52 protein-coding genes (1 of these 52 running past the window's edge) are annotated in these 55,838 nt (G+C 68.3%); 28 read left to right on the top strand and 24 right to left on the bottom strand.

Annotation, left to right across the window (positions count from 1 at the left end):
- Positions 1 to 698, top strand: partial view of a catalase/peroxidase HPI gene (katG, locus tag J2753_RS04900; protein ID WP_209490815.1) — the 3' portion only. It extends 1,459 nt beyond the left edge of the window; the window shows 698 of its 2,157 coding nt (coding positions 1,460-2,157); its start codon lies beyond the left edge, outside the window; it ends in the stop codon at positions 696 to 698.
- Between the two features lie 311 nt (positions 699 to 1,009).
- Here katG and J2753_RS04895 read toward each other — a convergent pair whose 3' ends face one another.
- The 4 genes from J2753_RS04895 to J2753_RS04880 form a co-directional block, all read right to left on the bottom strand.
- On the bottom strand, positions 1,010 to 2,227 hold the full coding sequence (locus tag J2753_RS04895; protein WP_209490814.1) for an MFS transporter: 1,218 nt from the start codon (positions 2,225 to 2,227) through the stop codon (positions 1,010 to 1,012).
- A 30-nt stretch (positions 2,228 to 2,257) separates the two neighbouring features.
- Positions 2,258 to 3,694, bottom strand: coding sequence for a short-chain fatty acid transporter (locus J2753_RS04890; protein WP_209490813.1), 1,437 nt, complete (start codon positions 3,692 to 3,694; stop codon positions 2,258 to 2,260).
- A 117-nt stretch (positions 3,695 to 3,811) separates the two neighbouring features.
- The gene (locus J2753_RS04885; protein ID WP_209490812.1) at positions 3,812 to 5,689 is read right to left on the bottom strand and encodes a S9 family peptidase; all 1,878 of its coding nucleotides are present in this window, start codon (positions 5,687 to 5,689) and stop codon (positions 3,812 to 3,814) included.
- A gap of 58 nt (positions 5,690 to 5,747) precedes the next feature.
- On the bottom strand, positions 5,748 to 8,237 hold the full coding sequence (locus tag J2753_RS04880; protein ID WP_209490811.1) for an ATP-dependent DNA helicase: 2,490 nt from the start codon (positions 8,235 to 8,237) through the stop codon (positions 5,748 to 5,750).
- A gap of 55 nt (positions 8,238 to 8,292) precedes the next feature.
- Here J2753_RS04880 and J2753_RS04875 point away from each other — a divergent pair, with 55 nt between their 5' ends.
- From J2753_RS04875 to J2753_RS04865, 3 genes are all read left to right on the top strand, one after another.
- On the top strand, positions 8,293 to 8,799 hold the full coding sequence (locus tag J2753_RS04875; protein ID WP_209490810.1) for a DUF2391 domain-containing protein: 507 nt from the start codon (positions 8,293 to 8,295) through the stop codon (positions 8,797 to 8,799).
- A gap of 84 nt (positions 8,800 to 8,883) precedes the next feature.
- Positions 8,884 to 9,498, top strand: coding sequence for a DUF6517 family protein (locus J2753_RS04870; protein WP_209490809.1), 615 nt, complete (start codon positions 8,884 to 8,886; stop codon positions 9,496 to 9,498).
- A gap of 49 nt (positions 9,499 to 9,547) precedes the next feature.
- Positions 9,548 to 9,727, top strand: a complete 180-nt coding sequence (locus J2753_RS04865; RefSeq protein ID WP_209490808.1) for a DUF7836 family putative zinc-binding protein — start codon at positions 9,548 to 9,550, stop codon at positions 9,725 to 9,727.
- 25 nt (positions 9,728 to 9,752) lie between these two features.
- On the opposite strand, the gene purD is transcribed toward J2753_RS04865, so the two are convergent.
- The gene (purD, locus tag J2753_RS04860) at positions 9,753 to 11,057 is read right to left on the bottom strand and encodes a phosphoribosylamine--glycine ligase (RefSeq protein WP_209490807.1); all 1,305 of its coding nucleotides are present in this window, start codon (positions 11,055 to 11,057) and stop codon (positions 9,753 to 9,755) included.
- Between the two features lie 69 nt (positions 11,058 to 11,126).
- Positions 11,127 to 12,062, bottom strand: a complete 936-nt coding sequence (rocF, locus tag J2753_RS04855) for an arginase (protein WP_209490806.1) — start codon at positions 12,060 to 12,062, stop codon at positions 11,127 to 11,129.
- A gap of 105 nt (positions 12,063 to 12,167) precedes the next feature.
- On the opposite strand from rocF, the gene J2753_RS04850 reads away from it, so the two are divergent.
- The 10 genes from J2753_RS04850 to J2753_RS04805 all read left to right on the top strand — a co-directional run bounded on the left by J2753_RS04850 (position 12,168) and on the right by J2753_RS04805 (position 23,884).
- Complete coding sequence (locus J2753_RS04850) at positions 12,168 to 12,599, top strand: universal stress protein (RefSeq protein WP_209490805.1); 432 nt, start codon at positions 12,168 to 12,170, stop codon at positions 12,597 to 12,599.
- Positions 12,596 to 13,978 (top strand): MmgE/PrpD family protein, encoded by a 1,383-nt coding sequence (locus tag J2753_RS04845; protein ID WP_209490804.1) that lies wholly within the window; start codon positions 12,596 to 12,598, stop codon positions 13,976 to 13,978. The genes J2753_RS04850 and J2753_RS04845 overlap by 4 nt, the downstream gene beginning before the upstream one ends.
- Positions 13,979 to 14,063: 85 nt before the next feature.
- The gene (locus J2753_RS04840; protein WP_209490803.1) at positions 14,064 to 15,269 is read left to right on the top strand and encodes an acyl-CoA dehydrogenase family protein; all 1,206 of its coding nucleotides are present in this window, start codon (positions 14,064 to 14,066) and stop codon (positions 15,267 to 15,269) included.
- 2 nt (positions 15,270 to 15,271) lie between these two features.
- Positions 15,272 to 15,859, top strand: coding sequence for a MaoC family dehydratase (locus J2753_RS04835; RefSeq protein ID WP_209490802.1), 588 nt, complete (start codon positions 15,272 to 15,274; stop codon positions 15,857 to 15,859).
- Positions 15,856 to 17,310: an acetyl-CoA hydrolase/transferase C-terminal domain-containing protein gene (locus tag J2753_RS04830; protein WP_209490801.1), complete on the top strand. Its 1,455-nt coding sequence runs from the start codon at positions 15,856 to 15,858 to the stop codon at positions 17,308 to 17,310. The genes J2753_RS04835 and J2753_RS04830 overlap by 4 nt, the downstream gene beginning before the upstream one ends.
- 105 nt (positions 17,311 to 17,415) lie before the next feature.
- Positions 17,416 to 18,438 carry a TAXI family TRAP transporter solute-binding subunit gene (locus J2753_RS04825; protein ID WP_209491193.1) on the top strand — a complete coding sequence of 341 codons (1,023 nt, stop codon included), beginning with the start codon at positions 17,416 to 17,418 and terminating at the stop codon, positions 18,436 to 18,438.
- A gap of 178 nt (positions 18,439 to 18,616) precedes the next feature.
- Entirely contained in the window at positions 18,617 to 20,629 is a 2,013-nt protein-coding gene (locus tag J2753_RS04820; protein WP_209491192.1) for a TRAP transporter permease, read from the top strand.
- Between the two features lie 246 nt (positions 20,630 to 20,875).
- On the top strand, positions 20,876 to 22,285 hold the full coding sequence (locus J2753_RS04815) for an amidohydrolase (RefSeq protein WP_245334496.1): 1,410 nt from the start codon (positions 20,876 to 20,878) through the stop codon (positions 22,283 to 22,285).
- A gap of 176 nt (positions 22,286 to 22,461) precedes the next feature.
- Positions 22,462 to 22,863, top strand: a complete 402-nt coding sequence (locus J2753_RS04810) for a DUF5805 domain-containing protein (RefSeq protein ID WP_209490799.1) — start codon at positions 22,462 to 22,464, stop codon at positions 22,861 to 22,863.
- Complete coding sequence (locus J2753_RS04805) at positions 22,853 to 23,884, top strand: tyrosine-type recombinase/integrase (protein ID WP_209490798.1); 1,032 nt, start codon at positions 22,853 to 22,855, stop codon at positions 23,882 to 23,884. Before J2753_RS04810 ends, J2753_RS04805 begins: the two co-directional genes overlap by 11 nt.
- A gap of 88 nt (positions 23,885 to 23,972) precedes the next feature.
- Here the strand turns inward: J2753_RS04805 and J2753_RS04800 are convergent, their stop codons facing one another.
- The 5 genes from J2753_RS04800 to J2753_RS04780 all read right to left on the bottom strand — a co-directional run bounded on the left by J2753_RS04800 (position 23,973) and on the right by J2753_RS04780 (position 29,781).
- Positions 23,973 to 25,298, bottom strand: coding sequence for a DUF7282 domain-containing protein (locus J2753_RS04800; RefSeq protein ID WP_209490797.1), 1,326 nt, complete (start codon positions 25,296 to 25,298; stop codon positions 23,973 to 23,975).
- 4 nt (positions 25,299 to 25,302) lie between these two features.
- Positions 25,303 to 27,087 carry an outer membrane protein assembly factor BamB family protein gene (locus tag J2753_RS04795; RefSeq protein WP_209490796.1) on the bottom strand — a complete coding sequence of 595 codons (1,785 nt, stop codon included), beginning with the start codon at positions 27,085 to 27,087 and terminating at the stop codon, positions 25,303 to 25,305.
- A 3-nt stretch (positions 27,088 to 27,090) separates the two neighbouring features.
- Positions 27,091 to 28,032, bottom strand: a complete 942-nt coding sequence (locus tag J2753_RS04790) for a hypothetical protein (protein WP_209490795.1) — start codon at positions 28,030 to 28,032, stop codon at positions 27,091 to 27,093.
- A gap of 129 nt (positions 28,033 to 28,161) precedes the next feature.
- Positions 28,162 to 29,217: a sodium:calcium antiporter gene (locus tag J2753_RS04785; RefSeq protein WP_345777183.1), complete on the bottom strand. Its 1,056-nt coding sequence runs from the start codon at positions 29,215 to 29,217 to the stop codon at positions 28,162 to 28,164.
- Positions 29,218 to 29,439: 222 nt separating this feature from the next.
- On the bottom strand, positions 29,440 to 29,781 hold the full coding sequence (locus J2753_RS04780; protein ID WP_209490793.1) for an ArsR/SmtB family transcription factor: 342 nt from the start codon (positions 29,779 to 29,781) through the stop codon (positions 29,440 to 29,442).
- 55 nt (positions 29,782 to 29,836) lie between these two features.
- Between J2753_RS04780 and J2753_RS04775 the strand changes: the two genes are divergently transcribed.
- Positions 29,837 to 30,127, top strand: coding sequence for an amphi-Trp domain-containing protein (locus tag J2753_RS04775; protein ID WP_209490792.1), 291 nt, complete (start codon positions 29,837 to 29,839; stop codon positions 30,125 to 30,127).
- Positions 30,128 to 30,303: 176 nt separating this feature from the next.
- Here the strand turns inward: J2753_RS04775 and J2753_RS04770 are convergent, their stop codons facing one another.
- Positions 30,304 to 31,344, bottom strand: coding sequence for a plastocyanin/azurin family copper-binding protein (locus J2753_RS04770; protein WP_209490791.1), 1,041 nt, complete (start codon positions 31,342 to 31,344; stop codon positions 30,304 to 30,306).
- Between the two features lie 182 nt (positions 31,345 to 31,526).
- Here J2753_RS04770 and J2753_RS04765 point away from each other — a divergent pair, with 182 nt between their 5' ends.
- Together J2753_RS04765 and J2753_RS04760 are read left to right on the top strand one after the other, a co-directional pair.
- Positions 31,527 to 32,567 (top strand): ABC transporter substrate-binding protein, encoded by a 1,041-nt coding sequence (locus tag J2753_RS04765; RefSeq protein ID WP_209490790.1) that lies wholly within the window; start codon positions 31,527 to 31,529, stop codon positions 32,565 to 32,567.
- Positions 32,564 to 33,337, top strand: a complete 774-nt coding sequence (locus J2753_RS04760) for an ABC transporter permease (RefSeq protein ID WP_321168775.1) — start codon at positions 32,564 to 32,566, stop codon at positions 33,335 to 33,337. Before J2753_RS04765 ends, J2753_RS04760 begins: the two co-directional genes overlap by 4 nt.
- 20 nt (positions 33,338 to 33,357) lie before the next feature.
- Here the strand turns inward: J2753_RS04760 and J2753_RS04755 are convergent, their stop codons facing one another.
- Both J2753_RS04755 and J2753_RS04750 read right to left on the bottom strand, forming a co-directional pair.
- Positions 33,358 to 34,110 (bottom strand): ABC transporter permease, encoded by a 753-nt coding sequence (locus J2753_RS04755; protein ID WP_209490789.1) that lies wholly within the window; start codon positions 34,108 to 34,110, stop codon positions 33,358 to 33,360.
- Positions 34,107 to 34,880: an ABC transporter ATP-binding protein gene (locus J2753_RS04750; RefSeq protein ID WP_209490788.1), complete on the bottom strand. Its 774-nt coding sequence runs from the start codon at positions 34,878 to 34,880 to the stop codon at positions 34,107 to 34,109. The genes J2753_RS04755 and J2753_RS04750 overlap by 4 nt, the downstream gene beginning before the upstream one ends.
- A 205-nt stretch (positions 34,881 to 35,085) precedes the next feature.
- Here J2753_RS04750 and J2753_RS04745 point away from each other — a divergent pair, with 205 nt between their 5' ends.
- Complete coding sequence (locus J2753_RS04745) at positions 35,086 to 36,255, top strand: outer membrane protein assembly factor BamB family protein (protein WP_245334478.1); 1,170 nt, start codon at positions 35,086 to 35,088, stop codon at positions 36,253 to 36,255.
- A gap of 1 nt (position 36,256) precedes the next feature.
- On the opposite strand, the gene J2753_RS04740 is transcribed toward J2753_RS04745, so the two are convergent.
- From J2753_RS04740 to J2753_RS04730, 3 genes are all read right to left on the bottom strand, one after another.
- Positions 36,257 to 36,883 carry an RAD55 family ATPase gene (locus J2753_RS04740; RefSeq protein WP_209490787.1) on the bottom strand — a complete coding sequence of 209 codons (627 nt, stop codon included), beginning with the start codon at positions 36,881 to 36,883 and terminating at the stop codon, positions 36,257 to 36,259.
- A 52-nt stretch (positions 36,884 to 36,935) separates the two neighbouring features.
- Positions 36,936 to 37,592 (bottom strand): MinD/ParA family ATP-binding protein, encoded by a 657-nt coding sequence (locus J2753_RS04735; protein ID WP_209490786.1) that lies wholly within the window; start codon positions 37,590 to 37,592, stop codon positions 36,936 to 36,938.
- 73 nt (positions 37,593 to 37,665) lie between these two features.
- Positions 37,666 to 38,037, bottom strand: coding sequence for a YlbF family regulator (locus J2753_RS04730; RefSeq protein WP_209490785.1), 372 nt, complete (start codon positions 38,035 to 38,037; stop codon positions 37,666 to 37,668).
- Positions 38,038 to 38,167: 130 nt separating this feature from the next.
- On the opposite strand from J2753_RS04730, the gene J2753_RS04725 reads away from it, so the two are divergent.
- Together J2753_RS04725 and J2753_RS04720 are read left to right on the top strand one after the other, a co-directional pair.
- The gene (locus J2753_RS04725; protein ID WP_209490784.1) at positions 38,168 to 39,187 is read left to right on the top strand and encodes a sodium:calcium antiporter; all 1,020 of its coding nucleotides are present in this window, start codon (positions 38,168 to 38,170) and stop codon (positions 39,185 to 39,187) included.
- A 41-nt stretch (positions 39,188 to 39,228) separates the two neighbouring features.
- Positions 39,229 to 40,629, top strand: coding sequence for a hypothetical protein (locus tag J2753_RS04720; RefSeq protein ID WP_209490783.1), 1,401 nt, complete (start codon positions 39,229 to 39,231; stop codon positions 40,627 to 40,629).
- A gap of 3 nt (positions 40,630 to 40,632) precedes the next feature.
- On the opposite strand, the gene J2753_RS04715 is transcribed toward J2753_RS04720, so the two are convergent.
- Positions 40,633 to 41,277, bottom strand: coding sequence for an alpha/beta hydrolase (locus J2753_RS04715; RefSeq protein ID WP_209490782.1), 645 nt, complete (start codon positions 41,275 to 41,277; stop codon positions 40,633 to 40,635).
- A 465-nt stretch (positions 41,278 to 41,742) separates the two neighbouring features.
- Here J2753_RS04715 and ileS point away from each other — a divergent pair, with 465 nt between their 5' ends.
- Entirely contained in the window at positions 41,743 to 44,952 is a 3,210-nt protein-coding gene (gene ileS / locus J2753_RS04710) for an isoleucine--tRNA ligase (RefSeq protein ID WP_209490781.1), read from the top strand.
- Positions 44,953 to 45,084: 132 nt separating this feature from the next.
- Here the strand turns inward: ileS and J2753_RS04705 are convergent, their stop codons facing one another.
- The gene (locus J2753_RS04705; RefSeq protein WP_209490780.1) at positions 45,085 to 46,299 is read right to left on the bottom strand and encodes an FAD-dependent oxidoreductase; all 1,215 of its coding nucleotides are present in this window, start codon (positions 46,297 to 46,299) and stop codon (positions 45,085 to 45,087) included.
- 81 nt (positions 46,300 to 46,380) lie between these two features.
- On the opposite strand from J2753_RS04705, the gene J2753_RS04700 reads away from it, so the two are divergent.
- Positions 46,381 to 47,046 carry a 2,5-diamino-6-(ribosylamino)-4(3H)-pyrimidinone 5'-phosphate reductase gene (locus J2753_RS04700; protein ID WP_209490779.1) on the top strand — a complete coding sequence of 222 codons (666 nt, stop codon included), beginning with the start codon at positions 46,381 to 46,383 and terminating at the stop codon, positions 47,044 to 47,046.
- Here the strand turns inward: J2753_RS04700 and J2753_RS04695 are convergent.
- A complete protein-coding gene (locus J2753_RS04695) occupies positions 47,043 to 47,834 on the bottom strand; it encodes an inositol monophosphatase family protein (RefSeq protein ID WP_209490778.1) in 792 nt (263 codons plus the stop codon). The two genes, J2753_RS04700 and J2753_RS04695, sit on opposite strands and share 4 nt — an antisense overlap.
- Positions 47,835 to 47,945: 111 nt before the next feature.
- Here J2753_RS04695 and J2753_RS04690 point away from each other — a divergent pair, with 111 nt between their 5' ends.
- The 3 genes from J2753_RS04690 to J2753_RS04680 are packed head-to-tail and all read left to right on the top strand — an operon-like array spanning position 47,946 to position 51,615.
- Positions 47,946 to 49,226 carry a Single-stranded DNA binding protein gene (locus tag J2753_RS04690; protein ID WP_209490777.1) on the top strand — a complete coding sequence of 427 codons (1,281 nt, stop codon included), beginning with the start codon at positions 47,946 to 47,948 and terminating at the stop codon, positions 49,224 to 49,226.
- Entirely contained in the window at positions 49,223 to 50,842 is a 1,620-nt protein-coding gene (locus tag J2753_RS04685) for an RPA family protein (RefSeq protein WP_209490776.1), read from the top strand. Before J2753_RS04690 ends, J2753_RS04685 begins: the two co-directional genes overlap by 4 nt.
- Positions 50,842 to 51,615, top strand: a complete 774-nt coding sequence (locus tag J2753_RS04680; protein ID WP_209490775.1) for a metallophosphoesterase — start codon at positions 50,842 to 50,844, stop codon at positions 51,613 to 51,615. Before J2753_RS04685 ends, J2753_RS04680 begins: the two co-directional genes overlap by 1 nt.
- Here J2753_RS04680 and J2753_RS04675 read toward each other — a convergent pair.
- On the bottom strand, positions 51,612 to 51,875 hold the full coding sequence (locus J2753_RS04675; protein WP_209490774.1) for a hypothetical protein: 264 nt from the start codon (positions 51,873 to 51,875) through the stop codon (positions 51,612 to 51,614). The two genes, J2753_RS04680 and J2753_RS04675, sit on opposite strands and share 4 nt — an antisense overlap.
- A 74-nt stretch (positions 51,876 to 51,949) precedes the next feature.
- On the opposite strand from J2753_RS04675, the gene J2753_RS04670 reads away from it, so the two are divergent.
- Complete coding sequence (locus tag J2753_RS04670; RefSeq protein WP_209490773.1) at positions 51,950 to 52,510, top strand: GNAT family N-acetyltransferase; 561 nt, start codon at positions 51,950 to 51,952, stop codon at positions 52,508 to 52,510.
- A 50-nt stretch (positions 52,511 to 52,560) separates the two neighbouring features.
- Positions 52,561 to 52,764, top strand: coding sequence for an HEWD family protein (locus tag J2753_RS04665; protein WP_209490772.1), 204 nt, complete (start codon positions 52,561 to 52,563; stop codon positions 52,762 to 52,764).
- Positions 52,765 to 52,767: 3 nt separating this feature from the next.
- On the opposite strand, the gene J2753_RS04660 is transcribed toward J2753_RS04665, so the two are convergent.
- A complete protein-coding gene (locus tag J2753_RS04660; RefSeq protein WP_209490771.1) occupies positions 52,768 to 53,451 on the bottom strand; it encodes an HAD-IIB family hydrolase in 684 nt (227 codons plus the stop codon).
- Between the two features lie 43 nt (positions 53,452 to 53,494).
- Complete coding sequence (locus tag J2753_RS04655) at positions 53,495 to 53,728, bottom strand: hypothetical protein (RefSeq protein ID WP_209490770.1); 234 nt, start codon at positions 53,726 to 53,728, stop codon at positions 53,495 to 53,497.
- 86 nt (positions 53,729 to 53,814) lie between these two features.
- On the opposite strand from J2753_RS04655, the gene J2753_RS04650 reads away from it, so the two are divergent.
- On the top strand, positions 53,815 to 54,267 hold the full coding sequence (locus tag J2753_RS04650) for a hypothetical protein (protein ID WP_209490769.1): 453 nt from the start codon (positions 53,815 to 53,817) through the stop codon (positions 54,265 to 54,267).
- Positions 54,268 to 54,391: 124 nt separating this feature from the next.
- Here the strand turns inward: J2753_RS04650 and J2753_RS04645 are convergent, their stop codons facing one another.
- Entirely contained in the window at positions 54,392 to 55,465 is a 1,074-nt protein-coding gene (locus J2753_RS04645) for a phytoene/squalene synthase family protein (RefSeq protein WP_209490768.1), read from the bottom strand.
- Between the last annotated feature and the right edge of the window lie 373 nt (positions 55,466 to 55,838).

Genomic DNA, 55,838 nt, shown 5'->3' with positions numbered 1-55,838 from the left:
TCGAGACCGTTCTCGAGACCCTCGAGGGCGTGCAGGCGGAGTTCAACAGTTCGCGCGACGACGACGTGCGCGTCTCGCTCGCGGACCTGATCGTGCTGGGCGGCAACGCCGCCGTCGAGCAGGCCGCCGCCGAGGCCGGCTACGACGTCGACGTGCCGTTTGAGCCGGGTCGCACCGACGCGACTGCAGAGCAGACCGACGAGGAGTCCTTCGAGCATCTCGAGCCGAAGGCCGACGCGTTCCGCAACTACCTCGGCGAGGGCGACTGGGACGACCTGTACGAATCGCTCGAGGAGCGGATGGTCGACAAGGCCGAACTGCTGAACCTCTCGGTGCCCGAGCTGACGGTGCTAGTCGGCGGCATGCGCGCGCTGGGCGCGACCTACCAGGACACCGACCGGGGCGTCCTGACGGAGCAGCCCGGGGCGCTCACCAACGACTTCTTCCAGAACGTGCTCACGATGGACTACGAGTGGGAGGCCGTCGACGAGGACGAGCGGCTGTTCGAGGGCTACGACCGCGACACCGGCGAACTCGAGTGGGAGGCGACCCGCTTCGACCTCGTCTTCGGTTCCAACGCCCGACTCCGCGCCACCGCGGACGTCTACGGGGCCGACGACGGCGAGGAGAAGTTCGTCGAGGACTTCGTCGACGCCTGGACGAAGGTCATGCAGAACGACCGCTTCGACCTGGAGTAAGCGCCGGTCGCCGCGGTACGATTTTTTCGCGGATCGAGCGTCCAACGCCCCTAGCCACGCTTAGCCACCCCAGAAGGACTACACGAACCGCGGTTCTCGTCCGCCATGTGTCCCCCACGCCACCGCCATTTCCGAACAGTATCGAGGTGGCTACTGCGATTTTCCTGTGCCTCCTCGCTGTCTACAGCGCGGCCACGTTGACGAACCACGAGGTTCCGTCGTGGATTCGATACGGGGCTCGGCTACTGGCGCTCGTGACAGGGCTGTTTCTCACGTTTGCCGTCTGGGTCCGTTTCGGACAGTAGCGCCGTCTAGGCCCGCCTTCCCGCAAGCCAGACCGCGCCCGCGCCGACGAGTGCCGCCAGCCCGGCGACCAGAAACGCCGGCTCGTAGCTCCCCCACTGGTCGTAGGTCGCGCCCGCCGCCAGCGGTGCGATGAGCCCCGAGACCGCGAACGCCATCGAGAGCAGGCCGAACACCGCGTTGATCTGTTCACGACCGAACAGTTCGGCCGTCAGCGGCGAGAGCAGCGCGCCGTTGCCGCCGTAAGCCAGCCCGAACCCCACCGCGAAGGCGACGACGCCGAGCGTCGATCCGGCGGCGACCAGCCCCAGCGTCGCCAGCCCCATCGCGGCCGAGCAGGTGACGAACACCCGGAGCCGACCGGCCGTGTCGGCGACGTGGCCGATAGCGACACGCCCGAGCGCGCTCGTGAGGCCAACGACCGCCAGCGCCGCCGGTCCGACCGCTGCCGGGAGCCCCAGCCCCTCGGCGTAGAGCACGAGATGTGCGAGGACGGCGTACAGCGTTCCGTACACCAACACCCAGCCGACGAACAGCAGCCCGAACGACCGGGTGAGCGCGATCCCCCTGACGGCCGCATACTGCTCACGGAGGGGCTCACGGTTCGGCGTCGGCGGCGCGCCGACGAACTCCTCGGGCGGCGGGTCGACGCCAGCCGAGACCGGATCGTCGCGAACCAGAACGGTGGCGAGCAAGAGCAGCGCGCCAGAAACCGCCGCCAGCGCGAGCAGCACGTCCCGCCAGCCGAGTCGGGCGATCAGCCAGGCCGCGGACGGGACGACGATGAACATCCCGACGCCCAATCCAGCCGAGGAGAGGCCGCCAGCGAGGCCGAGCCGCCGGTCGAACCACCGCGTCACGGTGGCGTAGGCGACGACGTAGACGATGCTCAGCCCGACGCCAGTCACGACGCCGTACGTCAGTATCAGCACCGGGAGGCTGCCGGCACGGCTCGCAGCCGCCAGCCCACCCGCGGTGAGCAGCGTCCCGACCAGCAGCATCCGGTGGGTGCCGTAGCGGTCGATCAGCACGCCGAGCACGCTGGCACCGACGTAGATGGCGAGCGTCTGGACGCCGAAAGCGAGCGAACTCAGCCCCCGGGAGCCGCCGAACGTCTCGACGATCCGCTCCAGAAAGACGGCGAAGGAGTAGCTCAGGCCGAAGACGACGAACGTGCCGAGAAACGAGGCCGCCGCGACGACCCAACCGTAGTAGGGGCGACGCATAGTGGCGGGGTTAGCAGTGTGATCGACGGTTCAGTACGGGATCGCGTACAGCGCAATCGTGAGGAACGGGATCAGCGCCAGCAGCATCGCGATGGCGTAGCCGAACATCTCCCGGGCCCGCACGCCGGTGATCGCCAGCAGCGGCAGCGCCCAGAACGGGTTCAGCAGGTTCGTGTGCGCGTCGCCGACGGCGTAGGCGATGGTCGCCTGGCCGTAGGGGACGCCGAGGTCCTGTGCGGCCTGTAGCACCGACGGGCCGACGACCAGCCACTCGCCCCCGCCGGAGGGGACAAACAGGTTCGCGATGGCGCCAGTAACCCACGCAATGACCGGGTACGTCGCCGGCGTCGACACGCCGAGCAGTGCCTCAGCGAGCAGCGTCGCCAGTCCCGCACCGGTCATGATGCCCTGAATCCCGGCGAAGAAGGGGAACAGGAGCACGATACCGGCAGCGGCGCCGGCGGCCTCGTTGAACCGGTCGCGGTAGTACGCCGGGCGCTGGTAGACCAGAATGCCGGCGAACAGGAAGCCGAAGTTGACCGCGTTCAACGTGAACGCGCCCATGCCGCTCTGGACGAACTGGTAGATCAGGATCAGCACGCCCGAGAGCGCGATCAGGCCGCCCAGGACCCGGCTGTTGTTCATCCGCTCGGAGGGGGTGTCGCCCTCATCGGCGGGCGGTTCGTCGACGGCATCGGCGGCGCCCTCGGTGTCGGTGCCGCCGTCGGCCGCGGAGTCGAACAGGTCGGACTCGTCGACGTACTCGGTGATCCCCTTCGCGCGGTCGCCCGTGGGTGCGAGTACGTAGAGCACGATTGACGCGAAGATGATCGAGGTTACTGTCAGTGTCAGCGCGTACGGGTGGAAGATGGTCTCTGCGGCAGGAATCGTCGAACCGAGGAAGTCGAACCCGGTCCCCTCACCGATGTTATTCGCGTCCGTTAGCTGCAGCGGCGCCGACGCCGAGAGCCCCCAGTGCCACGTCAGGCCGAGGCCCATGTAGCCGCCGACCGCCAGCAGCGGGTAGTGGACATCGATCCCCTCCTCGTGGGCGACCTTCCCCATCTCGCGGGCGAAGATGGCGCCCATGATGAGGCTGAACCCCCAGTGGACCCACGCCAGCGACATCGAGATAGCGCCGACGAACGCCGCGGCCTGCGCCCCGGTGTTCGGGACCCGCGCGAGTCGCTGGAGCAGGTTGTTGACTCGCGGGTGGTAGGCGATGGCAAACCCCGTCATCAGGATCAGCACCATCTGCATCGAGAAACCGAGGAACGCCCAGAACCCGTCGTACCAGTATCCGAGGAGGTCGACGGGGCCCGATCCGGTCAGGAGCCCCGCGACGAACACCAGATACGTCAACAGGATGGCGAAGACGAACGGGCTCGGCATCCAGCGTTCGACGACGCCGGACATCCGGAATCCGATACGTTCGATCGTTCCGCCTCTATCGTCGGCTGTTGGCATGGCACAAGAGGTGGCGTTCTCCACTATAAATGGTTCGGATAGACGCGCGTCGTTCTCGGGAGCGTCGACTGTCGAAACCGTTGGCCCTGTCCGTAAAAAGCGCCGCGGTTCGCCCGACTACGCCTCGGGCGTCGTCGTCGCCTCGGGGAGGCGTCGCTGCAGGAAGTCGTCCAGCGTGCGCAACATTCGGATCTTCTGGTCGATGTCCGAGGAGGCGTGGCCCTCCTCGCCGAGTTCGACGTACTCGTAGTCGCCGGCGGCTTCGCCGCCTTCCGGAGACGCCGCGGGCGTCTCCCCCTCCTCGTAGCCGGCTTCCTCCAGCGCGTCCCGGAAGATGCGGGCCTGTGAGACGGGAACCCGGCGGTCGTTGACGCCGTGGACCATCAGCAGCGGTCCGGCGAGGTTCTCGACGTGCGTGACCGGCGAGCGCTCCCGGTAGAGCTGAGGGTTCTCCTCGGGCGTGCCGAGATACTTCTCCAGCAGTTCGGTGCGGAAGTGGGGCATCGTGTTCTCGAACATGTCTTCCAGATCCGTCACGCCGATCCAGGCGATGCCCGCGGCGTACAGTTCGGGGGACTGGACCATCTGCCAGTAGGCGGAGTAGCCACCGTAGGAGCCGCCGAACACGACGGCGCGGTCCTCGTCGACCCAGTCCTCGGCGGTGACCTGCCGGACCGCCTCGGCGATGTCCTCCTGTTCGGCGCCGCCCCAATCGTCGTAGAGGCGTTCGACGAACTCCCGGCCCCGGCCGGTGGAGCCGCGGTAGTTCACCTGCAGCACCGAGTAGCCCCGGGAGAGCAGGAACTGCGTGTACATGCCGAACGCGCGGTAGTCCGCGGCGCGCGGGCCGCCGTGGGGGTTGACCACCAGCGGCGACGGGCGCTCGCCGGAGTCGTACAGCAGCGCGCCGATTTCGAGGCCGTCGTGGCTCTCGAACGTGAAGTAGTCGGCGTCGACGAATCGGTCCGGGTCGAGGTCGCCGTAGTCGGCCGCCAGCAGCGTCTCCGTCTCGCCGCTCTCGAGATCGTGAGCCAGCAGGTCCGGGCGGCTGTCCGGCGTGGTGTGGCTCACGAGCACGCGGTCGCCCTCGAGCATCGGCGACCCCGCGCCGGAGAAGGCGGCGACGCCCTCAGGCACGTCGAGTTCGCGGCCCTCGCCGGTCTCGATATCGTAGAGCAGGGGTACGACGGCGGCGTCGCGCGTGCGCAGCGCGAGGAATCGGTCGCCGGCGGGCGTAAAGGCGACGGGACTCTCCTCGGCAGTCAGGTCGCCGAACCACTCGACCTCGTCCGTTTCGAGGTCGTAGACCCCGCAGCGCGAGAAGTTCTCGGTGTTGTCCGAGACGAGCAGGCGATTGCCCTCCGGGCCCCAGTCAGCGAAGCCGGCCTCGGCGCCATCCTCGCCGATGTGGAGGTTCCGCGGGTCCGAGCCGTCGGCGTCGGCGACGTAGACGTCCTGATTGTTGTAGTCGTCGGACTCGTTGGTCGTGTAGGCGATCTGGTCCACGTCCGGCGAGAAGCCGCCGCCGCCCGCCGCGCGGTCGTAGTCGGTCAGCTTCGTCGCCTCGCCGCTGGGCAGGTCGAAGCTGAAGAGGTTCATCTGGCCGTCGCGGTTCGACCCGAGTAGCAGCGTCTCGCCGTCGTCGGCCACGTCCTGCAGCGCAGTCTGGCCGTCGAGGGCGGTGAGCTGTTCGACTTCGCCCTCCGCCTCGCCGCGGACGCCGATCCGATAGATGTCGTTCTGCTCGTTGCCGCCCTCGTCGTCGTGGAAGTAGACCGCGTCGCCGTCCACGCTCCACTTGATGTGCCAGCGCGCGTTCCGGGGGACTTCGCCGTCGCTGACCTGCCGGATCTGGCCGGTCCCTATCTCGAGGACGTGGAGTTCGTTGCGCCCGGTCACGTCGTAGTAGAGGGCGACGCGGTCGCCGTCGGGGGAGGCGACGGCGTGCTGGACGCTTGGAAGGCTCGCGAGGCGTTCGAGGAAGTCGTCTGCCATACTCTCCCATTCATCCCCCGGGCTAAAGTGTTGACTGAACAGTCAGTATGGACCGCTTTCAGCGATGCTGGTCCCAGAAGCGCTCGACGCCGAGTTGGAGCATGTCCGGAGAGACCGGCTGAAACTCCTCGCGCTCCCGTTCGGGGAGATACTCCCGAACCGAGTTCCAGGACTCCCGGGCGTAGCGGGCGTCGACGAGCGCGCGGATCCCCACCTCCTCCGGTCCGCGGATCACGCGACCGATGGCCTGCCGGGCTTTCCGGACCGCTGGCACCGTCAGTGCGGTTTCGAACCCACTGCGGGACGTTCCGCCCCGCTGGCTCCCGCTCGCTCCGCCCGTGGGAACATCCCCAAATTCGCGGTCGTAGGCGGTCCGAACCGCGCGCGTCCGCGGGGAGGCGGTGTTGATGATCGGGACGCCACAGACCACGGCGGCCGAAAGCCGGTCGCCCTGGTAGTCGACGCCCTCCGTGAGCGTCCCGCGGATGCTCGTCACGAGGACTTTCGGCTCGCCGCGGAAGAACTCGGCTTTGAGTTCCTCGGTCACCTCGTCGGTCGAGGAGCTATCGAGCAGCACGGGCTTCTCGAGGCGCTCTTCGAGTGCCCCGGCCATCCACTCCGCCTCGCCGTAACTCGGCATCCCCACGAGCACGTTCCCGGGCGAGCGCGCCACCGTCGCGGCAGCGTCGACGTGCATCCGCCGGCAGTCGGTCTCCTCCCCGGGATCACCCCGATTGCCGTACGTGAACTTCGGCACGTCGACGGCAAACGACTCGTGGTTCTCCTCGGGGAACCCCAGCCCGTAGCTCCGGGTGGTGACGGGGCGCCCCTCGCTTTCGAGGTGGTTCAGCCCGGTCACCTCCCGGAACACGTCGAGGGGTTCGAGCGTCGCGCTCATCAGCACGCCGCCGCCGAACTCCGCGAGGCGGTCGCCGATGGCCTGACTCGGGACGCAGTTGTGCAGCGCCAGCCGCGCGTTGTACGCTCGGCGCCACGAGTCCGGACGCTCGGTCTCGTCCCACGTGCGCTCCAACTCGATCTCCCGGAAGAACGACTCGTGGTCCTCCCGGTACCACGCGTTCAGCACGCGCCCGACGGGCGTGACGGCGCGGGAGGCGTCCTCGTCCTCCACCTCGTTCAGGATCCGGGCGACGACCGCGCCGACGACCTCCGCCCGCGCCCAGACTCCCGCGCCGAACCCCTCCTTCTCGGCCCACTCCGTGATCTCGTCTTTCTCGGGCGTCTCGGGATCTCGCAGCGGGAGTTCGTCGTCGTCGAGGTCGTTCAGTCCGGCGCGCCAGCCCGGCCGCTCGCCGTCGAGGTGGGCCTTCACCCGGCGGTCCAACTCCTCCCGCAGGGATTCGCAGAAATCCCGCAAATTCCGGAGTTCGTCCAGTTTCACGTCGCTCTCCTTGAGTTCGCCGCGGACGAGGTCGGCGTCGCCCTCGCCGGCTGTCCGTGCCGGCGGGTCTTCGTCCCCACCGGTGGAGGGCGTGGGCTTGTCGTCGCCCTCGCCGGCTGTCCGTGCCGGCGAGTCTGCGAACTCGACGGCCTGCAGAATCCGGGTAAGCTCCGAGACCGCGTCCCGGAGGGTGCGGTCGCCCACGCCGTCGCTGACGAGGTCACGCACGCGCGGTTCGAGCATGTGGGCCTCGTCACAGACCACGAACGTCGAGTCGTCGACGAGCGCCCCGGTGAACTGCCCCGCCGTGGTCGGGTCGAACGCGTGGTAGTAGTTGCCGATCACGACCTCGACATGGCCGAGAATCGCGCCCATGATCGAGTGCGGACAGGTGCCGTGGCCCGCCGCAAGCCCCACGAGCTCCTCGGTATCGATCAGGCCCATGTCGGTGAAGTCAAAGGGCACGGCCTCAGCGGGGTCGCCGTCCTCCGGGAGATCCGCGAGGTACTGCGCGTAGAACGGGCAGTACTCCGTTCCCCCCGTCCCGCTCCCGTACTCCTCGGTTTCCGGGCGGTACGGTGTCGGTTCGCCCGCGGTTTCGAGGTAGTCGGCGCCGCTGCTTCCCGAATCGGCGATGCCGACCTGCTGGCTGCGGGCCTGACTCGCCAGCGCGTCGGCCGTCGTCGGGCCGCCGTCGCCGACGAGGTTCCGAGTGCGCTCGCGCAAGCCCTCACAGCGGTCGTAGACGTTCCCGTCGTCGACGCCGCCGCGGTTCTCGCGCGCGTACGGACACACGTCTGCTTTCCCGACGAGGGTGAGCCCCGAGACCGGGTCGTACTCGTCGGGGAGGTCCTCGTTGATCGTTCGGAGGTCGTCCTCGAACTGGCGTAGTTGCTGCTTGACGCTGGTCAGGACCAGCACGCGCTCGAAGTCGGAATCGGGGTCGCGCACGCGGTCCAGCCCTGCCGAGAGCGCGAGCATCGTCTTCCCAGTGCCGCAGGCGCCCTCAAGCGCGAGGAAGCCGTCGTCTTCCGCGGCGTCGACGGCCGCCTCGATACCGTCGCGCTGCTCGGGGTAGGGTTCGGGGTGGCCGAACAGGTCGCGCCAACTCACTACCGACTGGTGGGGGGCGCCCAGTTTAGGCATGTCGGACGTGGCCGCGCTCCCCTACTTGAGCGTTCGCCCGGACCAAACGCTTACTGTGCCTGCCGACGCTCTGACGAGCATACACCACGGCGTCGACGCCGGGGCTCCCGGGCGAACACCCAGACGCATCGACCAGGAGGGGGCCGTCTTCGGTCGCGTGATCAAGGGGTTCGACCGCCACGACGCTGCCGAGGCGCTGGTCGGCAGCGTCGTGTTCGGCATCCCGATGGTCATCGAGGGCGGCACCCTCGAGGCCGGCGTCTTCCTCTCGAGTCACCCGCTCTACTTCTTCGGGACGCTCGCGTTCGGCATGGCCATGGTCGTCGGCCTGCTCTACGTGGCCGAGATCCAGGACGTGCGGGTCGTCGACCCCGTTCTCGGCGTGATCCCGCGGCGCCCGGTGGGGTTGATCACCATCGCCGGCCTCACCGCGTTCGGGACGATGACCGCGTGGGGGCGCGTCGACTGGACCGAGCCGTGGGTCGCACTCTGCCAGACGGCGGTCTGTTTCGTCGGGATGGCCATCGGCGGCGCGCTCGGGGACATCCTTCCGGGGAGCTAAGCGGCCGAGCGCCGCTATCGGCGTGTCACCGCCCGCGAACTGTCGGCCACGAGGTTTATGCCCACCTCGCGGCAACAGGAGTGTATGGAGCTTACACGACGAGCAGTCGGTGCGCTGACAGTCGCCGGCGTCGCGGGGCTGGCCGGCTGTAGCGGGTCGACGAGTTTCAGCGCCGAGTACGCCGAGACCGATCCTGGCGACACGGGCTACGAGCAGACCGGCCAGCGCCAGCCCACGATGACCCGAACGTTCGCCGGGCAGGACGTCGAAGTCACCAACACGGTGACCGAGTACCGCAAGGAGATCGAACTCTCCTTCCTCGGCGGCAGCTCCGACGTGGGCGTGTTCGCGGCGTTCACCTCGCCACAGGTCGAGGTGGCGGGCCAGACGTTCAACCCCATCTCGAACCTGAGCAACGAGGAGCTGGCAAAGCGGTTCCAGGAGCGGTTCGACAACATGAGCGACGTGAGCCAGGAGTCCGAGGAGCAGGTCGATAGTCTCGGCTCGGCCCGAACCGTGACGAAGCTCTCGGCGACGGTGACCGTCGACGGTAACGAGGTACCGGTGTTCCTGCTGATCGCGAACTTCAACCACGAGGGCGACGTGGTCGTGCCGATGGGCATCTTCCCGCAGGAGCGCGAGGACGAGGAGGGGCCGAACGTCCGTCAGCTAATGGCGAACCTCACCCACCCAGCCTGAGACCGAATCCGCGATAAGCTTTATCGGCCGTCGGGTCCCACCGTGTGTCATGGTCGAAGCGTTCGTCCGCCTACAGTGTCCGGAATGTAGCAAGGAGTGGGAGTCGAACCCGAGCGACCTCCCCGCGAGCGACCAAAACCACAGTTGCGCGGACTGTCACGCGACTCGTCGGCTTGCCCAGTTCATGCGGACCGACCGCGACCTCGAAGTGGTCCAGCAGTTCGAGTAGCCCCGCCCCGTTTCCTGTCGTCCGTTCAGTCCCGTAGCGACGCCATGTGGTCGATACGGGACTGCACCAGTTCTTCAGTCCCGACGTCCTCACGAACCCGTAACCCCTCGCCCGCCGCGTCCAGCGCGTCGGCGGCGATGGCCTCCGCAGTCGGGATGTCGTCGGCAACACCGACGACCGCAAAGGACCGCGAGGTTGTCGTGAACAGCCCCTCATCGCGGGCGTCGACGGAGGCGTAGAACAGCAGCGCGTCGCCGCCGTGTGCCTCGGCGGCCGCCTCGACGGTCGACTCGTCGACGGTGATCTCCGCGCCCGAGTCGGGGCCCGTCGGGTAACCCGCCGGCACCGCGTACTTACAGACCGTCGCGCGGTTGTCGAACGCCGGCTCGGGTAGTCGATCTCCCTCGCGCGCGGCCGTGACGATGTCGAGCAGCGGCGTCCGCATCACGGGGAGCACGTTCATCGCCTCGGGGTCGCCGAAGCGCGCGTTGAACTCCACCACCTTCGGCCCCTCACTGGTCAGCATGAACTGGCCGTAGAGCACGCCCGTGTACTCTGGGAGGGCGTCGACGGTCGCCGAAAGGATTTCGACGGCGTCGTGGTAGTCCCCACGGGTCATGAACGGCAGCATCGGCCCGGCGTCGCTGTAGCTCCCCATCCCGCCGGTGTTGGGCCCTTCGTCGCCCTCGTAGGCACGCTTGTGGTCCTGCACTGCGGGGGTCGGGCGGACGACGCCGTCCGCCACGAACGCCTGGACCGTGAACTCCTCGCCGACGAGTCGCTCCTCGATCACCCACTCGTCGTGGCCGCTCTCACGGACGTAGTCGGCCGCTTCGGCGTGGCTCACCTGATCGCCGGTCACGCGCACGCCCTTCCCGCCGGTCAGCCCCGTCGGCTTGACCGCCACGTCCTCGTCGACCTCCTCGACGTAGTCTGCGGCCGCGGCAGCACTGTCGAACGTCTCGAACCCCGGGGTTCCGGGAATCTCGTTCTCGGCCATGAACTCCCGCTGGTAGGCCTTGTCCGTCTCGATCCGGGCGGCCTCGGCAGTCGGGCCGAACGTGAACACGCCAGCCTCCGCGAGCGCGTCGGCGACGCCCGCCGCGAGCGCGGACTCCGGGCCGACGACGGCGGCGTCGGCGCCGATCTCCGCGGCGTAGGCGACGACCGCGTCGGTGTCAGTGCCGTCGGCGATCTCGACCCCTTCCGTGAGCGCGTCGATCCCGGGGTTGCGGTTGCTCGCCAGCGCGTACACCTCGGCGTCGGGCGCCAGCGCCCGCACGATTGCGTGCTCGCGGCCGCCGCCGCCGATCACCAGAACGGTCTCCATGCCCGGAGCGTGTGAGCACGAGAGTGTAAACGTTGCCTTACAGCCGGCTGGAGAAATGCACGAACGTGCTCAGAGGATGCGCTTGCCGAACGCGCTGGCCGCCAGTTCGACCGCCAGTTCGGCGGTCTCGTTGTGCTGGTCGAGCGTGGGGTTCACTTCGACCATCTCCATCGAGCGCAGGCCGCCGTCTTCGGCGACCTGCTCCATCGCGTGATGGGCCTCGCGGTAGTTCACGCCCCCGCGGACCGGCGTTCCGACGCCGGGTGCGATAGTCGGGTCCAGCCAGTCGAGGTCGAGGCTAACGTGGTAGCCCTCGGCGCCGTTGCCCGCGACCGCGAGCGCCTCCTCGACCACGTTGGCCAGCCCCCGGCGGTCGATCTCGGACATCGTGTAGGCGCTGATTTCGCTCTCCCGGAGCAGTTCGCGCTCGTCGTCGTCGACCGAGCGCAGGCCGACGATGGCGACGTTCTCCCGCGAGAGGCTGGGGGCGTTCGCCCAGTCGACGCCCGCCCACTCGTCGACGCCCAGCAGCGCCGCCAGTGGCATCCCGTGGACGTTGCCCGAGGGCGTCGTTGTCGGCGTGTTCAGGTCCGCGTGGGCGTCGAACCAGATGGCGCCGATGTCCGCCTCGGCCGCGGCGCCGGCGACACTCCCGATGGCGATAGAGTGGTCGCCGCCGAGCACCAGCGGCGTGTGGCCGTCCGCGAGGGACTGCTGGACCTCGTTCGACAGCCGTCCGCAGACGTCCTCCGTCTCCCGGAGGAAACGGGCCTTCCCCTCGCTCGGCGTGCGGTACTCGGGGTCGCGCTCCTCGGCGCGGGGAACGAGCAGGTCGCCCGCGTCCTGAGTGTCGACGCCCGCGTTCGCCAGCCCGTCGCTCAGACCGCCGTAGCGGATCGCCGACGGCCCCATGTCGACGCCACGCCGGTCCTGCCCGTAGTCGGTCGGTGCGCCGATCAGCCGGACCGACCGCCGGCTCTCCTCGCCGGATCCGTTCTCGATCATACTCGCAGGTTGGCCCCCGGCCGAGTTAGCTTCCGGGGGTTCGTCGCCGCGCGGGCGGCGGATCCGGGGGAACCGTTAAGGTGCCAGTCGCCCCCACTCGGAGGCATGTATCGGATCTTACTCCCGGTCGATCACGATCCGGATCGCCTCGACGAACAGCTCGACGCCCTGTTCGACCTCCCCGGCCAGGCGGAGCTCTCAGTCACGGTGATCCACATCCACGAGGAAGTCGACATCCCGGCCGACGAGGCCGGCGAGTACATCATCGACAGCCTCAATCGCGACATCGCGGAGCTTCAGGGGATCCCCGAAACGGTCGACCGGGCGGTCTCGGAGTTGGAGGACGCCGGCATCTTCGACGACCTCCAGACCGCCGTCGGCGAGCCGATCGACGAGATCATCGAGGCCGGCGAGTCGCTGGACGTCGACGCCTACCTGCTCGCCGCGAAGCGCCGCTCGCCGGTCGGGAAGGCCATCTTCGGCAGCGTCACCCAGGGGATCATCGCCCGTGCCGAGCAGCCCGTGATCGTCGCATGAGCGGCGTACCGGCGGCCGACCGGCTGGCCGCACACGCACTGGATACCGGCCTTTCGGGCCTCTCGACAGCGGCCCGCGAAGCCGTCGACGACCATCTCGTCGACTGGCTGGGACTCGTACTCGGCGGCGAGGCCGTCGCCGAATCCTCGCCGAGCGTCGTGGACGCCGTCGACGCGCTGACGACCGGCACCGACGAGGCGGGAGCCACAGTCCTCCCGACCGGCGAGCGCGTCGCACCCGACCGCGCGGCACTGCTGAACGGGACGTTCGCCCACAGCCTCGACTTCGACGACACCCACCGTGCCTCCTCGCTGCACCCCGGCGCACCCGTGATCGCCGCTGCACTCGCGGTCGCGGAGACCGAAGACGCCGACCCCGACGAACTCCGGGCCGCCATCGCGGTCGGCTACGACGTGGCCTGCGCGGTCGGGCGCGCGGTCACGCCCGAGGCCCACTACGCCCGCGGCTTCCACATCACGGCGACCTGCGGGACGTTCGGCGCGACGGCAGCAGCGGGGCGACTGCGCGGACTCTCCAGGGACGAACTCGCTTCAGCGTTCGGCGTCAACGGGAGCCAAGCCGCCGGCTCGCTGCAGTTCCTCGAAAACGGCGCGTGGAACAAACGACTCCACCCCGGGCTGGCGGCCTCGCGGGCGGTGCTCGCGAGCGAACTCGCCGCACAGGGGTTCGCCGGCGCCGCCGAACCGCTGGCGGGCGACGACGGCTTCCTGCAGGGCTACTCCGACGACCCCGACCCGAGCCTGCTCGCGGATCTCACCGCCGGCCGCGCGCTGGAAGAGACCGCGCTCAAACCGTACCCCTGCTGTCGCTACACCCACGGGGCCATCGACGCGCTGCGGGAGGTCGCCGAGGAGGTCGATCCCGACGCCGTCGAGTCGGTCCACGTCGAACTGCCCGAGTCGGGCGTCCGCCTCACCGGCGACCCCATCGACGCCAAGCGCCGCCCCGACAACTTCGTTGACTGCCAGTTCAGCATGCCGTTCGCGACGGCGCTGGCGCTGACGACCGGCGAGGCGACGCTCTCAGCGTTTCTGGATGCCCAAGATCGGCTCGACGACCCCGAGATGGGCCGGCTGATGGACGCGACGACCGTCGAAGCCTCGGGGCGGACCCGCGAGCGGTTCCCCGAAATCTGGGCCGCCGGCGTGACTGTCGAGACCGCCGATGGGACCCACGAACAGTTCGTGGAGTACGCCCGCGGCGAACCCGAGAACCCGCTCGGGCGCGAGGCCGTCGACCGGAAGTTCCGCGACCTCGCGGCCACCGCCGGTAGCGATTCGGACGCGGTCGAGCGCGCGCTCGCGGCCTGCCGGGGCGACGGTGCGCTCTACGAGTCGCTGCGGGCGCTCTCTCGGTGAGACCCGGCGACGGCTGTCGAGTGGCTGACGATCCCCCGCCGCCAAGCGCACCCTTCTTGTGGCGGGACAACTCACATCACGGACGATGGTGAGCTACTTCGATGACGGCCTCGGCCACACCGCCCAGCAGCAGGCGGTCCGGGACGCGGTCGGCGAGATCTGTGCGGAGTTCGACGACAGCTACTGGCGCGAGCACGACGCCGCCGGCGAGTACCCCCACGAGTTCGTGGAGGCGCTCGCCGACGAGGGCTGGCTCGGCGTCCTCCTCCCCGAGGAGTACGGCGGCAAGGGGCTGGGCACGCCTGAGGCCGTCGCGATGATGTACGAGATCGCCCGACAGGGTGCGGGGTTCAGCGGCGCTCAGACCGTCCACGCGGCCATCTACAACTCCGCGCCGATCCTGAACTACGGCAGCGACGAACTCAAGGATGACCTCCTCCCCCGCGTCGCCGAGGGCGACGCGTGGATCCAGTGTTTCAGCCTGACCGAACCCGAGGCTGGCTCGGACTCGACGGCGATGACTACCTCCGCGGAGCGCGACGGCGACGAGTACGTCATCGACGGCGAGAAGCTCTGGACCTCCCGGATCGACGTGAGCGACTACCTCGTGCTCGCGGCCCGCACGACGCCGAAGGAGGAGGTCGAGAAGCGCACCGAGGGCGTCTCGCTGTTCCTCGTCGACATCGAACGGGCCCACGAGGCCGGCCAGATCGAACTGGAGGAGATCGACAAGACCGCAAGCGGGATGGTCTCCTCGTTCCGGGTCACCTACGACGGCCTGCGCGTCCCCGCCGAGCGACTGATCGGCGAGGAGGACCGCGGCTTCTACCACGTGCTCGACGGCCTCAACGAGGAGCGCCTCGTCATCGCTGCCGAGGCCGTGGGGCTGGGTGAACTGGCCGTCGAGAAGGGCGCCGCCTACGCGAGCGAGCGCGAGGTGTTCGGCCGCCCCATCGGCCAGAATCAGGCCGTCCAACACCCACTCGCGGCGGCGATGGCGCGGCTGCAGGCCGCCAAGCGGCTCACCTTCGACGCCGCCGACCACGCCGACGAGCGCGAGCGCAAGGCCGTGGGCGCGTGGGCCAACGCCGCGAAGTATCTCGCCGCCGAGGCTGCCTTCGAGGGCGCCGACGCAGCGGTCCAGGCCCACGGCGGCCGCGGGATCGACCGCGCGTACGACGTGGAACGCTACTTCCGGGAGGCCCGCCTGACACGGCTCGTCCCGATCACCCAGGAACTGGCACTCAACTACCTTGGCGAGAACGCGCTCGAACTCCCCCGTTCTTACTAATCATGACTGACACCGAAGACACCGACGAACCGACCGATCACACCGCAACCGACGCCGAGACGAACGTCGTCGCCGGCTGGCACGGCCGCTACTTCGAGGATTTCGAAGTGGGCGACGTGTACAAACACCCGTTCGGCCGCACCGTCACCGAGACGGACAACGTCTGGATGACGAACATCACGATGAACCTCAACCCCATGCACTTCAACGAGGCGTACGCCGCCGAGACGGAGTTCGGCGAGCGTCTCGTCGACGGCACGTTCGTCATCGCGCTCGCGGTGGGGATGAGCGTCATCGATGTCTCGGTCAACGCAACCGCCAACCTCGGCTACGACCGGATCCGCCACCACGCACCCGTCTTCCACGGCGACACCATCTTCGCCGAGAGCGAGGTGATCGCGAAACGGGAAAGCGACTCTCGCGACCACGTCGGCATCGTGACCACGGAGCTCCGCGCGTTCAATCAGGAGGGGACGAAGGTGCTCTCGATGGAGCGCACGCCGATGGTGCTCAAGCGCTCCCACGCCGAGCCGTCAGCCGAACAGCCCCCGGGCTGGCCCGAGGGGATCGGCACGCAGGAGGGAGAATGAGCGACCGAATCGCTCCCGATCTCCCGGTGACCGACGCCGAGGCCGCCGCCGAAGTCATCGGCGCCGAGGACACCGTGCTGGTCAGCGGTTTCGGCGGCGTCGGCTACCCCAAGGCGACGCTGCCGGCCTTCGCCGCACAGGACGAGGATGCCGCACTCACCGTCGTCTCCGGCGGCGGCGTCGGCCGCGAGGTCGACGACGTGCTGATCGAGGCCGACAAACTCGCGCGGCGCTACCCGTTCCAGACCCAGGAGGCCTCCCGCGAGGCGATCAACAGCCGGGAGGTGGCGTTCCACGACCGGCACATCTCCCGGGTCGGCGACGAAGTCCGACTGGGGGAGTTCGGCGACCCCGACGTGGCGATCATCGAGGCCGTCAGCGTCGGCGAGGACTGGCTGGTCCCCTCGACCTCCATCGGCCACACGCCCTCCTTCGTCGCCGCCGCCGACCAACTGATCGTCGAGATCAACCACGCCCAGCCCGACGAACTGGAGCGCGTTCACGACGTGTTCCAGCGCGACCTGCCGCCGGGGCGGGACCCCATCCCGGTCACGGGGGCGACCGAGCGCGTCGCCGACGCCCGCGTGGATTTCGACCCCGAAAAGCTCGTGGCCGTCGTCGAGACCGAGCAGGCCGACGACCCCTACGAGTTCCGCGACCCGAACGAGGTCGACCTCACCATCGCCGACAACCTCGGCGACTTCCTCGAAAACGAGATCGAGCGCAACCCCATGCTCGCGGAGTCGGTCTACCTCCAGTTCGGGGTGGGGAGCCTCGGCAACGCGCTGATGGGCGAACTCTCTGGCATCGACTTTGGCAACCGCGACGTTGTCTACTTCGGCGAGGTGTTCCAGGACGGTCTGCTGGACGCGCTCGACTCGGGGCTGCTCTCGGGCGCCAGTGCCACGTCGCTCGCACTTTCTGCGGAGGGACAGGAGCGACTGTTCGACGGCATCGACCGCTACGCCGAGGACGTGGTGCTGCGCCCGGCGGACGTCTCGAACAACGCCGCGCTGATCGAGCGCTTCGGCGTCGTCGGCGTCAACAGCGCCGTCGATGTCGACCTCTACGGCAACGCGAACGCGACCCACATCGGCGGCACCGACGTGGTCAGCGGCATCGGCGGCGGCGGCGACTTCAACCGCAACTGCCGGCTGGGGATCATCGCGCTGCCCTCGACGGCCGCCGGCGGGGGGATCTCCCGGATCGTCCCGCAGGTGCCCCACGTCGACCACACCGAACACGACCACTCGGTGATCGTGACCGAACACGGCGTCGCGGACCTCCGCGGCCTGAGCCCCGACGAGCGGATGGACGCGCTGATCGAGGTGGCCGACCCGGCGTTCCGCGAGGACCTCCGGGCCTACCGCGACCGGGCGACCGCGAAGGCGGGCCACGTCCCGTTCGATGCCGGGACGGCGTTCGACTGGCAGGAAACGGGGGGCGACTGACCGGCTTTCTGTCACCCGGCTAGGTCGCTTGCGGTACCCTTATCAGTACCGCAACCTACCCGTACATTCATGGTAGACCTAGACACGCTCGGTCGACGTGATCTGTTGAAAGGCGCCGCCACGATGGGGGTCATCACGACCGCCGGCTGTATGGGCGGCGGCGACGACGGCGAGAGCTACAGCGTCGTCATTGCGGGGACTTCCTCCGGGAGCTCCACCCAGCAGGCCGGACAGGCGCTCGCACGTGCGGCCAGCGAGGAGAGCGATGTCCTCGACATCTCGGTGCAGGTAACCGACGGCTGGACCGCCAACCTCTACGAGTTCGACTCGGGGAACATCTCCTCGATCGGTGTCGACAACAACTCCCTGGCGAAGGCAATGAGCGACTCCGGCCCCTTCGCCGACGAGCCTGTCGACACCATGCCGATGCAGGGGTTCGTCTTCACGAACCTCCAGATCTACTGGGTCGCGATGGAGGGCTCGGGCATCGAGTCCACGGCTGACCTGCGCGAGGGTGGCCACACCATCTACCCGATCCAGCCCGGCTTCGGGACCCGCCTGCTGACCGAGGAAGTGATCAAGGAGGCCGGCGCGTGGGAGGGCAACGAGATCCTCAACCTCGACACCGCCGACATCGCCGGCGCCGTCGAGGAGGGCCGCGCCGACGCGCTCTGTATCTACGGCGCCAACGGCGTCAACCTCTCCAGTTGGGTGCAGGAAGTCGACGTCCGCAGTAACGGCGACCTCTATGCCGTGCCCGTCGACGACCAGTTCCGTCAGGCCATCGAGGACGTCCCCGGCGCGCTCCTGCAGGAGTTCGAGCCCTACGGCTGGGAGCAGGACGTCAGCAAGCTGACCGACACCGTCACCTCGTGGACGCTGGCCGGCCAGTGGGCGTTCGGTCCAGACGTGCCCGCGGGCGCGACCGAGGAGATCGCGCGCCTCTCCAGCGAGCACTGGGAGACGATCCGCGAGTCCGACCCGACCGCGCTCGACCACTCCGACCCCGAGACGATGACCGAAGCGGTCATCCCCGAACTCGAGATCCACCCCGGCGTCGCCCAGTACTGGAAGGACAACGACGTCTGGAACGACGAGTGGACCGAGGGTTCGACGAACAGCGAATAGCGCAGCTCCCCCCCGAACTAACCTTCATGATTGTTCAAACATACTCCGGTAGCGCCACGACCAGTATCGGCGGTGATCGCTCGTGAGTGAAGCCACAGCTGAGGGTAACGAACCGCCCGTCGGCGAGGGTGGCCCGTCGATCGATCGGGAACAGCCCTGGGACGCGGAGCTGTTCTCGATGCGGAACCTCCTCATCTTCCTCTCGCTGTTCTTCTGGGGCTGGGTGATCTTCTACGCGCAGACGCAGTTGATCCCCCGGGGCCAGTACGCCATCGTCTTCCTCGGCGCCATCCTCGAACTGTACGTTCTGACGGAGATGATGGAGATGGCCGGCGGCGGCCGGGCGGACATCGTCGGGGACTTCAAGAAAGTGTACGGGCCCGGCAACCGACTCGAGGCCGCGATACTGACGTTCTCGGCCATCGACGTCGCTGTCACCTGTACGTACCTCGCGTACAACTTCAACCGCCTGATCACCGGCGTCGGGCGCGCCGAACAGTACGAGTACGTCATGGCGGCGGCCTTCACCATCGTCATGATCTACCTGACCTGGCGCTCGTTCGGCGGCACGTTCCTCGCCGTCGTCATCCTCGGGTTCGCCTACGGCTTCTTCGGCATGTACGCGCCCGGGCCGCTGGAACACGGCGGACTCGGCGTCGAGCGTATCCTCCGGACGGTCGTGATCGGCCTCGACGGCTTCTTCGGGTTCCTGACGAAGCTCGTCGCGGCGTGGATCGCGCTGTTCCTGCTGTACGCCGGCTTCCTCAAGGGGTACGGCGCGTTCGACCTCATCATGCGGCTGGCGTTCCGGTCGGTGAAGTACATCGACTCCGGTATCGCCCAGACGGCCGTACTCGCGAGCGCGGTCATCGGCTCGGTCAACGGGAGCCAGACCGCAAACGCCGGCATGACCGGGAGCTTCACCATCCCGCTGATGAAGCGCAACGGGATCGAGCCCGAGACGGCGGGCGCCATCGAGGCGGTCGCCTCCACCTCCGGGCAGGTGCTGCCCCCCGTCATGGGCGCGGCAGCGTTCATCATGGCGTCGCTGATCAACGGCGTCACCTACGCCGACGTGATCGTCGCGGGGCTGATCCCGGCGGCGATCCTCTGTGTGACCATCTTCATTGCGGTCCACTACGTCTCGGTGCCCCAACTCGACGAGACCAACCCGGGCAACCTCGTGACCGACACGATGCCCCGGGCTGAGTTCGCTACCGAGATCATCAAGTACGGCTTCCCGCTCGCCGTGCTGATCTACCGCCTCGGGATCGAGCAGGTGACCGTGATGACCGCCGCGCTCTGGACGACCGGGGCGATGCTGTTCATGGGTATCTCGATGCCGCTGATCGGTGCGCTGCTCGGCCTGACCGACGAGTCGCCGTTCGAGGCGCTCAAACGCACCCTCTGGGAGACGCTCGACGGCGCCCGCGAGGGCGTCATCGTGCTCGCGCCGGTGACGATCATCCTCGCAGCGATCAACGGCGTCGTCGACATCCTCACCGCGACGGGTGTGCCGACGGCTATCTCGCTCACGCTGATGGACCTCTCCGGCGGGATGCTCTGGCTGGCCGCGATCCTCGCGATGATCATCTGTATCATCCTCGGCCTGGGGATGCCGACGACGGCGTCCTACACCATCGTCGCGCTGCTGATCGCGCCGACGATGACCAACCAGTTCATGCTGCCACAGTTCGCGAGCCACTTCTTCGTGTTCTACGCCGCGATCCTGGCGGGGCTCACCCCGCCCATCGCGACGTGTGTGGCAGTGGCCTGTGGGATCGCCGGCGGCGACTTCTGGGAGACCTGTCTCGAAGGGATCAAGATCTCCGCGCCGCTGTTCATCCTCCCGTTCGTGTTCGTCTACCACCCCGAGATCGTTTCCGCCGAGTTCGGCGCCGAGACGTTCCTCTCGGGCGGGCTGGCGCTGATCGGCGCCGTCTCGATGATCCACGGGATCAACTACGTGTTCACGTTCGACCGTCTGGTGACGCTGTCGGCCCGCGTGACGCTCTCGGTGCTCGGCGTCCTGGCGATGGTCCACCCCAACCGCCTGGTCCAGTTCGGGGCGGTTGCGGTCGTCATCGCACTCTACGTGCTCCAGACGCTGATCGGCCGTCCCGATCCGGTCGGCGTGTTCCGAAGCGTCTTCAGTCGCTCCGACTCGGCGCCGGTCGAGAAGAGCGCCTGATCGCGACCCACGCCTTCCTTTTTTCGACCACCTACGCCGACCAAGCCCGCAGCAATCGGTATCGCGATATTCGGTTTATGCGTCGTCGTTGCATCGCGCTGATTCCCGAGCGTCGTCCACGCGGAGCCGCCACACCACTGAGCGCTGGCAGACCCCGCGTTCAGCCGAGGAGTTAAGCCCGCCCGGGCCCCCGCTCACGCCGTGAAACAGCGACTGTTCGCGGACGTCGACGACCAGGCCGAGCGGATGGACGAACTGGCCCTCGATCTCTGGGAGCATCCCGAACTCGGCCTGCACGAGGAGCGATCCAGCGGGCGCCTGCGGGAGACCCTCGCGGAGGCGGGCTTCGAGATCGAGCGCGGCGTCGGCGGCATGCCCACGGCGTTCGTCGCACGCTACGGCGCCGGCGACGGGCCGACAATCGGGATTCTCGGCGAGTTCGACGCGCTGCCGGGGCTCTCACAGGCCGTCAGTACCGAGCGTGAGCCGATTGAGGCAGGTGCGCCGGGGCACGGCTGTGGGCACAACCTCTTTGGCACTGCCGGCGTCGGCGCCGCCATCGCCGTCGCGCGGGCGTTGGACCGCGGGGATGTCGACGAGCGACGCTCGTCGGGCAGTCAGACGCAGTCTGACGAGGCGACCGGTGAGGTCCGGTTCTACGGCTGTCCCGCCGAGGAGACGCTGGTAGGCAAGACGTTCATGGCCCGCGACGGCGTCTTCGACGACCTCGACGCCGCCGTCACGTGGCACCCCAGCGACCACACTGCACCCCAACGCGGGAGTTCGCTCGCGCTCGATTCGCTCTCCCTCCGCTTCGAGGGCGAGAGCGCCCACGCCGCGGCGTCCCCTGAGTCCGGCCGCAGCGCGCTCGATGCCGTCCAACTGCTCAACACCGGCGTCGAGTACATGCGCGAGCACGTCCCCGAGGAGGTCCGGGTCCACTACAACGTCCAAGAGGGCGGCAGCGCCCCGAACGTCGTGCCCGCCGAGGCGTCGGTCTGGTACTTCGTCCGTGCCCCCACTCGCGAGGGCGTCGAACGCGTGACCGCGTGGCTGCGCGAGATCGCCGACGGCGCGGCGACGATGACTCGAACGGAGGTGAGCGAGCGCTACTACACGGGCTGTCACCGACTGGTGAGCAACGGCGTCATCTGCGACACGTTCCGGGAGAACATGGCCGAACTCGACGAAATCGAGTTCGACGAGGAGGAGCGCGAACTGGCCGCGGAGCTACAGGAGACGCTCCCGGAGGGCGCCATCGCGGAGAGCCGCTCGGAGTTCGAGCCACCCCACGACGACGCCGCGGCCGATGCCGCGCTCTACGGCACACCCATGGACGCCTTCGACGAGGGCGAGTCCGGCGGCGGCTCCACCGATGTGGGCGAGGTCAGCCAGCTCACCCCCACCGCGCAGTTCCGCGCGACGACGTGGGCGCTGGGAACGCCCGCCCACTCCTGGCAGGCCGTCGTCGCCAACGGCGACTTCGGTCGAACCGCGCTGCCCTACGTCGCGAAGCTACTGGCGGGATCGGTGTTCGACCTCCTCACTGACGAGGAGCGACTCGCCGCTGCCCACGAGGAGTTCGAACGCGAGGTGGAGGGCTACGAGAACCCGCTTCCCGACGGGACGGAGCCGCCGTTCGAGCTCACACAGTGATCGACGCAGACGGGACCAGCGCTGGAAAGAGTACTTACCGACGTAACCGGTAACGAACCGGGGAAATCGACTCAAGCGGTACCGGTATTTGGCCGCTATGCGGGACCCGACTCGGGGATTAGTGCCCTAATCCCTGTTTCCGGTACGTTGATGTGGCCGGCGTCGGACCTCCATCCATGGCCGACGACGCCGACAGCGAGACGGTGCAGGTGAAGACGCGAGTGCCGGCCCACCAGCGAGCGGCGTGGCGCGACGCCGCCGACCAACTCGGGATGAGCCAGAGCGAGTTCGTGCGGACGATGGTTCAGGCGGGCCGTAGCGGCTTCGAGGCGGCTGACAAGCCCGCCGGATCGAGTAGCCGCGAGGAGCCCCCATCGCCGGACGCTGACCCCTGGGGTGACGGTCTCGAAACGCAGGTCCGTTCGGCGCTGTCGAACGAGTCGCCGCTGAGTTGGGAGGAGTTAGTCGAGGCGGTGCTGGGTGACTTCGAGGAGCGACTGGAGACGATCACGCAGGAGGCCGACGACGTCAGCTACAGCGGCCGAGAGGGGGGGTACGTGCTCGACGATGGCGAGTAGGAGCCCCGAGGCCGAGGTCGACGATCCCGTCGCCTACTACCTGGAGGACATGGAGATGCACGGCCGCGCCGAGCGCACGCGGGTCGCCTACGAGCGCGTGCTCCGGCGCTTCACCGCGTTCCTCGGGGAGCGGTCGGCGACGCCCGAGAGCGCCGGCCACCGCGACTGTCTGGCGTGGGTCCACTCCCTCCGGGGTGCGCTCTCGGCGAGCACCGTCGCGACGTACGCGACCACCGTCAACCGGTTCTACGACTACATGAACCAGGTCGGCGCGTTCGCGAGCAACCCGATGGGGCTGGTGATGGAGGAGATGGACGAGTCCATCGAGAAGGACCCCGAGCGCCGCGACGTCGACGTGGCGACGATGGGGTCGTTTCTGGACCGCATCCGCCACCCGCTGCATCACGCAATCGTACTCACACTGCTGAAAACCGGGATGCGTGTGGGCGAACTCTGCAACCTCGACTGTCGGGACCTCAGGCTGTCAGAGTCGGGGCTCTCGGCGTATGACCTCGAGGGGCGACCACAGCTTTCGGGCCGGGGCGACGCGCTCTACGTCGACGCCACGCCCGCCCGTGGGGAACCCTACAACGGCGAGGTCCGGACGGAGTCGAACAAGCGCAAGCGCTCGACGGTAGTCCCCGTCGACGACGAACTCCGGCGGGCGCTCCGGCGCTGGCTGGCGATCCGCCCCGACACGCAGTCAGACGCAGAGCCGCTGTTCGTCTCGACGGCCGACGACTGGGGCGAGCGCCTGACTGCCCGCGCCGTTCGCCACTACGTCCGCCAGTACGCCGAGGAGATGGGCTGGTACGAGACCGGCGCCGGTGCCGGCGAGAACGTCACGCCCCACTACTTCCGGCATTTCTTCACTACCCACCTCCGGGACCGTACAGGGGATCGCGGGGTCGTCAAGTACCTCCGCGGCGACGTGGCCAGCGACGTCATCGACACCTACACCCACAACTGGGGCGATCAGGTCCGCGAGACGTACCTCGAAAACGTCTACCGGTTCGACTGAGCATCGACGGATAAACCGTATTTCGCGATAGCCAGACGTGGCCCGTCGCGCTGTGAACCGCGGTCGAAAGAAAAAGCCGCGAAGTCGACTACTCTTCTTCGGCTTCCGGGTCGTCGCCCTTGGCGAGTCGGCGGGCCGCCGCTGCGGCACCGGCGCCGACGCCCGCGAGCGCGGAGAGACCACCGAAACCGGGGCTGTCAGTGCTCGTTGTCCCTGTCTCGGTCGGGGTGTCAGTCGGCTCGTCGGTCGGTTCCTCCGTCGGGGTTGCCGTCGACGTTGGGGTCGGCGTCGGCGTCGGTTCGACGTACTCGATCACCGCGTCACGGGCCACCGGGTTCGGCCCGCTGAATGTGTAGGGTACGTCCTGCTCGCCGAGGCTGCTCGCCCACTCGAGGCTCTCCTCGGTACCCGAGTCGGTGTGGGCCATGAACACCAGGCGAGCCGTCGCGTCGAAGCCGCCGTTGAGTTCGATCTCGACGTTCTCGTGTGTGCCCTCGCCGAGATACTCCGAGGCCCCGAAGACGGTCTTGCCGAAGAAGCTCTCTAGCTCCCGGTTCGTCGGGTCCTCCCCGCCCGAGCCGTCGTCGAAGTTCGTGAAGTTCGTCGGCGCGAGCACCGAGACGTAGCCGCCCTCGGGGAGCGTCGCCGAGTCCACCGTGACCGTCCCGCTGCTGGTCTGGCTGCTGGGGTGGATGTACGCCCCGGATTCGCTGGCGACGGTGATCGTCACCTCGGCGTCGGCGCCGTCGATGGTCACCGCCTGGCTCGCCGTCGGGTAGTAGTCGCTCGGATCCACGGAGACCGTGTACTCGCCGTTCGAGAGCAGGAACTGCGCGGTCGGGCTGTCGGGAGAGACCTCCTTGTCGGTGCCGTCGACGGTGACGGTTGCATTGACCCCCTCACCCTGCTCGTTCTGGATGGTGACCGCGAGCGTGCCGCCTGCCGCGCCACCGCCCTCGAGACTGTCCACGATGCGGATGCTGCCCCGCATGTCCTGTGGGTGGGGCTGGCAGAAGTACTCCGTAAAGCTGCTCGTCGCGGTGAAGGTGACGCTCTGTGTCTCCCCTTCGGTCCCCATCAAGTCGGTGCTGACCTGCGTCTGGCCGTGTTCGTTCTCGATGGAGAAGTTGTGCGGGATCCCGTCGCCGTTCTCCCAGACGACCTCGAACGTCTCGTCGGGGACCATGTCGAGCGTCGGGTTGGTCACCCCCTCGATCTCGCTCGGGGAGACCCCCTCCCAGCCGTCGCGGCGGCCGATCAGTTCGTAGGTCCGGAGGACCTCGTCTTCCTGCCCGCTGGCGGTGCCTGCGGTCGCGGCGACGGCGCCCCCGGCCGCTGTGGCCTTGAGCATCGTCCGCCGGGACACCGTGCCGGACTGTTCCTCGATGTCGTCCGTGTGCTTGTTTTCGCTCATTGGTCTAGAGTCCCACCGAGTAGACGGTGATGTGGCCCGCGGCCTCGTCGCCGCCGGCCTTGACGGCCACGTACGCTTTGCCGGTCGCCGGGTCTTCCCAGGCTGCCGGCGTGCCGGCGACGCTGCCGCCGATGGTGTCGGACCAGAGGCGCTCGCCCTCCTCGTTGTCCGTGTCGGTACGGTAGGCAACGAACTCGCCGCCCGCGGCGCCGCTGAACGAGACGCCGCCCGCGGTGGTCATCGACCCGCCCGAGGGCGCCGACTCCATCCAGTCCTGCCACTTGACTTCGCCGGTCACCGGGTCGAGCCCGGCGATGACGCCGTCGTGCTCGTTCCACTCCGGCAGGTCCTCCGCGCTCGGCAGCCCCTGCGTGCTCATGCCGTAGAAGAACTCGCCGACCTCGTAGTGGTCCTCCGTCCAAGAGAACTTCGACGGGGAGTTCGCGCCCCGAACGATCATGGTCTGGCTCTCGGGGTGGTAGGAACTCGGCTGCGGGTTCGTCCCGCCGAGATACGTCGGCGTCGTGTACGACGCCGCCTCGATATCGTCGCGGGGCGGGAGGTCCCACATGTTGATGTGCTGGACGTACTCCTCGCTGCGCTGGACCAGCTTGCCAGTCTCGGCATCCACAGTGAACACCCAGCCGACCTTGCCGGGCCAGGAGATCAGGCGGCGTTCCTCGCCGTCGACCTCGGCCGTGTACACCAGCGGCGGGCTCGGTGAGTCGTAGTCCCACCAGTCGTGGGGCGCCCCCTGGTGGTGCCACGAGTAGCTCCCGTCGTCGACGTTGAACGCGACCTTCCCCGCCGTGAACGGGTTCCATCCGGGTCGCGGCGTGCCGTACCATGGGCCGGGATTCGCAGACGGCACGATCACGGTGCCGGTCTCGACGTCGACGGCGCCGGAGGCCCACGCGGTCCCGCCGCCGTGCATCCAGGAGTCACCGACCCACTCGTCTTCGGGGGTCATGCTGGCGCGCCACTGCGGCTTGCCGTCGAGGTCGACGGCGTCGAAGAAGCCGGAGACGCCGAACTCCCCCCCGAAGCTTCCCTTCATGATCTTGCCGTCGTAGGCAAGCGGCGGGAACGAGGAGGTGGTCCCCCAGAAGCGCTCCCAGACGAGTTCCTCGTGGGCGACGTTGTCCTCCGCGATCTCGTCGCGGTAGGCCGCCATCCCGTTGTAGTACCACTGGCGCTCGCCCGTGTAGCGGTCGAGCGCGACGATACCCAGATCGAGCGTGCTCTTGAGCACGAGGTCGCCGTGGATGGTGACCCCGCGCTCGGCCGGCGCCGACGCCGCGACGGCGCCTTCCGTCGGCTCGTACTTGTACGACCAGAGCACGTCGCCGTTCTGGGCGTCCAGCGCGTAGAGTACGTCCGGCCCGAACGTGACGTACATCACCGGCGGGTCGCCGCTCACGATGACCGGCGTGCCCTGATAGTTGTTCCCGGGCGTGAGGGTGCCGTCAGTCCCGGGCTGGGGCAGGTCGATCTGGTACTCGACGGTCAGGTCGTCGACGGTGTCGGGATCGATGCTGTCACCGGGGAAGCGTCGCTGATTGTCGTAGGCGCCGCCGGCCATCAGCCAGTCCTCGGTGTTCTCGCCGGTCGCGAGCAGGTCGTCCGGCGTCACGTCGACCTTCGGGATGCGGTCGACGTCGTTCTGGACGAGCGTCTCTTCGCCCGGCATCGTGTCGTACTCCGCTTGCAGCAGGAGATCGACGTCCTCGAGGTGGGCTGTCGGGTTCTCCTGCAGTCGGTTCATCGGCTGCTGTTGGGTTCGGTCCATCTGTTACCAGGCCTCCGCGGGCGCGCGGTCGCTGTCGTCGATCCATGCAACGTCGTCGACCAGGAACTCCTGGCCGATCACCATCATCGCCGTGCTGGCGGTGGTCATCGTCGTCAGGTTCTCGTCGGTGATCTCGCCGTCGGCGAGGCGTCGGGCGGTGTCGCCGAGCAGGTAGACGCCGGCGAGCATCGACTTCACGTCCCAGACGCCCTTCTCGATCATCTCCTGGGTGATCAGCACCTCCTTCTGCCAGAGGTGCCAGTCGAGGCCGTCGATCCAGAGCAGCGACCCCTCCATCGCGCGGTGGTGGAGCGGCGGCGAGTACTCCTGGACGATCCCGTCGTCGTAGTCGTCGCGGCCGAGCTCCGAGATGTCCGGGTAGTCGGAGGTCCGCTCCCACCAGCTCAGCTGCTCGCTGGCGTTGACGATGTTGGTGACGAGCGCGAGCTGTTCGTGCTCGGGGAGACCGAGATCCGAGAGGATCCCCGTCAGGGAGTCCATCCGGAACAGCTGCTCGGTCGTCGCCTCGATGTGGTCGTCGGTGAACGCCGGGAGGTTCTCCTCGGCGCTCTGGAAGAAGCCGACCGCAGAGAGGTGATCGACGAGCTCCCAGCCCGCAGTGATGAGGTCTTGATAGGGTGTGTGGCCACGCTCCGGACAGCCGATTTCGCGAAGCTCCGGTACGCGCCGGATTTCGTCGGCGAGTTCAGCAAGGAGTTCCTCGATCAGGTCGGCGTCGAGAGATCCAGACAGATCGTCCCGGATCGCCTTCCCGCGTTCCGCGAGTTCCTCCGCCGGCATATCGTCGCTTGGTCGGAGGGAATCGATTGTCGGCTCGGCTGGGGACCGAGTGGAGAGCCCCAGCGCATCCTGGAACCGCTCCCGGTTGTCCGGGCTGACGGTCCCATAGCTGTATGTTCTTCTTGGGTCGTTACCGTGTGCCATGCCATACATGTTCGGAGTGAGAACTATTAAGAACACTGTAAGAATTCATGGGCAACGATGGTTAATCGCACGCCGGTTGTTAACAGAGTTCTATACTCGGATATGGAGAAGTAACACCGACTCGTTACATCACTTCCCGATCGGCACACCGCTGTAGACCACCAGCGCGATCACCCAGTAGGCCACGTAGAGACCGCCGAGCGTGTAGCCGTGCCAGCGCTCTATGCGCCCGCTCGCGAGGAAGTAGCCCGCGAGCGCCGTGACGACGATCATCGCCGGCAGGTGGAACGTTAGCACCGACGGACTGACCGCGACGTCGCCGAAGAAGGCGACGATGCCGATGTTGCCCGTAACCGAGAACAGCACGCTACCGATCACGTTGCCGACGCCGATCTCGGGGAGGCCACGCCGGACCGGCTCGATGGTGAGCATGATGTCCTCGAACGTGAGGATCACCGTGAGGAACGTCGCCCCGAGCACGGTCCCCTCGATGCCGAACGACTCCGTGACGGCCTCGGAGCCACCCTCGAGCAGCATCGCCGCGAACACGATAGCGACGAGTGCGAACACCGAGAGACCCAGCCAGACGGCTCCGGAGTCGGCGAGGCCGCCGAGGAGTCGCTCCTCGGGGATCGGCTCCAGTTCGTCGACGGCCTCGTGACCGCCGTCGCCACGCAGCGCCTGTCCGATCTCGGTGTCCCGAAACACCGGGATATTGCGCTGACTCTCCCGAACGATGAGGTAGCCGAACGTGCCGAGGAAGAAGGCGACCAGCAGCGCGCCGTAGCCGAGCGTCAGGGTGCCCGTGACCGCGATGGGGATCACCAGCAGCGGCCCGAGCACGAACAGCGCGACGTAGTCAGGCGGGAGGTTCACCGGGAACGGTTCGACCATGGCGGCGGCCGCGAGCGTGACGCCGGTGATCGCCAGCCCCGTTCCGAGCGCGGTGCCAAGTGCCGCCCCCTCCATCCCGCCGGCGGAAAACACCAGCGCGAGCACGGTGTCGTCGAACTCGAAGCCGGTGAACACGATGGCGAGCGCGAACAGCGAGAGCCGCATCCGGAGCGAGGCGCGCGCGAGGTAGCTGATGAGTTTCTCCGTCGAGGCGATCAGGAGGCCGATGCCGGCGAGCAACACGAGCACCGTCCCGAGGGCTCCCTGCGAGTTGACGAACCCCTCGATCATCCCCTCGATACCGCCCTCACCGCCTGCCTCGTCGGCTTCCTGTGCGCTGGCGGCGCCGACGGGACCGTCGACGCCGGCGACCGCCGCGACCGCGGGCGAGACCACAGAGAGGAGAAGAACGACGACCAGTGCGACAGTACGAGTGTGTCCGTTCACAGTCACTACCCTGGCCCCCTGTGGGATTTAGCTTCGGAATCGGGTAGCGTCTACCGTTGAACGATCCTACACGCTATCGGCGTCTTCGGCGGCGTCAGTACGCTCGGGGTTGTCGGCGTCGTGGGCGTCGTCGACGTTCTCGATCTCGTCGGCGTGGAGCAGGAACAGCGAGTCCGGTTCGGGGGAGGCCCGGAGTTCGATGCGCTTGCACAGTCGGTAGTACTTGCGTTGGCCGATCCGGTAGCTCTCGACGATCCCCTCCTCCTCGAGAGTCGAGAGGTGGTGGACTGCGGTTTTACCGTCCATCCCGACGTTCTCGGCCAACTCCGAGACGTATCGCGGTTCGCTCACCAACTCCCGCAGGATCTTGAGACGCGCCTTGCTTCCGAGAACGTCGAACAGAGACATCAGCGCCGGTGCTAGGGAGCCCACCCTTTTTAGCTCTCCCCCCGCCACCTCGCGTATGGCAGATCTACCGGGAACCGACGACGAGCCACGCACGATCACCGAGGGCTACTTCGAGCGGGAGGTTCGGCTGTCCCGGGACGCGACGGTGACGTTCCTCCGAGATCTGGCCGATCAGATCGAGTCCGAGCCGCGGCTGACTATCTCGACCGACGAGTGGGAGATCCCCTTCGAGTTCGACGAGCCGGTCGAGGTGGAGGTGGAGTACGTCGGGGAGAAACACGGACAGTTGGAGGTGGAGTTCGAGTTCGAGCACTCGCCGGCAGACGACCAGATCGACGTGAAGTAACCGGCCACGGCGCACGACCGCATCCGGCCTCCGTGCCGGATGCCCGAGACTATGCCGTGGCCGTGTAGTGACCCGTACGGCGCACGACCGCATCCGGCCTCCGTGCCGGATGCCCGGGCGGACGCTATCGCTCGAGTGAGTACGAAAGAACCGCAAAAACCGCGAACCGAGGCTACTTACTCGTCGTTGTTCCGGTGGGCACGGAGCAGCGTGCCGGCGCCGATGGCCGAGAGCGCGCCCGCGATGCCGAAGCCGGGGCCGCTGGCTTCCGTGCTCTCGTCCTGCTCGTCAGGAGCCGCGGAGGTGACCTGTTCGGGGGTCCCTTCGGGCGTCGCGGTCGGCTCGGCGGTCGCCGTGCCGCTGCTGCTTGCGAACTCCTCGTAGGAAACCGAACCCTGCTCGACGATGGTGCTGGATTCGGGCACGTCGCCGTGCTCGGGCATGCTACCCTCGGCCGGGCCGCCGGCCTCGCCGACGACGAATCGACCGACCATGCCCAGCGACTGGTGGGGCATGCAGTAGTAGTCGTAGGTTCCCTCAGTCGAGAACGTCATCTCGATGGTGCCCTCGGAGATGATCTCCGACTCGAAGGGCTCGGCGCCCTCCGGGATGCGGTCGTCGTAGGAGACGACGTTGTGGGAGCCGTTGTCGACGGTCCAGCGGATGGTGTCGCCCGGCTCGACGTGGAGGCCGATCGGGTCGAAGTAGTAGTCACCGTCGTCGGTGCTGCCCATCAGCACTTCGTGGACCTCACCGCCGCTGGAGGGAGTTGCCGTCGCGGTGGCGGTGCTGCCACCCGAGACCGAAACGTCGCCCCGCATCGAACTCGGGTGGGCGGCGCAGTAGTACGAGGCCATCCCGGCCTCGGCGGTGAACGTCACCGTCTGGGTTTCGCCCTGCGAGGAGACGAACTCCGACTCCACGAGGGTGTTGCCGTCGGCGTCCTCGATTACGACGTTGTGCGGGGCACCGTCGCCGTTCTCCCAGTGGAACTCGTAGGTCTGGCCGGCCTCGAGCTCCAGAGTCGGGTTGGTGGTGCCCTCGATGGAACTCGGGGCAAGCCCTTCCCAGCCACCGGTGGCACCGTTGAACTCGAACCGCTGGGCGACTTCGTCCTGTGCGCTCGCGCTTCCTGCGACGACCGATGTCGCAACGACACCGGCGCCGATCGTTCGGAGGAGGGACCGTCGTGTTGCTCCATCTGCAGGCGTGTTCACGGGAGTATTTACACCACTTGGCGTTTTAGAGGTTCCGTTCTCGGTCGGCTTTCGGGGGTGGCTGGTCAGTAGGAATCGGTCGCTTACGGCCGCTCTCACTGCCACACGCCGATATCGGATTCGCCCGGCGACGACGGGTCGATCCGCTACCCTTACGGTCGGCGAGACCATTCTTCAGCCATATGTCGTATACTCGACGATCGGTTCTCGCCTCGCTCGGTGCGGGTGCCGCCCTCACTGCCGGCTGTCTCGGCGCGCCCGGCTCCGGGGGCGAGACCCAGAGTGTGAGTCTGATGCTGAACTGGACGCCCAACGGCCTCCACGTCCCCTACTACGCCGCACAGGAACAAGGGTTCTACGAGGAGGAAGGCGTCGAAGTCACCGACATCGTCGGCGGCGACGGCTCTGACGCCTCGGCCCGACAGGCCGGGCTCGGCAACAACGAGTTCGCGGTCACCAGTAGCGACCAAGTGCTGCTCACAACCGGCGGCGGCGTCGACGTGGAGTCCGTCGGTGTGATGATGCAGAAATCCGCCAACGTCGTCTTCTCCACGCGCGAGGCGTTCGGCGGCGAACTCACGGACCCCCAACAGCTGGCCGGCAAGACCGTCGGCACCGGCCCCGGGATGGTCCGGATGCTCACCGAACTCTACCTCGAGGCGGTCGGCGTGCGCGAGGACGTCGAACTCGTCGACACCGGCTACGAGACCGTCCAGCGCCTACTCGCCGGCGAAGTCGACGCCGCCGGCGGCGTGTTCGGCGACGCCATCGACGCCCGCTATCAGGGCGCCACCGTCGACTCCCTCAGCGTCGCGGAGAAGGTGCCCTCCTACGGCCACGTGCTCGCGACGGCGCCCTCCTTCGCCGAGGAGAACCCCGAGACCGTCTCGGCGTTCCTCCGGGGTACCGCCCGCGGGGCCGCGTGGGCGACCAACAACCCCGAGCAGGGTGTCGACGCGCTCGTCGCGGCCAACGAGAGCATCAGCGAGGTGCGCGAGCAGGCCCGTGAAACCTGGGAGACACTCGCCACCGAGCACATCGTCGGCCCGGTCGTCGAGGAACACGGCTGGGGCTGGAATCAGTCCGAGCCCTGGACCACCGTCGCCGACGCCCTCGAGAGCGCCGACTCCGGGGAAGTCGCGCCGACTGACGAGGTCTGGACCAACGACTACCTCGACACCGACGACGAGTACGTCGGGAGCTACACCGACCGGATCTCGTGAGCGTCGCGGGTGACCGACTGCGGGAGCGGCTGACGCCGCCGCTCGCGGTGTTCGTGCTCGCCCTCGCCGGCTGGACCGTCGCTTCGGCGAACGCACCACCGATACTGCTGCCCGGCCCGGCTGCGGTCCTCGACGCTTTTCTCGCCGACCCGGGTGCATTCGCCGACGCTATTGCCGTCTCCGCGATCACCGCCGCGGGCGGTCTCGCACTCGGCGCCGCCGTCGGCCTGACGCTCGCGTTCGTGAGCATCGGGTCCGCCCCCGGGCGCGCGGTCGTCGAACCGGCGGTTGTCGGCTTCCGGATCGCGCCCCTGACCGCGATTGCGCCGCTGGTCTTTCTCTGGTTCGGGACAGGGATTCCCGTCCGGATCGTGCTGGTCTCGGTGATGACGACGTTCCCCGTCACCGTCGCCTCCATCGACGGCCTGCGGTCGACGCCTCGCTCGTACCTCGACCTGCTGGGCTCGGTCGGCGCCTCGGAGTGGCAGACGTTCCGGACGGTCCGGCTTCCGGCGGCGCTGCCCAGCGTGTTCGCCGGGCTGAAACTCGGCGCGGCGCTGTCTGTCACTGGGACTATCGTCGCCGAACTGCTCACACTCCGCGGGGGGCTGGGCGGCGGCGTCTGGGACGCCGGGCGGTACGCCCGGACCGCGGAACTGTTCGCGTACCTGTTCGTCATCGCGCTCTTTGGCGTACTGTTCTACGGTGTCGCCGCGCTGGTCGAGCAGTACGCGACCCGGCGGTGGGGGATCGACGGCGCCGAAGCGTAGGTCGATCTACCGGTCGATGGTTACTCCACGCGCTCTCGCAGACGCGCGCCGAGCAGTCCCACGGCGCCGTACAGGGTAAAGCCGATCACGAACACCAGCGAGAGCGACGCGAGCATGATGTCCGGGCGGATCCTCTCGGAGGCCAGCAGAATCAGGTAGCCGAGGCCGCCGTCCGAGACGAACCACTCCGCGAGCACGGCGCCGACGACTGCGAGCGTCACCGACTGTCGCAGGCCCGCCACCACGTCCGGCGCGGCGTAGGGGAGCCGTACTGCGAACAGCACGCGAAGGCGGGAGGCGTCGACGGATCGCGCCAGATCGAGCGCCGCGTCAGGAGTCTGGCGAAACCCCGCGGCGGTGCTGATCGCCATCGGGAACAGCGCCATCAGCGCCACGAACCCCACGCCGGTGGCGAAGCCGACGCCGAAGTAGATGATCAGCAGCGGCGCCAGCGACACCACGGGCAGCACGCGCGCGACGACGAGATACGGCGAGATAGCGCGCCAGAGCGGCGGGATCTCGCCGACGGCGACGCCGATCAGGAAGCCGACCAGCGTCCCGGCGGCGCCGCCGACGAACACTTTCACCGTCGTCGCCACCGCCGCGTCGAGATAGAGGCCGGGGTTGCCGACGAGCCTGCGGGCCACCTCGATTGGGTGAGGGAGCAGGTAGGGAGGAACGTCGAGCAGACTTACGAACGCCGCCCAAAGTACCACGGCACCGCCCAGCGCGACGACCGGGTAGCTCCACTCCGGCGGGCGGGAGTCGCTCATCGCTCCGCGTAGATCGCACCTTCGTCGTCGCCGCGGTTCTGCCGGAGCACCTGCCGGATCTCCGCCACCTGTTCGGCGAACCCGGCGGTGTCCATCGTCGACTCCTCGCGGGGCCGGGGGAGCGACACGTCGACACGGTCGACGATCCGGCCGGGGTTGTCGGCCATCACGATCACCTGATCGCCCAGTAGTACCGCCTCGGGGACGCTGTGGGTCACGAACAGCACGGTCCGATCCGAGTCACGCCAGCTTTCGAGCACCGAAGCGGCCATGTCATAGCGGGTGAGTTCGTCGAGTTCGCCGAACGGCTCGTCCATCAACAGCGTCGACGCCCCGAGATGCATCGCGCGCACGATGGCGACCCGCTGGCACATCCCGCCGGAGAGTTCCCGGGGGTAGGCGTCGACGGCGTCGCCGAGTCCTGCAGTGTCGAGGCGCTCGCGGGCGCGCTCGCGCTCGGGGTCGCGGCCGGCGAGTTCCCGGAGGAACACGACGTTCTCCAGCGCGGTCTTCCACGGGAACAGCGTGTGGGACTGGAAGACGAACCCCAGATCGCCAGCCGACTGGGCCGTCTCCGGGGGGTCGCCGCCGACACGGGCCTCGCCGCTGGTCGGCGTCTGGAGGCCGCCGACGCTCCGCAGTAGCGTGGTCTTCCCACAGCCGGAGGGGCCGACCACCGTTAGGAACTCGCCGTCGTCGACCGAGAGCGAGGCCCCATCGAGTGCGAGCACGTCGTCGAACCGTACCGTCAGTTCCTCGACGTCGATCACGACACACCACTCCGTCGTCGACTCATCGTCGGAGGAACGGGGCGCCCCGGGAAGGACGTAACGGTCGGAGATTCCGAACAGAACTGATAGCTGTAGGACCATTCTGGATGGGCGGGGCGACTGATTCGCGACTCATGAACGACATATCGCGATACGAAACCCGGCGGCACAAGCTTCAACAGTTCGCCACCAGCATACCGGTCCGATGCCCTCCACCACGCGCCGCCAACTCCTCGCCGCAAGTGTCGCGAGCAGCCTCCTCGCCGGCTGTCTAACCGGAAGCCGACCCGACGGGAGCTTCGAGAGCGTCGACGGCCGCTGGCCGATGGACGGCCGAGATAGTGGCCACAGCCGCCGGGCCGGCGACGCGCCATCGGACCCAGATCCCGTCTGGCAGCGATCACTGGACGGTGTCCGGGCTGTCGGCCCACCCGCACTTACCGATGGACGGCTGTACGTCCCCGCGGACGCCGTCACCGAGGAGTCGCGCTCGCGCTACCGGCTGTACGCACTGGACGCCACGACCGGAGACACGCGCTGGCAGGTGCCGCTCCGGGTCGAGCCGAACGGCTCACCTGCGGTCGCACCCGACCAGATCATCGTGAGCGGGAAACGGTCGCTCGAACGCGGACGAGTAGTCTGCTTCCGGCCGAAATACGGCGATGAAGAGTGGCTCTACGACATCGACGCCCGGCTCACCGCGCCCCCGACGGTCGCGAACGGGATGGTCTACGTCGGCGACTGGGCCGGGCGCGTCCACGCGCTCGGCGCGCTCTCGGGCGACGTGCGCTGGACCCAGCAGATCGACGCCGACGACGGCGGTCGGGAGTTCACGACTGCGGTCGCCGTCGACGACGGAACGGCCTACCTCGGTTCGCTGGCCGGGAACACGGGCATCGTCGCACTCGACGCCGATTCCGGCGAAGAGCAGTGGCGCGCCTCGACGGGCCCGGTAACGGTGGGTCCGGTCGTCGACGACGGCCTCGTCGTCGTCCAGAGCCACGGACTCGTAAGCGCGTTCGGTGCGGGTGGGGGCGAGCGCTGGACGTTCAACGTGCCCGCGGAGAGTTCGCGACCGATGGCCGTCGACAGTGAGCACGTCTACGTCGCGGGAGAAGAGACGCTCTACGCCATCGACCGGAGCGGCGGAGCGGGTTGGCGCGATAGCGGAGCAGAAGGAGATCCCGGGACGCCGACGGTGGCCGGGGAGAGCGTGCTGCTACGCAGTGAGAACCGACTCAGAGCACTCAGCACCGCGGACGGCTCGGAGAAGTGGACGGCGACGCCAGCGGGGAACGGGGATCCAGTCGTCGTTCCGGAAGGGGTGTTCCTCCCGAGTAGCGGCGGGCGCCTGCTGGCGCTCGGCGAGAACTGAGTCAGGCGATGTCCCGAGAGGTGTCGATGTTGACGCTCTCGGCCAGCCGAAGCTTGATCGGCTCGGAGAGCGCCTTCCCGCCGCGGAACTTGGGGACGACGAGGCGGTTCTCGACCTCGGCGTTCGTGATCTTGGTCCGGAGGTCGAACACCACGTCGGCGACGTGGGCCGTCAGGTCCCTGTTCGCGGGGATGTTCTGCCCCTTCAGCCCGTGGAGGATGGCGATGCCGCCGGTGTTCACCATCACGGTCTGGAGTTCGTTGAGGAAGCGCCGGTAGCGACTCCGGTCGTAGCGCTCCAGTGCGTCGACCACGTCGACGATCAGCGTCGCCTCCTCGGGCAGCGTCCCGATCAGGCGGTTCGCCCGGTCCAGCGGGGCGTCGCCCCCTACGTCACGCACCGTCGGCGAGCCCGTCCGCGTGTTCGCGGCGGCGATAGCGTCCTCGACGGACTGATCCGACCGGACCGTCGTCAGGTACAGCGACGGACGGGCGGCCGTTAGCTCGTAGAGGAACAGCTCCGACTGACTGGCAGGCTCCGCGGAGAGCAGCACCATGGAGCCCGCTGGGACCCCCCCCTCGATCTCGCGGTCGAGGATGGAGATCCCGGTCGAGAGCCGCTTGGCCATGCATCTCGTTACTCGGTACCTTCGGAAAAGGTTTCCTAGAGTTGTCACCCAATCACACCCTTTCTACAGCCCCCTCCAGTGCTGTCGCGGCGGCATCGTACCGATCACGAACCCGTCGGTCGGTGAGCGGGCGACCAGTGGACTCCGGGACGACAGCGAGCAGCGGACAACCGAACAGATCCGACGCGTTCGGCGGCCGAGCGCTCGTCCGGACCAGAATCGCCCCCACGACCGGCGTGCCGACCGCCCGGGCCATCGACGCCGTCTTCGCGGCGTCGCGGAGCGCCGGCGCGCAGGCCGTGCTCACCAGGACGACGCCGTCGGCGACCCGGAGCGGCACGGCGGCGTTGATGCCCGCACCGGCAGGCGTGTCGATCAAAGTCACCGGCGACGTTCGCGCCGTTGAGGACTTGTTACTCCCGCCCGCTGACCACCCCGAACGGATCCGTATCAACCATTCCTCGGTTGCGACTGTGTCGTCGGTCGGCGCCGGCAGGACTCGACAGTCGTACGCGTCGCTATACCGGGTTCTATCGATCACGTCGGTGGTATTGGTCGATTCGGCCCGCGGGACCGCCGCGAGCGCGTGCAGGTCGGGCATGTCGCGGTCGGCGTCGACGACGAGCGGGCGGCCGGGAAGGGTGGCGGCGAGGCCGAGCGCAGAGGTGGTTTTGCCGACCCCGCCCTTGCCGCCGGCGATAGCGAGCATGGCGACGATGGCCGCGCTCTCCTAGAAGAACTCTCGGGTGCGAAAGCAGCGCAGTTCGCTAAAAATCGCGGCGTCAGTTCTGACAGCAGCCGCCGGCCTCGCCGCCGAAGTCGACGACCAACTGCGAGGAGATGGCGTCGTTCACGGCGTCGAGTTTCGCCTCCATCGCTTCCTGGGCCTCGAGGAACTCGGCCATCTCGGGCAGCGAGTGGAGTTCGTGCTGTGCCTGCCGGACGTCGTCGACCAGTTCCTGGTCGGCCGAGCCGGTCTGGCGAGCCGTGTTCAGCTCCGCACGGAGCGACTCGAACTCGCGGATGCGCTGTTGGGCCTCCTCACTGGCTTCGACGGCCGCCTCGGCCGCTTCGAAGCGCTGGTACTCGTCGGTCGCGGCGATGCGTTCGCCGAGTTCGGTTCCGAGGTCCTCGACGGTCTTCGCGACGCTCATAGCCGCGTTTGGGGATGGGTCGGTTTAGGGCTACCGACCGCGGCTGTCCGGACCCCGATCGGTGAACGGCAACGACGCCTCGGCGACGACGAACGGTGCCGTTTTTGCCCGCCCCGCGGATGCCCCACGCATGCGCTCGGTGTTGGTTGGCGCGGCGGTCACGCTCGCGGCGACCGCCGTCGTCTGGAGGGGATCAGGGATGCTGGAGGACGCCAGCGAACAGCTTTCGGGCTACTACGGCCTGCCGCCGGTGATACAGGGGTCCATCGTCGCCGCGGTCGGGACAAGCTTCCCGGAGCTATCCATCGCCGTGCTCTCGGTGGTGCGCCACGGCGCGTTCGAACTCGGCGTCGGCACCGTCGTTGGCTCGGCGGTGTTCAACGTGCTCGTGATCCCCGGCGCCGCCGTGCTGCTCTCGGAGGGCGAACTGAACGCCAACCGCGACGTGGTGTACAAGGAGGCGCTGTTCTACATGCTCTCGGTGGCGGCGCTGCTGATCGTCTTCTCGCTGGGGGTGATCTACTACCCCCACGAGAGTAGTCGCCTCGCCGCCGAGATCCCGCGGTGGGTCGCGCTGCTGCCGATGGGACTGTACGGGCTCTACGCGTTCACCCAGTACGCCGACACCGTGGACTACGTCGCCGACCCGGAGGAGCACCGGGGCGTGAACCCTCTGAAACAGTGGGGCGTGCTCGCGGTGAGTCTGGTGCTCATCGTCGTCGCCGTCGAGGGGTTCGTCTACGGCGCCGAGGTGTTCGCCGGCGCGTTCGGCATCTCGGAGGCGCTCTGGGGGCTGACCGTCATCGCCGCCGGCACCTCGCTGCCCGACACGCTGGTCTCCGTGCGCGCCGCGCGGGACGGCCGGGGGGTGACCAGCCTCGGCAACGTGTTCGGCAGCAACGTGTTTGACCTGCTGATCGCCGTCCCGGCCGGCATCGTGCTCGCCGGGAGCGCCGTGGTCGACTACGCCGTTGCGGCGCCGATGATGGCGTTTCTCGTGGTCGCGACGGTCGTGCTGTTCACGGTGCTCCGAACCGATCTCCACCTCACCGACAGCGAGGGGCGGGTGCTGCTGGGGGTGTACGTGCTGTTCCTCTGCTGGATGCTGCTGGAAGCCGCCGGCGTGGTCGGGTTCGTCCCGTCGCTCTGAGCGCCGGTGTGTTTTTGCGTCGGTCGCCCTACTAGTCGGCAATGCCGCCGGTCCCCGCCGACGCGTTCGCCCGGGAGTTCCGCGCCCTCCACGCCGCCGACCGAACCGCGTTCGTCGCCGCCCTCTGGAGTGCTCGCGGGTGGGAGACGAGCATCGACGATGGTCGCGGGAGCGAAGCTCCCGCTGGCCAGACAGAAGCGAACGCCTCTGTCGACGGCGTCGTCCTCGCCGAACGAGACGGCCAACAGCGACGGATCGGCGTCGTCGACCCCGGCAGATTCTGGACGCCGGACCTCTCGGGCCTCGACACGCTGGTCGCCACGCGCGGTCGCGAGGCCGTCCGCACGGCTGCGAGCGAGACTGGTGTCGAGTACGTCTCGCCCGTGGACCTCCGGGATCTGTTGCTCTATGGCGTCGAGCGCGGGGTCGCGGAGGATCTGTACGAACAGCACGTCGGGAAGCCGCTAGCGCGGGAAGTGCGAGAGGAGACCGAGGAGAGTGGCGAGGCCGGAACGCTCCTGCCGGCGATTCCGACTGTCGACGTCGGTCGACGTGCGCTCGCCGTTATCGTGATCCTCGCACTCGTCGGCGTCGCCTTCGCCGGGCCGGGATTACCCGGCAGCGGGCCCGAGCAGGCACCGATCACAGTGGGGAACGTGACGCCCGAGGACGGGACCGTCGGCGCTGTTGGTGTTGGGACACCGGAGCCGACCGGGGGGCCCAACGTGGCGCCGGGAGTCAGCCTCGACGGCGTCGAAAGCGGGATGACCCTCGCCGATGCCCACGTCGCCGGCGTACAGAACCGCTCGCGAGTGCTGCATACGGAACTCCACGCGTTCCCGAGCGCGAACGGGACCCGCGGGGTCGTCTCGCGCAATGCGACGTCGGTGATCGTGAACGAGAGCTACTACCGCCACGAGAGCAACTCGGTTCTCACGGGTCGGAACGGGACGATCAACTCCAGCGTCTCGCTCTATGCCGACGGCGAGACGGTGTACGACCGCGTCGTGTTCGGCGACGACATCGACTACCGGGCCCGATCGGTGGAGGAGGCGCCGGCGACGAACCTCGACGGGAGCGTACAGGGCTATCTCTACCGCTACTTCGTCAGCGCCGAGGACAGCGTCGTCACCTGCGCCATCGAGTACGATACTGACTGCCCGACGTACCGAATTGCCGTCGACAACCCGCCAGACAGGCTTGGCGAAAATATCGAGGACTACGACGGACTGCTGATCGTCTCCGACCGCGGCGTGATCACGACGATTCGGGCGAGCTACACGGTTCCGGACGCCGACGGCGACGGCGAGCGCGAACAGATCCGGTTCGCGCTCGACTACCGGTTCGAGGAAGTGGGGCCAACGGAGCCTGACTGGCTCCCGAGAGCGAAAAACGCGAGCGCTGACGGGACGGCGACCCAGACGCCGACGCCCAGCGGCTGAGCCTCAGTCGTGCGCTTCGACGAACTCGGCGACGTCGGCTAGCTCCTCCTGGCCGATTCCGTGACCGCCCTCGTACGCCTCGAAGGTCACGTCGGCGCCAGCCTCGCGAAGCCCCTCGGCGGCAGCCTCGCTCCGGGTCGCCGGGATGATCTGGTCGGCCGCGCCGGCGCCGACGAAGACGGGCTTGCCCTCGATCCCCTCGGGCGCGCGGTCGGCGTGGGACTCGGCGAGGTAGCCGTGGTGGCCGGCGACCCACGCGAACGTGTCTGGCTGTTCGAGCACGAGCGAGAAGCTGGTGATCGCGCCCTGACTGAACCCCAGTAGGCCGAGTTCGTCGGCGTCGAGGCCGTACTTCTCGACGGCGGCGTCGACGGACTCGGCCACGAGGTCGAGGCTGCGCCGGAACCCTTCGGGATCGGGCTGGCTCTGTTCGAGGCCGCCCGCCGAGAGATCGAGGTCGTACCACGTGTAACCCCCCTGCAGGCGGTCGGGCGCGCGGAAGCTGATCACGTGGCGCTCGCCCGGCAGACGCTCGGCGACGGGGAGGAGGTCTTCTTCGTTGGCGCCACGGCCGTGCAGGACGAAGACGGCGTTTCCGGTGTCGGTGTCCGGTTCGCGGTGGACGTGTTCGAGCGGGATGTCCGTCATTACCCGTCGTTGGTGGCCGGGCGGCTTGAACGTCCCCCTCGCGGCACGTCGACGCCGATGGAGGCTGTCGGCGCGAATCACGGACACCTCAGTGTGTCCGTCAGCGCGAGGGCGAGTGACTGAGCGCGAGCGAAGGAACGAGTCGGCTGGGGAGGCTGTGGGCGGTGTCGTGGGCGGGACTGAAAGGGGCTGGCCGCTACGGGAACCCTGACGTCGACGAGAGCAAAGCTCTCGTCTGCCAACCAGAACGCGAAGCGTTCTGGTGACGACACAAGCACTGAGGGAGCGTAGCGACCGAAGCGCGCAGCGAGTCGCGGGACCGTAGCGGCCAGGGGCTTTCTCGGGGTTGCTGACCCAAGCAGTCGACAAGCAGCAGTTGACTCAAGCAACCCATCGACCGAATCCATCCAACACTCGGACTGCCGGACCACCGGGTTGATAAGCGACCCAATCCACCCAAGACGTATGGACGAGGAGGTCCCGGACCAGTACGAACCGCGGACGGTCGAGGAGACTGTCTCGGCGCACTGGGACGAACACGACGCCTACGAACGGACCAAGGAGGCACACGCCGACGACCCACCTTTCTTCTTCGTCGACGGCCCCCCCTACACCTCCGGGCAGATGCATCTCGGCACCGCGTGGAACAAGACCCTCAAGGACTCGATCATCCGGCGCAAGCGGATGGAGGGCCACGACGTGACCGACCGGCCGGGCTACGACATGCACGGCCTGCCCATCGAGACCAAAGTCGAACAGGAACTCGGCTTCGAGTCCAAACAGGACATCGAGGAGTACGGGATGGAGCAGTTCATCGAGGAGTGCAAGCGGTTCGCCGTCGAGAACCGCGAGAACATGGACGAGGACTTCCAGTCCATCGGCGTCTGGATGGACTGGGAGAACCCCTACCAGACCATCTCCCCCGAGTACATGGAGTCCGCGTGGTGGGCGTTCTCGCAGGCCCACGACAACGACCTCGTCGAGCAAGGCAAGCGCTCCATCACCCAGTGTCCCCGGTGTGAGACGGCCATCGCGAAAAACGAGGTCGAGTACCACCAGGTCGAGGACCCCTCCATCTACGTACAGTTCCCGCTTGCCGACCACGAGGGAAGCCTCGTGGCGTGGACGACCACCCCGTGGACCGTCCCCGCGAACACGTTCATCGCCGTCGACGAGGCGGCCACGTACGCGAAGGTGCGCGCCCAGCGCGCCGGCGAGGAGGACGTGCTCTACGTCGCCGCCGACTGCGTCGAGTCGGTGATGGAGAAGGGCGGCTACGACGAGTACGAAGTCGAGGAGGAACGCTCAGGGGAGGAGCTCGTCGGCTGGGAGTACGACCAGCCGCTGGCCGAGGAAGTGCCCGAGCACCCCTCCTTCGTCGGCGCCGGCGAGGTCTACCACGCCGACTACGTCGAGACCGACCGGACCGGCCTCGTACACTCCGCACCCGGCCACGGACAGGAGGACTTCCAGCGCGGCGACGAACTCGGCCTCGACATCTTCTGTCCCGTCGGCGGCGATGGCGTCTACGACGAGCGTGCCGGCAAGTACGCCGGCCAGTTCGTCCGCGACGCAAACGAGGGGATCATCGACGACCTCCGGGCCAACGGCTATCTGCTCGCCCACGAGACGTACGCCCACGACTACGGGCAGTGCTGGCGCTGTGACACGGACATCATCTTCCTCGCGACGAACCAGTGGTTCATCACGGTCACCGACGTGAAGGAGGACCTCCTCGAGAACATGGAGGACAGCGAGTGGCACCCGCCGGAGGCCCGGGAGAACCGTTTCCGGAACTTCATCGAGGACTCGCCGGACTGGAACGTCTCCCGACAGCGCTACTGGGGGATCCCGATCCCTATCTGGACCCCCGAAGGGCTCTCGCCCGAGGAGATGACCGCCGACGACCTGATCGTGATCGGCACCCGCGACGAACTCGCCGAGCGCGCCGATCAGGATGTCGACCCTGAGGAACTCGACCTCCACCGGCCGACCGTCGACGACCTCACGATCACCGAGGGCGACACGACCTACACCCGCGTCCCCGACGTGTTCGACGTCTGGCTGGACTCCTCGGTCGCCTCGTGGGGGACGCTCGACTTCCCCGGCGAGACCGACGCCCACGAGGAGTTCTGGCCCGCCGACGTCATCGCTGAGGCCCACGACCAGACACGCGGCTGGTTCTGGTCGCAGTTGGGGATGGGTACCGCCGCCGTCGACCAGATCCCCTACGACGAGGTCGTGATGCACGGGTTCGCGCTGGACAGCGACGGCCGGAAGATGTCCAAGAGCCTCGGCAACATCGTCACGCCCCACGAGGCCATCGAGGAAGTGGGTCGCGACCCGCTCCGAGCCTACCTGCTGAGCCACGACCAGCACGGCGCCGACCTGCGCTTCGAGTGGGACGGCCTCGCGGAGATGCAGTCGACGCTCAACATCCTCTGGAACGTGTTCCGGTTCCCGCTGCCGTACATGGAACTGGACGACTACGACCCGGGCGAGGCCGACCTGAGCGACGTTCGACTGGCCCGGGACGAGCCCGTCGAGCCAGCCGGGGCCGAAGGCTCCGGCGCTGGCGAGCTTTCGGTCGTCGACGAGTGGGTGCTCTCCCGACTCCAGACGGTCGAACAGGAGACCGAGGAGGCGTGGGAGGAGTACGCGCCCCACGACGCGCTCAACGCGCTGCTCGACTTCGTCACCGAGGACGTGAGTCGCTTCTACGTGAAGGCGATCCGCGAGCGCATGTGGGAGGAGTCCGATTCGGCGAGCAAGCGCGGCGCCTACGCGACGCTCTCGACGGTGCTGAACGAGGTCGTGCGCCTGCTCGCGCCGTTCACGCCGTATCTCGCTGACCGGATGTACCACACTCTCGACGGCGGCGCCGAGACGGTCCACATGCTCGACGCGCCGACGCCCGACGACGAGTGGCACGACCCCGACCTGGAGCAGAACATGGCCGTGCTCCGCGAGGTCGAGGAGGCCGCCGCGAACGCACGCCAGCAGGGCGGGAGAAAGCTCCGCTGGCCCGTGCAGGAGGTCGTTGTCGAGACTGACGACGAGGCTGTCGCCGACGCCATGCGCGACCTCGAGGATCTGTTCCTCGAGCGCGTGAACGCCCAGAAACTCACGGTTACCGACCAGTTCGAGGATCTGGTCGAGGTCGCGAAACCACAGATGAGCGTCATCGGGCCTGAATTCGGCGCCGAGGCACAGGACGTGATGGCCGCAGTCCGTGGTGAACCCCGCGAGAACGTCGAGGGCGGCGTCGACATCGACGGCGAGACGACCGAACTCACCGACGAGATGGTCGAGTACGACGCCAAGCCACCGGAGGGTGTCTCCGCCGCCGAGTTCGATCAAGGCCGCGTCTACGTCGACACGGAACTCACCGAGGAGATCGAGCGTGAGGGGTACGCCCGCGACCTGATTCGCCGGGTGCAGGAGACCCGCAAGCGCCTCGACCTGGACGTCGAGGAGGAGATCCGCGTCGCGGTCGACATCGACGACGAGCGCGTGGCCGGCTTCTTCGACGACCGCCGCGATCTGGTGGCCGACGAAGTGCGCGCCGCCGGGTTCGTCGACGTCGCGGATATCGATGAGGCGATCGGCCTCGTCGAGGACTGGGAGATCGAGGGCGTCGATGTGACCATTGGCGTCGAACCGGTCGACGACTGAGCCGCCGCTCCAGCTACGAACCTTTTTGAACGAAGACGGGACCAGCCCGTCGCGTGAGCTGAGTACTGCGGCGCGACGAACACGGCAGGTGCTCGGAGCCCGTCGCGCCGACCCCCGCTCTCCGACTGTTCGCTACTCGCCGACCACGTCGGCGTCCGCGGGCCCGACCGCACCGAACTCCCGGGCCAGTTCGTCGAGTCGCGCCGGGTCCCCTACACCGGGAAGCGGCTCCTCAGCCGTGCGGCAGGGCTCGTCGACGCCCAGCGTCCCGCAGACGTGGTCGGCGACGGCCTCGGCCATGAGTCGGTAGGTCGTGAGCTTCCCGCCGACGACGCTGACCAGCCCCGGCGCCGAATCGTGGGCGACGACGGCGAAGTCCCGGGAGATGCCCCGCCCCTCCCGACTCAGCTCGTCCGGCTCGTAGAGCGGCCGGAGCCCCCAGTAGGTCCGCTCGACAGGTGTGTCGGCCAGCGGCGGCAGCATCGCGGCGCACTCCTCGACCGTACGCTGGACCTCCCAGTCGTCGCGCTCGAACTCGTCGGGGTCGTCGACGGTGACGCTCGTGGTGCCCAGCACAGCCTGCTCGCCGTGCGGGACGGCGATGTCGCCATCCGCAGGCTCCCGGCAGCGGTTCACCACGGGGCCGAGATCCGGGTAGTCGACGGCGACCATCACGCCCCGCGTGGGTCGTATCCCGAGTTCGGCGCCGGCCAGCGACGCGACCTTCCCGGCCCACGGGCCGGCGGCGTTGACGACCACATCCGCCGAGACGGTCGGGCCGTCTCCGGTTCGGACCGTGAGCCGTCGGTCCGCCTCGCCGTCGGCGTCAATCTCGACGACCGGGGCGTCGGTGTGGATGGTCGCGCCATACTCCCGCGCGTTCGCGGCGGTGGCGGCGACGAGCCGCGAAGGGTAGACGACGCCGTCGGGGATGGCGAACCCCTCCTCGACAGCCTCGGAGAGACCCGACACGCGTTCGCGGAGTTCCGCGGGTGAGAGCGGCTCTGGATCCATCCCGATCTCCCGGCAGGCGTCGAGCTTTCGGTCGAAGTAGTCGGCGTCGTCGCCGCCGAGGCGGACGAACAGGCCGCCCGAGTCGGCGACGCAGCCCTCGGCGATGTCGCGGAGGATTCGGTTCTCCTGCAGGCAATCGGCGGCGCCCTCGGGGTCGGACTCGGCGTAGCGCGCGCCGCTGTGGAGCACGCCGTGGGAGCGCCCGGAGGTGCCGGCGTTGAGCCCCGGCCCGCGTTCAAGCAGCGTCACGTCAACCCCCCGTAGCGCGAGGTCCCGGGCGACGCCGACGCCGGTCGCCCCGCCACCGATCACGACGACCTCGGTCTCGGTCATACCCGGGGGTCGGGCGGGCCGTTCCTTGAGCGTTCCCGCTCGGACCGAAAGAGTCGACCCGACGGCGGCGCGAACGGGCGTATGCACGTCCACGTGAACGCCGCCGAGAGCGTCGACGGGAAGCTCTCGACCCGTGAGCGCGAGCAGGTGGCCATCTCCGGCCCCGAGGACTTCGACCGGATGGACGCCCTCCGAGCCGAGGCCGACGGCGTCGTGGTCGGCGTCGGCACCGAGTTGGCCGACGATCCGAGTCTGACCGTAACGGACGCCGAGCGGCGCGAGCAGCGCGAAGCGGAGGGACGGCCACCGAACCCCGCCCGGGTGGTGGCCGACTCCCGCGCGCGGACGCCGACCGACGCCGAAATCCTCGGCGACGAGGCGGTGACGTACGTACTCGTGAGCGAGCGAGCGGTGAAGGGCGACATCGAGGCCCTCGAAAACGCCGGCGCGACGGTGATCGTGGCAGGAGAGGATCGAGTGGATCTACCGGGCGCGTTCGAGCAGTTGGAGGCCCACGGCCTCGACTCGCTCATGGTCGAGGGGGGCGGCGAACTCGTCTTCTCGCTGTTCGACGCCGGCCTCGTCGACCGGCTAACCGTCTACGTCGGGTCGACAGTGATCGGCGGCCGCGAGGCGCCGACGCTCGTGGACGGCGAGGGGTTCACCGACCCCGACTCGTTCCCGGAGCTATCGCTAACGGGTGTGGAGCGAATGGACGACGGCGTCGTGCTCTCGTACGACGTCTAGTCGAACGCGGCGACGAGTTCGTCGTGGGCCTCGCCGTTGGAGGCGATGATGCCCGACGATGTGGGGGTCCACGGCTCACCATCGAGATCGGTCACCGTACCACCGGCCTGCCGGACGAGGTGAACGCCGCCGACGGTGTCCCACGGCGCGAGGCGGATCCCGGAGACGGCCGCGTCGAGTTCGCCGGCCGCGACCGAGGAGAGCGCGAACTGCGAGCTCCCGAACCGGCGGCTGTCGCCGAACTCCTCGGCGATCACGTCGACGTACTCGGAGAGTTTTCGCCGATGGTGTGGCGAGAGCCCGAAGATGGGGTTGATCGTGAACGTCCCGGGGTTCGTGCGGTCGCTCACCGAGCAGGGCTCGCCGTTGCGGGTGGCGCCGTCGTCGCCGGCGGCGTAGGTGTCCCCGAGCGAAGGGAACTCGTTGACCGCGGCGACGGCGTCGCCGCCCTCGACGGCGCTGACCGCGACGCCCCAGACATGGTTCCCGACGACGAAGTTGTTCGTGCCGTCGATGGGGTCGACGATCCAGGCGTCGCCGGACTCCGGGATGGTGGTGCGCGTGTCCACGTCCGGGAGTTCCTCCTCTCCGACGATGGTGGCGCCGCCGTCGTTCTCGCGGAGCAGCCCCGCCAGCCGTCGCTGGACCTCGCGGTCGAACTCCGTGACGGAGTCGAGTTCTGACTCCTTGGACTCCACCGTGAAGTCGTCGCGGAACCCACTCATGGCGAGCTCTGCGCCGGTCCGAGCCGCCTCGTGGGCGAGTGTCAGGCGTGAGTTGGCGTCCATACCCCCTCCCTGCTCCCCCAGGGGCAAGGGTGGTTCGGTGTCAGCACTCGATACGGGCCAGTGAGCTCCTCGGACGAACGCTTATTAGCCATCGCGGCCCAGTTCCGGTCGATGGACGTCGACAAGCACGCCGAGGAGCTCGCCTCCGCTCTCGGTGTTGACAAAGAGGAGGTCACAGAGGACCTGGAGAACCTACTCCAGTACAGCGTTCCGATCGACGAGGCCAAACAGAGCGTCCGCCGGAAGCACGGCGGGGGCGGTGGCGGCGGCGACGCCACCCCAGAGTCGCTCGATGTCGTGGATCTGACGACCGAACACGACAACGTCACCGTCACGGTCCGCGTGCTGACGAAGGGCACTCGTTCGATCCGGTACCAGGGCGAGGACATCACCATTCGCGAGGGCGAGTTCGCCGACGAGACGGGCACCGTCTCCTACACCGCGTGGCAGGAGTTCGGCTTCGAGCCGGACGACACCGTCACCGTCGGCAACGCCGGCGTGCGCGAGTGGGAGGGCCACCCCGAACTCAACCTCGGGGACAGCACCAGCGTCGCGCTGGAAACCGACGATCTCGACGTCCCCTACGAGATCGGCGGCGAGCGTGACCTGATCGACCTCGAACCCGGCGACCGCGGCCGGAGCCTCGAGGTCAGCGTCGTCGAGGTCGAGGGGCGCACAATCGACGGCCGGGACGGCGAGACCGAGATCCTCTCCGGGGTCATCGGCGACGAGACCGCCCGGCTCCCGTTCACCGACTGGGACCCGCACCCGGAGATCGAGGAGGGCGCGAGCGTCCGCCTCGAGGACGTGTACGTCCGGGAGTACCGCGGCGCGCCCTCGGTGAACGTCTCGCAGTTCTCGACGGTCGAAGCGCTCGGCGAGAGCGTTACCGTCACCGACACGGCACCGTCGATGAGCATCGGCGAGGCCGTCGCCGGCGGCGGCCTGTTCGACGTGGAACTCACGGGCAACGTGATCGAGGTCCGAGACGGTTCGGGCCTGATCCAGCGCTGTCCGGAGTGCAACCGCGCGATCCAGAACGGCGAGTGTCGCTCCCACGGCGATGTCGAGGGCGAGGACGACCTCCGGACGAAAGCGATCCTCGACGACGGCACGGGGACCTGTACGGTGATCCTCGGCAGCGACCTGACCGAGGAGATCTACGGCGGGAACCTCGACGACGCGCGCGATGCCGCCCGGGAGGCGATGGACCGCGAGGTCGTCGCCGAGACCATCGCCGAGGAACTGGTCGGGGACGCCTACCGCGTCCGGGGGTCGCTCTCGGTCGACGAGTACGGCGCGAACATGAACGCGGACGCGTTCGAGCAGATCGACGAAAACCCCGAAACGGCCGCGCGTGCCCTGCTCGCGGAGCTGGGGGTGGGCGCATGAGCGCCGACTCCGGCCCGGGCAACCGCGAGATCGCCCGACGGCTGTTCGCCGCGGAGTTCGACGACGCCACGCTCTCGTACTCCGAGAGCGACGAGGAGCGCGCGCCGAACTACGTCGTGACGCCGACGGGCGCACGCGTGAACCGTCTGTTCGCAGTGGGCGTGCTCACCGAGGTCGAGGAAGTGAACGAGGACAGCCTCCGTGGGCGCGTCGTCGACCCGACTGGCGCGTTCGTCACCTACGCCGGCCAGTATCAGCCCGACGAGCACGCGTTCCTGAGCCGCGCCGAACCGCCAACGTTCGTCGCGCTCTCGGGGAAAGCTCGGACGTTCGAACCCGAGGATTCGGACCGCGTGTTCACTTCGGTTCGCCCGGAGAGCATCAACGAAGTCGACGCCGCCACGCGGGACCGTTGGGTGGTCTCGGCCGCCGAGCGCACGCTCCAGCGCATCGCGGTGTTCACCGAGGCGCTTGACTCGGAACTCCGTGGTGACCAGCTCCGCGAGGCGCTCGCCGCGGCGGGCGTCGACGGCTCGCTGGCTGCCGGGGTTCCGAAAGCCATCGGCCACTACGACACCGGGACGGCGTACCTTGAAGCGGTCCGCACGGTCGCCGTCGAGGCGGTCGAGCAGGTCGCCGGGGAACGCGACGCGGTGAGTTCGCTCGAGGCCGACCCGAACGACGAAACGCCGGCCGAACTCGGCGCGCTCCCCGAGGTGGATATCGACCTCGGCAGCGCGGCACCGCCCGCGGCCGAGCCCGCTGGTGAGGAAGCAGCGGCTGAGGCAGAGGCCGAGTCGGCCGAAGCGGAGGTCGAACCGAGCGAGGAAGAGGCCGAACCGAGCGAACCAGAAGCGGAGCCCGCCGAAGCCGAATCCGAGTCGGCCGAGACGGCGACTGAAACGGGGTCGGAGCCCGTAGAAACGGAGCCGGCTACGACGGAGCCGTCCGAGGAAGCCGAGTCGGAAGAAGCGGAACCGGAATCGGTCGAGGCCGCACCTGCTACCGAGCCGGCGACGACTACTGAGTCCGAGACGGCGGCCGAGACCGAAGCCGAGGAGGAAACTGAACCGGAGCCGGAACCCGAGCCAGAAACCGAGTCCGAAGCGGAACTCGGCGACTTCGATGCCGGCGAGTCGGTGCAGGAGACCGTCGAAGAGGAGTCCGAGGACCTCGACGACTTCGACCCCGAGGAGACCATGGACGAGACCGACGACGCACTGACCGAGGACGAGCGCCGGGAGGTCCAAGAGGAGTTCGGCGCGGAGTTCGCCAGCGGTACCGAGGTCGGCGAACCCGGCGAGGCCGGCATCGACGTACCAACCTCCGAGGAGGAACTCGAGGAGATCGAGGACGAGATCAACGAGACCGAGGAGGAGCCCGAAACCGAGGAAGAGCCGGAGGAGGCGGCCGAAGCCGACATCGACCTCGAAGACGCCGTCGTGGACGCGATGGCCGAGTTGGACGAGGGCGACGGTGCCGACCGCGGGGCCGTCATCGAGCACATCGTCGATGAACACGGCGCCGAGGCCGGGGTCATCGAGGACGCGATCCAGGAGGCGATGATGAGCGGGAAATGCTACGAGCCCACCGACGGCACGCTCAAGGCCATCTGATGGGGCGGCCAGCGGTCGACCCCGTCCCCGGCGCGCCGGCGGCGACCCTCGACCTCAGCGACGAGCGCGCGCTGGCGGTCGCGGACTACCACGCCGGCATCGAGGTCGGCCTGCGCTACGAGCGCGGCGTCGAACTCGACTCTAACGCCGACGTGCGGCGCCGACGCCTGCTCCGTCTGCTCTCCCGAACCGACGCCGACCGCGTGGTCGTGCTCGGTGATCTGGTCCACCGGATCGCCGAACCCGACGGCGTCGAAGCCGAAGAGGTGCGGGACTTACTCGATGCGCTCGACCAGCGCGGCGTACCGCTGACACTCGCGACGGGGAACCACGACGGCGGCGTCGCCGACGTGTTCCCCGACCGAATCGAGATGCTCCCAACCGAGGGCGCCCGGATCGGCGACGTTGGCCTCGTCCACGGCCATACGTGGCCCGGCGCGGAGGTGCTCTCGGCGTCGACGCTCTGCATGGGCCACGAGCACCCCTCGGTACGGCTCACCGACGAAGTGGGCGGCAGCCGGGTCGAGCGGGCGTGGCTCCGCGGGCCGCTCCTTCGTGAGCCGTTCGAGGACGCGCTGGGCGACGAGGCCGCGGAGCTGGCGTGGCAGGACCCGGAGTTGGTCGTGTTCCCGGCGTTCAACGAGCGCTCCGGCGGCACGTGGATCAACGTTGAAGGGGAGTCGTTCCTCGCGCCCTTCTTGCCCGAGGCGCTGGCGTCTGGGGAGGCGTATCTCACTGACGGGACGCGGCTCGGGCCGTATCGGGAGGTCTAGAGCAGCACCGCCACCGTCCCGGCACCCGCGGCGGCGACGGCGAGCCACCAGATCGTCGTTCGGTTTTCGGGCCCGCCCACCCAACCGGGGCGGGCGACGCCGACGAGGGCAATCAGCGTCAGCAGCAGGCTCCCGGCGAGGGCGGCGACGTTGCCAGGCCAGACACCGACCCGGAGCACCGCCAGTGCCCACGAGAGGCTCTGGGTGGCGCCGAGCCAGCAGAGCGCGAGCCAGAACGTTCGGCGGGGCGAGCGATCCATACCGGCCGGGCGGGCGCCGTCGGCGAAAAGCTACCGGACGAAACGCTCAAGCCGGCGGGCGGGGAGTCGCGAGTATGGAGATCCGCGACGCGAGACCGGCGGACGCGGCGGCAGTCGCCGCCGTCGCCCGCGGCTCGTGGCACGCTGCCTACGACGATCTGCTGGGCCCGGAGACGGTCGACGAGACCGTCGATGCGTGGTACGATATTGAGTCGCTCCGTGAGGGGATCAGCGAGGCCGTGGCGGACCCCGGCCGCTGTTTCTTCGTCGCCGAGAGCGACGACGGTGACGGGGTTGCGGGCTTCGCGAACGCCGGCGGCGCGCGTGACTGGGAGAGCGACCCCGACGGCCCGGACGCATTCTTCTCGCGGCTCTACGTCGTGCCGGACCACTGGGGCGAGGGGATCGGCACACGACTCAGCAGGGCCGTCGCCCGCCATCTCCGGGATCAGGGCCACGAGCGCGTCTGGCTGGAGGTGTTCGCCGCCAACGAGCGCGGGCGAGCGTTCTACGAGTCGCTGGGGTTCGAACGGATCGGGAGCGTGACCGAGACGTTCGGCGGCACCGACGTGACGACGCTCCATCTCGCCGCGCCGGTCGACGCGCTGGCCACGGCGACCGCGGAACGGCCGTAAGGGACGCCGGCGGCACAAGCTTCATACCGGTCGGAAGCCTCCGTCGCTTCATGAGCGACCTCCTTCGCACGCCTGAACGGCGTACCTGCGAGCGCTGCGGGCGGGTGGAACGACACGACGACGACATCGGTGGCTGGCGAGCAGAGCGCGTCGGCGACATCCACTGCATCCACGAGTGGGATATCGACGGCACGTTCGTTCCCGTCACCGACGCCGACGCGACATCCGGCCGGACGGCCCTCGAGGAGTGCTGAACGCTACTCGTTCTGTGATCTGTCTCTGACGGCCCGGAGCGCCTCAAGGGTGCCGTCGACGTAGCCACGCTCGAGCACGTGGTCAGCCGCGCGTTTGGCGGTCTCGTCAGCGTTCGCGACGGCGTAGGACTCCCCAACCACTTCGAACGTCGAGGCGTCGTTCTCGCTATCGCCCACGGCGACGAACTCCTCGGGCCCGTAGCCCAGAATCTCTGCGACGCCAACGAGCGCCTCGCCCTTGCTCGCGTCGGCGCTCTTGAGGTGGTAGGCGTAGCCCGTGTCGACGAACGCGAGGTCGAACTCCGCGGCCACCTCGCGCAGGAGGGCCTCGTCGGCGGTTCGGCTGGCCGCGACCTCGGTCTCGCGCCAACGGTTCACCGTGTCGACGCCCTCCCAGCCGAGGTCGCCGCCCCGACTCTCGAACGCGTCGACGGCTGCGTCGACGCGCTCCGGATCGCCGGCGTAGGCCAGATCGCCGTCGGCGAGCGCGACGCCGCCGTTCTCGGCGACGACGCGTTCGGGGATCCCCGCGAACTGACAGAGGGCGACGGGGTAGGGGAACGCCTTCCCGGTCGCCAGCACCACCGGCGCCTCCCACGAGGCGAGCAGCGAGAACGCCCGGGGGGCGATGGTGTGCTCGGGCGTGGTGAGCGTGCCGTCGATATCGAGCGCCAGCGGCGGGACCATCGGCCGACAGTCCGGCGTCGCCGCTGAAAACCGTCCCGGTCCCTTAGCGCTCCTCGCGCTCGCGAGCGGCCGCGAGCCGCTGGAGTCCGTCGGCCATTTCTTCGACAGCGAGGAGGAAGCGCCAGCCGACGTAGCACACGAGAGCCGCGAACGCCGGAAACAGCCCGACGAGTGGGTTCCCGAGTGCCAGTATCGCGTAGACGAGGATGGCGAGACAGACGACGCCGACGAAAGCGACGATACGGGGGGAGGGCCGCGGCGGGGTCGATCGATCCATACTGCCGTTGTTCGGTTTCGGCGATAAGTCAGTTCCGGCCGTCGGGAGGAACAACCCTTTTCGTCGTGGCCCCGGAACCACGGGGTATGGTTGACGAACCCGACGAGGCCGACGACACCGCCGAGGAGACCGGCGAGGAGGAGAAGTCGTTCCGCGAGCGCGTCGAGGAGATCCGGCAGCGCCGCGAAGAGGAGCGAGAAGAGGGTGAGGCGCCCGGTCCCGAGGGGATGGGCGGCGGCCCGCCCGGGATGGGCGGTGGCGGCGAAGGTCCCGGCGGCGGCGGCGGCAACCCCTTCGCACAGATGATGTCCGGCATGATGGGCGGCGGTGGCGGCCCCGGCGGCATGGGCGGCGGTCCGGGTGGCATGGGTGGCGGCCCGCCGGGCATGGGCGCCGAAGGCGCCGAGGAAGGCGGCGAGGCCAGCGGCCGGCAGGCGCAGGCCACCGAGGACATGGTTCGTGAGGTCCGACAGCTTCGTGACGAAGTCCGCGACGCGACCCGGGAGCTTCGACGGATCGCCGACGCGCTCGAAGACTGAGGAGATCGCGGTTCTGCGGCCTTTTCACTGGTGAACAGCGACGGCGCTCGCGACCGTGGCGGTGTCGAAGTTCAGAACGAGAACCGACGGAGAAACGAGAGCCCGGCGAGGGGAGCCAGTCCGATCAGTCCGCGCTGGTCGGCGTCTGGTGGAACGGCGCGGCGGCGATGCGCTCGCGGAACGAGGGGAGCGCGTCGCGACCCTTCGAACTCATCGCGCTGACGACGGCGAACACCTCCTTCCGGGAGACTTTCACGCCCGACTCAGTCAGCACGTCCTCGGGGTGCTCACTGACCTCGCGGAGCGTCCCCACCGCGAGCAGGAACGGGACGGCCCACGCTTCGAGCGTGTTGCCGTCGCGCAGGGGGACGTGCTGGAGGTACGTCCCGGCGTCGTCGAGGTACGAGCGCGCGAGGTCGGTGGTACGCCGGACGACGGAGGTTGCGCCCTCCCGTTTGGCGGGGTCGAGGACTTCGTCCTGGTCGACGCCCTCCTCGGCCAGCCACTCGGCGGGGAGGTAGACGTTGTTCTCCTCGCTGTAGTCGTCGTAGACGTCCTTCGAGACGTTCACCAGCTGGAGCAGCAGGCCGAACTCCTCGGCGGTGTCGTAGAGGGTGCGTTCGCGCTCGGCGTCGATCTCGCCGCGCGTGACGAGGTTGGTGATCAGGTTCCCGACCGTGCCGGCGGCGTAGTAGCAGTACTCCTCGAGTTCGCGCTCGTCGTCGATGCGGAGGCCACCGTCGGCGGCGTAGCGCTCGACGAAGTCGGCCATTCCCTCGACCATCTCTCGGACCGGCGGGGTGATGGCCGCACGCACGTCGTCTGGGAGCGCCTCAAACGTGGCGACGATGCGGGGGGAGCTGGCGACGACCGTCCAGTCGGCGTTGCGCTCGTCTTCCGGCGGGAGCCACTCCCGCACGTCGTCGACGAACGCGTCGACATCGGTGTCGTCGTCGGGGTCGACCACGGCGTCGAACGTCCGCAGCAGCGCCGCCTGCTCCGCTGGCGGGATGTGGGAGGCGTCCTCGACGGTGTCCGCGACCCGACAGAGGAGGTAGCCGAGACAGATGTAGGAGTCCATCGGTGCGTCGAGTACGTCGACGGTCAGCGCGAACGTACGGGAAACGTCCTGAACGGCCTCGTGACACCACGCGAGGTCGTCCGTCGGAACGTCGGCGAGGGGGTCGGGTCCGGGCATTCGGTTTGGGGACCCTACGGCAAGCGGCGTTAAAAGTCTCTCCCAAGCGACCGGCTCGTTGACGGATACTCCCGGATTTCGACCAGTAGCGTGGGTCACATTATAAGGAACAAGGAGAATACCTGCGCCTTTAGGCGCGGGATGAATCCGACACTCGGACCGGCAACCTACCGACAACACTCCAGCCGGATATTCTCCCCTCGCTCGTTGGCTTTAACAGATGTCTACTCATAACGTATTATGAAGCTAGTAAGATGCTGGAGACGACCCGCACCTATGTCGCACGCATCACGAACCACGAACAGGTTCGTGACGACCTCGACCAGTGTGGGTTCTCGGCATCCAAACTGTGGAACGTTGGACGCTACTACAT

The organism is Halolamina salifodinae (genome assembly GCF_017874235.1).
GTDB classification, from domain to species: domain Archaea; phylum Halobacteriota; class Halobacteria; order Halobacteriales; family Haloferacaceae; genus Halolamina; species Halolamina salifodinae.
Note: the sequence above shows the minus strand (reverse complement) of the source record. Positions and strands in the feature narration are given on the sequence as shown.

What these genes read in the sequence shown, in the direction of transcription:
- J2753_RS04895 (WP_209490814.1), bottom strand. Translation starts at nt 2,227, where the DNA reads ATGCGTCGCCCCTACTACGGTTGGGTCGTCGCGGCGGCCTCGTTTCTC.
- J2753_RS04890 (WP_209490813.1), bottom strand. Translation starts at nt 3,694, where the DNA reads ATGCCAACAGCCGACGATAGAGGCGGAACGATCGAACGTATCGGATTC.
- J2753_RS04885 (WP_209490812.1), bottom strand. Translation starts at nt 5,689, where the DNA reads ATGGCAGACGACTTCCTCGAACGCCTCGCGAGCCTTCCAAGCGTCCAG.
- J2753_RS04880 (WP_209490811.1), bottom strand. Translation starts at nt 8,237, where the DNA reads ATGCCTAAACTGGGCGCCCCCCACCAGTCGGTAGTGAGTTGGCGCGAC.
- J2753_RS04870 (WP_209490809.1), top strand. Translation starts at nt 8,884, where the DNA reads ATGGAGCTTACACGACGAGCAGTCGGTGCGCTGACAGTCGCCGGCGTC.
- J2753_RS04865 (WP_209490808.1), top strand. Translation starts at nt 9,548, where the DNA reads ATGGTCGAAGCGTTCGTCCGCCTACAGTGTCCGGAATGTAGCAAGGAG.
- purD (WP_209490807.1), bottom strand. Translation starts at nt 11,057, where the DNA reads ATGGAGACCGTTCTGGTGATCGGCGGCGGCGGCCGCGAGCACGCAATC.
- rocF (WP_209490806.1), bottom strand. Translation starts at nt 12,062, where the DNA reads ATGATCGAGAACGGATCCGGCGAGGAGAGCCGGCGGTCGGTCCGGCTG.
- J2753_RS04850 (WP_209490805.1), top strand. Translation starts at nt 12,168, where the DNA reads ATGTATCGGATCTTACTCCCGGTCGATCACGATCCGGATCGCCTCGAC.
- J2753_RS04845 (WP_209490804.1), top strand. Translation starts at nt 12,596, where the DNA reads ATGAGCGGCGTACCGGCGGCCGACCGGCTGGCCGCACACGCACTGGAT.
- J2753_RS04840 (WP_209490803.1), top strand. Translation starts at nt 14,064, where the DNA reads ATGGTGAGCTACTTCGATGACGGCCTCGGCCACACCGCCCAGCAGCAG.
- J2753_RS04835 (WP_209490802.1), top strand. Translation starts at nt 15,272, where the DNA reads ATGACTGACACCGAAGACACCGACGAACCGACCGATCACACCGCAACC.
- J2753_RS04830 (WP_209490801.1), top strand. Translation starts at nt 15,856, where the DNA reads ATGAGCGACCGAATCGCTCCCGATCTCCCGGTGACCGACGCCGAGGCC.
- J2753_RS04820 (WP_209491192.1), top strand. Translation starts at nt 18,617, where the DNA reads ATGCGGAACCTCCTCATCTTCCTCTCGCTGTTCTTCTGGGGCTGGGTG.
- J2753_RS04815 (WP_245334496.1), top strand. Translation starts at nt 20,876, where the DNA reads ATGGACGAACTGGCCCTCGATCTCTGGGAGCATCCCGAACTCGGCCTG.
- J2753_RS04810 (WP_209490799.1), top strand. Translation starts at nt 22,462, where the DNA reads ATGGCCGACGACGCCGACAGCGAGACGGTGCAGGTGAAGACGCGAGTG.
- J2753_RS04805 (WP_209490798.1), top strand. Translation starts at nt 22,853, where the DNA reads ATGGCGAGTAGGAGCCCCGAGGCCGAGGTCGACGATCCCGTCGCCTAC.
- J2753_RS04800 (WP_209490797.1), bottom strand. Translation starts at nt 25,298, where the DNA reads ATGAGCGAAAACAAGCACACGGACGACATCGAGGAACAGTCCGGCACG.
- J2753_RS04795 (WP_209490796.1), bottom strand. Translation starts at nt 27,087, where the DNA reads ATGGACCGAACCCAACAGCAGCCGATGAACCGACTGCAGGAGAACCCG.
- J2753_RS04790 (WP_209490795.1), bottom strand. Translation starts at nt 28,032, where the DNA reads ATGGCACACGGTAACGACCCAAGAAGAACATACAGCTATGGGACCGTC.
- J2753_RS04785 (WP_345777183.1), bottom strand. Translation starts at nt 29,217, where the DNA reads ATGATCGAGGGGTTCGTCAACTCGCAGGGAGCCCTCGGGACGGTGCTC.
- J2753_RS04780 (WP_209490793.1), bottom strand. Translation starts at nt 29,781, where the DNA reads ATGTCTCTGTTCGACGTTCTCGGAAGCAAGGCGCGTCTCAAGATCCTG.
- J2753_RS04775 (WP_209490792.1), top strand. Translation starts at nt 29,837, where the DNA reads ATGGCAGATCTACCGGGAACCGACGACGAGCCACGCACGATCACCGAG.
- J2753_RS04765 (WP_209490790.1), top strand. Translation starts at nt 31,527, where the DNA reads ATGTCGTATACTCGACGATCGGTTCTCGCCTCGCTCGGTGCGGGTGCC.
- J2753_RS04755 (WP_209490789.1), bottom strand. Translation starts at nt 34,110, where the DNA reads ATGAGCGACTCCCGCCCGCCGGAGTGGAGCTACCCGGTCGTCGCGCTG.
- J2753_RS04745 (WP_245334478.1), top strand. Translation starts at nt 35,086, where the DNA reads ATGCCCTCCACCACGCGCCGCCAACTCCTCGCCGCAAGTGTCGCGAGC.
- J2753_RS04740 (WP_209490787.1), bottom strand. Translation starts at nt 36,883, where the DNA reads ATGGCCAAGCGGCTCTCGACCGGGATCTCCATCCTCGACCGCGAGATC.
- J2753_RS04735 (WP_209490786.1), bottom strand. Translation starts at nt 37,592, where the DNA reads ATGCTCGCTATCGCCGGCGGCAAGGGCGGGGTCGGCAAAACCACCTCT.
- J2753_RS04730 (WP_209490785.1), bottom strand. Translation starts at nt 38,037, where the DNA reads ATGAGCGTCGCGAAGACCGTCGAGGACCTCGGAACCGAACTCGGCGAA.
- J2753_RS04725 (WP_209490784.1), top strand. Translation starts at nt 38,168, where the DNA reads ATGCGCTCGGTGTTGGTTGGCGCGGCGGTCACGCTCGCGGCGACCGCC.
- J2753_RS04720 (WP_209490783.1), top strand. Translation starts at nt 39,229, where the DNA reads ATGCCGCCGGTCCCCGCCGACGCGTTCGCCCGGGAGTTCCGCGCCCTC.
- J2753_RS04715 (WP_209490782.1), bottom strand. Translation starts at nt 41,277, where the DNA reads ATGACGGACATCCCGCTCGAACACGTCCACCGCGAACCGGACACCGAC.
- ileS (WP_209490781.1), top strand. Translation starts at nt 41,743, where the DNA reads ATGGACGAGGAGGTCCCGGACCAGTACGAACCGCGGACGGTCGAGGAG.
- J2753_RS04705 (WP_209490780.1), bottom strand. Translation starts at nt 46,299, where the DNA reads ATGACCGAGACCGAGGTCGTCGTGATCGGTGGCGGGGCGACCGGCGTC.
- J2753_RS04700 (WP_209490779.1), top strand. Translation starts at nt 46,381, where the DNA reads ATGCACGTCCACGTGAACGCCGCCGAGAGCGTCGACGGGAAGCTCTCG.
- J2753_RS04695 (WP_209490778.1), bottom strand. Translation starts at nt 47,834, where the DNA reads ATGGACGCCAACTCACGCCTGACACTCGCCCACGAGGCGGCTCGGACC.
- J2753_RS04690 (WP_209490777.1), top strand. Translation starts at nt 47,946, where the DNA reads ATGGACGTCGACAAGCACGCCGAGGAGCTCGCCTCCGCTCTCGGTGTT.
- J2753_RS04685 (WP_209490776.1), top strand. Translation starts at nt 49,223, where the DNA reads ATGAGCGCCGACTCCGGCCCGGGCAACCGCGAGATCGCCCGACGGCTG.
- J2753_RS04680 (WP_209490775.1), top strand. Translation starts at nt 50,842, where the DNA reads ATGGGGCGGCCAGCGGTCGACCCCGTCCCCGGCGCGCCGGCGGCGACC.
- J2753_RS04675 (WP_209490774.1), bottom strand. Translation starts at nt 51,875, where the DNA reads ATGGATCGCTCGCCCCGCCGAACGTTCTGGCTCGCGCTCTGCTGGCTC.
- J2753_RS04670 (WP_209490773.1), top strand. Translation starts at nt 51,950, where the DNA reads ATGGAGATCCGCGACGCGAGACCGGCGGACGCGGCGGCAGTCGCCGCC.
- J2753_RS04665 (WP_209490772.1), top strand. Translation starts at nt 52,561, where the DNA reads ATGAGCGACCTCCTTCGCACGCCTGAACGGCGTACCTGCGAGCGCTGC.
- J2753_RS04660 (WP_209490771.1), bottom strand. Translation starts at nt 53,451, where the DNA reads ATGGTCCCGCCGCTGGCGCTCGATATCGACGGCACGCTCACCACGCCC.
- J2753_RS04655 (WP_209490770.1), bottom strand. Translation starts at nt 53,728, where the DNA reads ATGGATCGATCGACCCCGCCGCGGCCCTCCCCCCGTATCGTCGCTTTC.
- J2753_RS04650 (WP_209490769.1), top strand. Translation starts at nt 53,815, where the DNA reads ATGGTTGACGAACCCGACGAGGCCGACGACACCGCCGAGGAGACCGGC.
- J2753_RS04645 (WP_209490768.1), bottom strand. Translation starts at nt 55,465, where the DNA reads ATGCCCGGACCCGACCCCCTCGCCGACGTTCCGACGGACGACCTCGCG.